This is a genomic window from Mesorhizobium sp. M0058, from assembly GCF_040323095.1.
Taxonomy (GTDB): Bacteria; Pseudomonadota; Alphaproteobacteria; order Rhizobiales; family Rhizobiaceae; genus Mesorhizobium.
Genome location: NZ_JAMYUQ010000008.1, coordinates 278,748 through 334,831 on the forward strand (window position 1 = coordinate 278,748; position 56,084 = coordinate 334,831).

A 56,084-nucleotide genomic window follows, 5' to 3' on the forward strand; every position below is an offset into this window, starting at 1 on the left:
AACCGGCCTTTTTGTTGCGGACTGCTAAAAGTCTAGTTGGCAGCGCCAGGGAATGCTCAGGCCTTCTTGCCGTGCCTGACCAAGTCCTGGGCGACCGACAGGCTCACCATTTCAGCCAGTTCACGCGCGGCGCGGTTCTCGGCGTCGAGCTGCGCCCGGTAGGAGGCGAACTCCTGCGTCGGCTTGTCGAAGGATGATGGGATCGACCGTTTGCCGGTTGCGATCACCACGCCGGTCCTGGCATCGGTCAGCACATAGTTTGCGGTCAGCGTCACCGTGCCTGCCGTCGGCTCGTCTTCGTCGGTCTGGATCTGCACCACCGCGGCCGATTCGACCAGTTCGGTGACGCCGAGATCGAGCATGTAGACCGGCGCCGGCGGCTCGCCGGCGCCTTGACCAAAGGCAAATATCAGATTGTTGCGGACCTGCTGGGCGTAGCGGGTCTTGACCGGCTTGACCGCGACCGACGCCAGTTCCGCTGAAGCGCTGAGCGTCGAGCCGGCCGTCAACGGCGCGCTGGAATAGAGCGGCCTGACCGTACAGGCCGAAACCAGCGCCATCGAAGCGACCATGCCGTACAGCGCTGCGCGGCGCAGCAAGCGCGTCGTCTTTTCCAGATCGGGCCCCATCCTTCTGAGGTCAAGCAACGACATTGACGATCCTCTGCGGCACGATGATCACCTTGCGGGGCGCCTTACCTTCCAGCGCTTTCTGCACGAAGTCGAGAGCCAGAACCGCTTTTTCGACCGCACCTTGGTCCGCGTCGCGGGCAATTGTCAAATCGCCGCGCTTCTTGCCGTTGACCTGGACCGGCAGCACGATCTCGTTGTCGACGACCAGCGCCGGATCATAGACCGGCCATGGCCGTTCGGCGACCAGATCGGTGCCGCCCAGCGTGTGCCAGCACTCTTCGGCCAAATGCGGCATGACCGGCGCGACCACATGCACAAGAATCTCCACCGCCTCGCGGCAGGCGCCTTTCAGCGCCGCGTCGGCCTTGCCCTCGGCGACGTCGTTGAGCGGCGCGGTCAAGGCATTGGCCAGTTCGTAGATGCGGGCGATGGCCCGGTTGAAGCCGAGCTTCTCGATATCCTCGCCGATAGCCTTCAGGATCTTGTGCGCGGCCTTGGAAACGGCGCCCGCCTCGCCCTCCGGCGCCGCCTGCGGCTTGGCGCCGTCAAGCGTCTCGGCGGCAATGGACACCAGGCGCCAGACACGCTGGATGAAGCGATGTGCGCCGGCGGCGCCATCGTCCGTCCACTCGACGTCGCGCTCGGGCGGCGAATCCGACAGCATGAACCAGCGTGCGGTGTCGGCGCCGTAGCCGTCGGTGATGTCTTCCGGGCTTACCGTATTCTTCTTCGACTTCGACATCTTTTCGAGCGAGCCGATCGCCGCCTCTTCGCCGGTGGCGATCTCGATGGCGCGGCGCTTGCCGCCGACATCCTCGATCCTGACCTCAGCCGGCGACAGCCAGCGGCCATTGCTCGACGCACCGCCGACGCGGTAGGTCTCATGCACCACCATGCCTTGCGTGAACAGGCCCTTGAACGGCTCGGCCAGGTCGAGATGCCCGGTCGCGCGCATGGCGCGGGTGAAGAAGCGCGAATAGAGCAGATGGAGGATCGCGTGCTCGATGCCGCCAATATACTGGTCGACGGCCAGCCAGTCATCGGCAGCCTTCGGCTCCGTCGGCTCATTGGCCCAGGGCGCTGTAAAGCGCGCGAAATACCAGGACGAATCGACGAACGTGTCCATCGTGTCGGTCTCGCGGCGCGCATCCTTGCCGCATTGCGGACACTTCACATGCCGCCAGGTCGGGTGGCGGTCGAGCGGATTGCCGGGACGGTCGAACTCGATGTCGTCGGGCAGCTTGACCGGCAGGTCGGCTTTCGGCACCGGAACCACGCCGCAATCCTCGCAATGGATCATGGGGATCGGACAGCCCCAGTAGCGCTGGCGCGAAATGCCCCAGTCGCGCAAGCGGAAGTTCACCTTGCGCTCCGCCATTGGCCGCCCGCCTATGGTTTTCTGCTCCAGGAGCTTTGCCACCTCGTCGAACGCCTGCTCCGGCTTCATGCCGTCGAGGAAACGCGAATTGATCATCACGCCGTCATCGACATAGGCGTCTTCCGTGACCTGGAAGGTTTTGGCGTCGGCATCTTCCGGCATCACCACCGGGATCACCGGCAGGCCGTATCTGTTGGCGAAATCGAGGTCGCGCTGGTCGCCCGACGGGCAGCCGAATATGGCGCCGGTGCCGTATTCCATCAAAACGAAATTCGCGACGTAGACCGGCAGGGTCCACGAGTCGTCGAACGGATGCACGACGCGGATGCCGGTGTCGAAACCTTTCTTCTCGGCCGTCTCCAGTGCGGCCACCGACGTGCCCATATGTCTGATTTCTTCGATGAACTTGGCCAGTTCGACATTGCTCTCGGCGGCCTTCCTGGCCAGCGGATGATCGGCGGCGACCGCCATGAAGGAGGCGCCGAAAATGGTGTCGGGCCTGGTCGTGTAGACTTCCAGCTCGCTCGTGTCGCCACCAATCTTGCTAGAACTTGGCTCTGCCAGCGGCCAGCGGACCAGCAGCCCTTCCGAGCGGCCGATCCAGTTCTGCTGCATCAGCTTGACCTTTTCCGGCCACTCGCCGAGACCGTTCAGCGAATCCAGCAAGTCCTGCGCGTAATCGGTGATCTTGAAGAACCACTGCGTCAACTCACGCTGTTCGACCAGCGCGCCCGAGCGCCAGCCGCGCCCGTCGATGACCTGCTCGTTGGCGAGCACCGTCATATCCTCCGGGTCCCAGTTGACCTTGGAGGATTTGCGCGTCACCAGCCCCTTCTCGACGAAATCGAGGAACAGCATCTGCTGGCGGTGGTAATAGTCGACGTCGCAGGTGGCGAACTCGCGCGCCCAGTCCAGCGACAGGCCCATCATCTTGAGCTGCTCGCGCATGGCGGCGATGTTGGCGTAGGTCCATTCCTTGGGATGGACCTTGTTCTGCATCGCCGCGTTTTCGGCCGGCATGCCGAAAGCGTCCCAGCCCATCGGGTGCAGCACGTTGAAACCCTTGGCCCGCTTGTAGCGCGCCACCACGTCGCCCATCGTGTAGTTGCGGGTGTGGCCGATATGGATCTTCCCCGAGGGATAGGGGAACATCTCCAGCACGTAGTATTTCGGCTTCGGATCGTCGTTATGCGCTTCGAACAGCTTCTTTTCGGCCCAGGCCTTCTGCCATTTGGGCTCTGACGCGCGCGGATTGTATCGTTCGGTTGCCATCGGATGATTTTCACTTAAAAGCAGGCGCAGACCGCCGGACAAGGCCCGGTGGCCGAGGTAAATGTCGTCGCGGTGTTCACCATGGATTGCCGGACCCGTCAACTGCGGCGAGCCGGCCAAGACGATTAAAGACAGGCAGGATATGGGCATGGCCAGCGCCGTCGAACAGTTTTTCGCCGTCAAGACGAGGATCGCTGCCGCCGAGCGCGAGGCCGGCCGTGACGCCGGTTCGGTGACGCTGGTTGCGGTGTCGAAGACTTTTGAGACCGACGTCATCCGCCCGGTCATCGAGGCTGGCCAGCGCGTCTTCGGCGAAAACCGCGTGCAGGAAGCGCAAGGCAAATGGCCGGCCTTGAAAGCGGAATTCCCTAATATCGAACTGCATCTGATCGGCCCGCTGCAGTCGAACAAGGCGAGGGAAGCCGTCGCTCTCGCCGACGTCATCGAGACCGTCGACCGCGAAAAGCTCGCCGCCGAGCTCGCCAAGGAAATCGTGCGCCAGGGCCGCACGCCAAAGCTTTATGTCCAGGTCAATACCGGTTCGGAGCCGCAAAAGGCCGGCATCGAGCCGCGCGACGCCGTCGCCTTCGTCGCCCGCTGCCGCGATGTCCATGGCCTCGCCATCGAAGGCCTGATGTGCATCCCGCCGGCCGACGAAAACCCCGGCCCGCATTTCGCCTTGCTGGAAAAGCTCGGCAAAGAGGCCGGAGTCGCAAAACTGTCGATGGGCATGTCCGGCGACTTCGAGACCGCCATAGCCTTCGGCGCCACCAGCGTCCGCGTCGGCTCGGCGATTTTCGGCGGCCGATAAACCTCGGTGATCTCGCCGCCCTAACAGTAGCATTGTTGCTGCATCGCTGCAGCGATGCTATATCTAGCCAAGCTAGCTAGGTACCTTCCATGAACTGGCATCTGCAGGACGCAAAAAACAATCTCTCGAAGCTGGTTCAGCAGGCTCGTGAAAAGGGCCCGCAGACCATCACCTTGCGTGGAAAGCCCGCTGCTGTCGTGTTGGCCGCTGAAGAATACGAAAGGCTCGTCGGCTCTAAGCCCTCACTTGCGGAATACCTTCTTTCCGGTCCCGAATGGGACGACGACTTCGTCGAAGAGGTCAATCGCCGCTCCAAGGGGCCCGGCCGAGACGTGGACCTCTGATGTTTCTTCTGGACACGAACGTCGTGTCGGATGCGCGAAAGCGAGGGGGGCCAGTGGCGGATTGGATAATCAAGCAAGAGCGCCAGTCTCTGTTTCTAAGCGTCATCACGCTCGGTGAAATCGCACGCGGAATCGAAATGAAGCGGCGAAACGACCCCGACACTGCAAACCATTTAGCAACGTGGTTCCACGGTCTGCGCCACAGCTACGAAAACCGAATTCTCGGCATAGACGAGAACATCGCTGCCCAATGGGGTCGCATCTCCGCGATCCGCACGCGCGGCGACGCAGATGGGCTTATAGCCGCGACGGCGCTCTTCCACGATCTCATACTGGTCACACGCAACGTCGCCGATTTCGACGATACTGCCGTCACAATGTTCAACCCTTGGGAAGCCTGACCCGCCTGTGTTGATCCGGTGTTGGGTCGGCCGCAGGTTGTGCCAGAGCCGGCCCATCATTGTGCCACCACTGGAAACGAAACGCACCGTTCCTATTTGCTTGGCGTCATCACCAATCTGCTGGAGCCGCCACCATGCGCTACAATCAACTCGGAAATACGGGGATGTTCGTCTCCGAACTGTGCCTCGGCACCATGACCTTCGGCGCCGCCGGCGAGAATGCCCAATGGGGCCTGATCGCCAGCCTCGACCAGAAGGGCGTCAACGACATCGTTGCCCGTTCCATCGCCGCCGGCGTCAATTTCTTCGACACGGCCGACGTCTATTCATTCGGCCAGTCCGAACGCCTGCTTGGCCAGTCGCTCAAGGATCTTGGCGTCAAACGCTCGGACGTCGTCATTGCCACCAAGGTGCATGGCGCCATGGGCCAGGGCCCGAACGAGCGCGGCTCTTCGCGCGGCCACATCATGGATTCGGTCGAGGGCAGCCTGGAGCGGCTGCAGCTAGACCATATCGATCTCTACCAGCTGCACGGCACCGACACCGTGACGCCAGTCGACGAGACGCTGCGGGCGCTCGACGATCTCGTTGCCAGCGGTAAGGTCCGCTATGTCGGCGTCTCCAACTGGGCGGCCTGGCGCATCGCCAAGGCGCTGGGCGTTGCCGAGCGCAAGGGATTTTCCCGCTTCGAGACCATCCAGTCCTATTACTCGATCGCCGGCCGCGACCTCGAGCGCGAGATCGTGCCGCTCATCAACGAGGAAAAGCTCGGCCTGATGGTCTGGTCGCCAATGGCCGGCGGCCTGCTGTCGGGCAAATACGGCCCCGGCGCGCCCAGCAATGGCGAAGGCCGCCGCGCCGCCTTCAACTTCCCGCCGGTCGATGAGGACCGCGCCTGGGCGGCTGTCGCCGTGATGCGCGAGATCGCCCAGAAGCACGGCGTCAGCGTCGCCACGGTGGCGCTCGGCTATGTCCTGGCCAAACCTTTCGTCATGAGCGTCATCATCGGCGCCAGCCGCATGGAGCAGCTCGAGCAGAACCTTGCCGCGGCCGAGGTGAAGCTCGACGCCGACGATCTCGCCAGACTGGATGAGGTCAGCGCGCTGCCGGCCGAATATCCCGGCTGGATGCTGGAGCGTCAGGGCGCCGGTCGCCGCCCGGCGCCGTTCACCCCGAAGAAATAGTCACCGCTGTCGCCTGATGCTTGGGGGGTCATCTGGCTCCCCAACGTCTTTTCAGCTCATCCGCACGCTCTCGACCAGAAAGTCGAGAAACGCCCGCACCCGTGCGGGCAAATGCCGGCCCTGGCCGACATAGACGGCGTGGGTAGGCTCCCCGTCGCCCGGATTGAAATCCTCCAGCAGCGCCGTCAGCCGCCCCGCCGCGATGTCATCGGCCACATGCCAGTGTGCCAGCCGGGCGATGCCGGCGCCGCCGACCGCCATCAACCGCATCGACTCGCCATCGCCGACCAGCGTGTTTCCGGTGATCGGCACCATGACGGCGTTCCCGGTTGCATCGACAAACGACCAGCCATCGACATGCCGGACAAAGCCGAAAGCCATGCGATTGTGCCGGTCGAGATCTGCTGGAACCAGCGGCGTGCCATGTGCCTTGAGATAGGACGGTGCGGCAACGACTGTCATCCGGCTTTGCCCGAGCTTGCGCGCCACCAGCCGCGACTCGCCGAGCGGCCCGGCACGGATGGCGACGTCGGCACGTTCAGCCATCAGATCGATGACGCTGTCGGTCAGCACCAGATCGACCGAAATCCCGGGGTAGCGTTCGAGGAAATCAGGCAGCAGCGGGATCAGCCGATGCACCCCGAAGGGCACATAGGAGTTGACGCGCAGCCGTCCGCGCGGCGCGGCACCCACGGCGGCCTCGCGCTCGGCCGCCGCCATATCGGCCAGGATGCGCACCCCGCTGTCATAGAACGCCGTCCCTTCCGGCGTCAGCTGCAGCTTGCGCGTGGTGCGGGTGACCAGCCGCGCGCCGAGCCTTGCCTCCAGTCGCGCGATCAGCTTGCTCACCGCCGACGGTGTCATACGCAGCGAACGAGCCGCAGCCGAGAAGCTGCCCGCCTCGACGACGCGGACGAACACTTCGATCTCGCCGGAACGGTTGATATCGGGTCTGGCCATCTGTGAATCTATTTCACAGGGAATATGCCCAAGGCAAGTCTGGTTCACAAGACATGGCAACACGATCTCTGCGGTCGGGGCGCGGGTCTGGACAGCGCGCTCGTTCGAGTTCGAACTGGAAACCGCCATGCCTCTTGCCCTCTACGCCCTCGCTGCCGGCGCCTTCGGCATCGGTGTCACCGAATTCGTCATCATGGGGCTGCTGATCGATGTCAGCAAAGATCTCGGTCTCGATCTCGGCCGCCGGCCAGTTGATTTCGGGCTACGCGTTGGGCGTCGTCATCGGCGCGCCGCTTTTGACCATCGCCACCGGCAACTGGCCCCGCAAGACCGTCCTTCTGGCCCTTATGGCGATCTTCACGCTCGGCAACCTCGCCTGTGCGATCGCCCCCGACTACTGGACGCTGATGGGCGCCCGCATCATCACCGCCTTTGCCCATGGCACTTTCTTTGGCGTCGGCTCGGTGGTCGCCACCGGCCTGGTCGCGCCCAACAAGAAAGCCTCGGCGATCGCGCTGATGTTCACCGGCCTGACTATCGCCAACATCCTCGGCGTGCCCTTCGGCACCTGGCTCGGCCAGACCTTCGGCTGGCGCACCACCTTCTGGGCCGTAACCGTGGTCGGCTTGGCAGCCTTTGCCGTCATCCTGCTTCTGGTGCCGCGCAGCAAGGAAGCGCCCGAGAAGACCAATCTGCGCGCCGACCTCGCCGTGCTGCGCCGCACGCCGGTGCTGCTCGGCCTCGCCACCACCGTGCTCGGCTACGCCGGCGTCTTCGCCGTCTTCACCTACATCGCCCCGCTGCTCACCGAGATCACCGGTTTTGGGGAAGCCGCCGTGTCGCCGATCCTGCTCGTCTTCGGCGGCGGTCTTATCGCCGGCAATCTGCTTGGCGGCAAGGTCGCCGACCGCTGGTTGGCCACCATGACCTTCGCCGTCCACAGCCAAATCCTGCCGTCATCTATGTCGGCCTGCTTGGTGCCGCCGCCTTCGCCACCGTGGCGCCGCTGCAGATGTGGGTGCTGGAAAAGGCGCAAGGCGCGGGCCAGAGCCTCGCCTCCTCCTTCAACATCGCCGCCTTCAACCTCGGCAATGCCGCCGGCGCTTGGCTTGGCGGCGCGGTGATTGCCCATGACCTCGGCCTCGGCTCACTAACCTGGATCGCCGCTTTGCTGCCGGTCGCGGCTCTTGGCGTCGCTGCCCTGGCGCTGCGCCTCGATCGCGCCCCCACAATCGGGGTGCCGGTCTGCGCCCAGTCATGAGCATCACGCGCAATCCTTCTTCGACATCATCAAGGAGCATAAAATGGATTATCGACGTCTCGGCGCATCGGGCCTGAAAGTGCCCGCACTCTCTTTCGGCGCCGGCACTTTCGGCGGCTCCGGGCCGCTGTTCGGGGCCTGGGGCAACAGCGATGCCAAGGAAGCGCGGCGGCTGATCGACATCTGCCTCGAGGCCGGCGTCAATCTGTTCGACACCGCCGATGTCTATTCGAACGGCGCCTCCGAGGAAGTGCTTGGCGAAGCCATCAAAGGCCGCCGCGACGCGGTGCTGATCTCGACCAAGACTTCGCTGCCGATGGGCGACAGACCGGCCGACTACGGCTCGTCGCGCTCGCGGCTGATCAAAGCCGTCGACGCCGCCCTGAAGCGCATGGGCACCGATTACATCGACCTGTTGCAGCTGCACGCCTTCGATGCCGGCACGCCGATCGAGGAGGTGTTGTCGACGCTGGACGACCTCGTGCGCGCCGGCAAGCTGCGCTATGTCGGCGTCTCCAACTTCTCCGGCTGGCAGGTGATGAAATCGCTGGCGGAAGCTGACAAGCATGCTTATCCGCGCTACGCCGCGCATCAGGTCTACTACTCGCTGGTCGGTCGCGACTATGAATGGGAGCTGATGCCGCTCGGTATCGACCAGGGCATCGGCGCGCTGGTGTGGAGCCCGCTCGGCTGGGGCCGCCTGACCGGCAAGATCCGCCGCGGCCAGCCCCTGCCGGAAAAGAGCCGGCTGCACGACACCGCCGATTTCGGCCCGCCGGTCGCGGACCAACATCTCTACCGGGTCATGGATGCGCTTGATGCGATGGCTGAAGAGACCGGCAAGACCGTGCCGCAGATCGCCATCAACTGGCTGTTGCGGCGCCCGACCGTGTCCTCGGTCATCATCGGCGCCCGCAACGAGGAACAGCTGCGCCAGAACCTCGGCGCCGTCGGCTGGGCATTGACGCCGGAGCAGGTCAAAAAGCTCGACGCCGCAAGCGAAGTGACCGCGCCCTACCCGTACTTCCCCTATCACCGCCAGGAAGGTTTCGCCCGACTGAACCCGCCTGCGGTGTGATCGCACGACGTTGAAGCTGCCAATCTCCCCCCTTGCGGGGGAGATCAGCTATACTGCCGCTCAGTGCAGCACGAACTCCCCATCCACCTTCCGCCATTCGTTCGGCGCGATCAGCTTCTGGTGCGTGTAGCTGATCGAATGCAGCGGCCCGTCGAGCCTGGCCTTCCAGAACTCGATGAACTTGATCAGCACCGGAAACTTCGGCGCCAGATCGTAATCCTGCCAGATGAAGCTCTGCAGCAGATGCGGGTGGTCGGGAAAATGGTACAGAATCTTGGCCGTGGTCAGGCCATACCCCTTGAGCATCAGGTCCATTTCGGAATGATCGCGCATGACAGCCCCTTGGCCTAGTTGATTCTCCATTCCTCCCAACACCGAATTGTGCGCGCCGTTCCTTAACTGTCTATGATTTTCCTGATCCCAGTCGGGTTTTATGCACGAAAACATGCAGTTAGCAGCGACCGCTGCCGAGTGCTGATACAACCGAAACGGGAGCTGCGGCATCGCGCCACGCGAATCCAACGTCTAATGTTGCCGTCAGCGCGGAACTGTTAATAATGCCGCCGAATTCGCGGCTGCGTCGCCGTGATCCTGGCTGTGGTCAAGCCGGCGGGGTGGTTTGGGAGGAAAGTGAAGACATGTCCGAGGTGAAGATCCACCGCGTCCAGCCGGCGTGGAAGAAGAATGCGCTGATCGACAATGACACCTACCTCAAATGGTATGCTGACAGCGTGAAGAATCCGGACAAGTTCTGGGGCAAGCACGGCAAGCGCATCGACTGGTTCAAGCCGTTCAGCAAGGTCAAGAACACCTCCTTCGAGGGCAAGGTCTCGATCAAATGGTTCGAGGACGGCGAAACCAACGTCTCCTACAACTGCATCGACCGCCATTTGAAGAAGCGCGGCAACCAGACAGCCATCATCTGGGAAGGCGACAATCCCTACGACGACAAGAAGATCACCTATAACGAGCTCTACGAGCATGTCTGCCGGCTCGCCAATGTGATGAAGAAGCACGGCGTCAGGAAGGGCGACCGCGTCACCATCTACATGCCGATGATCCCGGAAGCGGCCTACGCGATGCTGGCTTGCACCCGCATCGGCGCCATCCACTCGATCGTCTTCGGCGGCTTTTCACCGGACGCGCTGGCCGGCCGCATCGATGACTGCAAGTCGACCTTCGTCATCACCGCCGACGAAGGCCTGCGCGGCGGCAAGCCGATCCCGCTGAAGGAAAACACCGACAGAGCGATCGAAATCGCCGCCAAGGCCGGCACCAAGGTCGATAAGGTGGTCGTCGTTCGTCGCACCGGCGGCAAGACCGGCTGGGTCCAGGGACGCGACATCTGGTACCATGACGAGATCGCCACGGTGAAAGGCGACTGCAAGCCGGAGAAGATGAAGGCCGAGGATCCGCTGTTCATCCTCTATACCTCAGGCTCGACCGGCAAGCCGAAGGGCGTGCTGCACACCACCGCCGGCTATCTCGTCTATGTCTCGATGACCCACCAATATGTCTTCGACTACCATGATGGCGATATCTACTGGTGCACCGCCGATGTCGGTTGGGTCACCGGCCACAGCTACATCGTCTATGGCCCGCTCGCCAACGGCGCCACCACGCTGATGTTCGAGGGCGTGCCGAACTACCCCTCGCAGTCGCGCTTCTGGGAAGTCATCGACAAGCACAAGGTCAACATCTTCTACACCGCGCCGACGGCACTGCGCGCGCTGATGGGCGCCGGCGACGAACCGGTGAAGAAGACCTCGCGCAAGTCGCTGCGCGTGCTGGGCTCGGTCGGCGAACCGATCAATCCGGAAGCTTGGGAGTGGTATTTCAACATCGTCGGCAACGGCAAGGTGCCGATCGTCGACACATGGTGGCAGACCGAGACCGGCGGCATCCTGATCACGCCGCTGCCCGGCGCCACCGACCTCAAGGCCGGTTCGGCGACGCGGCCCTTCTTCGGCATCAAGCCGCAGCTGGTCAACGGCGAAGGCAAGGTGCTGGAAGGGGCGGCCGACGGCAATCTCTGCATCGCCGATTCCTGGCCCGGCCAGATGCGCACGGTCTATGGCGATCACGACCGCTTCGTGCAGACCTATTTCTCCACCTACAAGGGCAAATACTTCACCGGAGACGGCTGTCGCCGCGACGCCGATGGCTATTACTGGATCACCGGCCGCGTTGACGACGTCATCAACGTTTCCGGCCACCGCATGGGAACGGCCGAGGTCGAATCGGCGCTCGTCAGCCATGAGAAGGTGTCGGAAGCAGCTGTCGTCGGCTATCCCCACGACATCAAGGGCCAGGGCATCTACAGCTACGTTACCTTGATGAAAGGCGTGGAGCCGAGCGAGGAACTGCGCAAGGAGCTCGTGGCCCATGTCCGCAGGGAGATCGGCGCAATCGCCTCGCCCGACAAGCTGCAGTTCGCGCCCGGACTGCCGAAAACCCGCTCCGGCAAGATCATGCGCCGTATCCTGCGCAAGATCGCAGAGGACGATTTTTCCGCGCTCGGCGATACCTCGACACTGGCCGATCCGGCCGTGGTCGATGATCTGATCGCCAACCGCCAGAACAAGAAGGGCTGAGGGGATTTGATGGCTGCACTGGGCGCAGTCACGGAGCTCTGGCGTTACCCTGCAAGTTCGCTTGCCGGCGAACGCCAGGACGCCATTTCGGTCGGCCTTGAAACCATCGACGGCGACCGGCTGTTCGGCCGTGTCGATGTCTCGGACAATGAGATCGCGCGGCCCGACCGCGACGCCAAGTGGCACAAGGTGCCGCGCATCCGCACCCGGCTGAGCAAGGACCGCAAGCTGGAGATCGCCGTTCCCGACGGCGACTGGCTGGCAGTGCCGGGTGTGGAATGCGACCAAGCCATCTCGGCCTATCTCGGCTTCGCCGCCTCGATCCGGCCGTTCAGCCAGGACAACGCTCCCGGCTACACCGGCCCGCTGACCGCGGCGCGCTACCGCAAAGCGCCGATCCATCTCTTGACCACCGCATCGCTGGCCCGGCTCAAGGCGCTGCACCCCGAAGGCATTCCCGATCCGCGCCGCTTCCGCCCCAACATCGTCGTCGACATGGCGGCGGTCGAAGGCTCGTTTCCCGAGACCGAATGGATTGGCCGCAAGCTTGCCATCGGCGACCTGCTGGTGACCGTCTCGGAGCCGTGCCGCCGCTGCGGCTTCACCATCATCAGCCAGGACGGCTTCGACCACGATCCCGGCATCCTGCGCAATCTGGTCCGCCACAACGCCCATAATCTCGGCGTCTATTGCACTGTGGACAGGCCTGCCCGTGTCGAGATCGGCGCGCCGATGCGGTTCGTGTAGGCCTCTACCGCGAGGCAGCGAATCGCAGACCTTGGAAAGCGTGGGGTTCGGCCCCGAATCCTATCCCTACCGATACAGATCCGCCCGTGTCGGCGGCAGCCCGCTCGGGCCGCGTGCCCGTTTGGTGACGACGGTCTGAAAAATCTGCGCCGAGGCGCGCTCGAAGGTGATCGAGCAGCCGGTGAGATAAAGCAGCCACAGCCGTGCCTTGGCCTCGCCGACTTCGGCGACCGCCTCGTCGAAGCGAGCCTGTAGCCGCTGGGCCCACAGCCGGCAGGTGCGCGCATAGTGCTCGCGCAGATTCTCGACGTCGTAGACCAGGAAGCCATGCGCCTCCAGATTGCCCAGCGTCATGCCGATCGTGTCGAGTTCCCCGCCGGGGAAAATGTATTTGAGCAGCGCCTTGAACTCCGGCCCCTTGCGCAAGGTTTTCTTCAAGTCGCCCTTGCTTCGCCTGGTGATGGCGTGGTGCAGATAGATGCCGCCGGGCTTCAGCAAGCGATGGATGGTCTTGAAATAGCTGGCGTGGTTGGCGAGGCCGAGATGCTCGAACATGCCGATCGACGATATCTTGTCGAAGGAGCCTTTGAGTTCCGCATAGGATTTGATCTCGATGGTGATGCGGTCCTGCAGCCCTTCGGCGCGGATGCGCTCGCGGGCGAGATCGGTCTGCGCCTGCGACAGCGACACGCCATGGCCGACGACGCCGTAATTTTTGGCCGCATGGATCAGCATGGCGCCCCAGCCGCAGCCGATGTCGAGCAGCTTTTCGCCCGATTTCAGCCTGAGCTTGCGGCAGATATGGTCGAGCTTGTCGGCCTGCGCCTGGTCGATGCCATTGGCGAAATCCGTAAAGTAGCCGCAGCTGTAGACCATGCGCTCGTCGAGGAAGAGCCGGTAAAAGGCATTCGAAATGTCGTAGTGATGCTGGATCGCCTCCTGGCTCGACCCGCTGACATAGGGGTTGCGACCCGACAGATCGGTGCGTGCACTCATCTGCTTGCGTGACAGGAGCACCGCCGGCAGGTCGCGCAGGATCGCCAGCTTCGGCAGCGACTTGAGCTTGGTCCTGAGCTTGCCTTGCGACGGCAGTGCATAAAAATCGAAAATCGTCCCGTCTTCGATGTCTATCGTCTTGGAAATCCACATCTCGATCAGCGTCGACAGTGATGGCCGCTTCACCACCTGCCAGACGATGTCCTGGTCGTTGATAGTGAGCACGGGCCCGGTGGCGGGACCGATCCGCTCGCCGGTCCACAGCTTGACCGCAAAACCCGGCTTCAGCGTTTCGATCACCGTTCGCACGATGCGCGCGGCCTTCTCGGCTGCCTCCATGGCAATCCTCCCGAGTCCTGACAATCCACCTTGCATGGATTTTGCCCGCCCGCGCGGCTCTTCGCAACCCGGCGCAAAAGGCGGCTCGCCAGCTATTTCAAATCGGCATCTTGTTTTTTGCTGCAACGCACCCCATCATCTGTACGTGTTCAACAAATCGAAAGGAGGTGATCCGATGTCGAGTGATTTCGTTTTCCAGAACGTGGCCTCAGCGGATTGCACTTTCGGGAAGCAGTCTTCCCGTTAAGGCGCGATAAGCGCGGCGGGTGACCTCGGTCGCCGCCATTGGCCGCGCCACGGACGGAAACACGGAAGGCCGCCGGCTTCGTCAAGAAGCGGCGGCCTTTTCCATTTCCGGATTGTGTGTCGAAGCGGATCAGAATCCGGTCACGCCAGCATCCGCGCGCTCACCGTCTTGTCGACGCCGTGATAGGGCGGGTTGAACAGATTGCCTTCCTGCTCGTAGGTCCAGACCTTGAACAGCGAAAGTTGGTGCGGGCCGAAGCTGTGCAGCAGCGGGACATCCGTGGCATCACGACCGCGCGCGATGACGACGCGGCCTATCCTCGGACGATTATGACGCGGGTCGAACGTGTACCATTTGCCGTCGAGGAACACTTCCATCCAGGCCGAAAAATCCATCGGCGCCGGGTCGGCCGGTACGCCGATGTCGCCGAGATAACCGTTCACATAGCGGGCCGGGATGTTCATGCAGCGGCAGAGCGTGATCGCCAGATGGGCGAAGTCGCGGCATACACCAACCTGCTCCTCATGCGCTTGGGCTGCGGTGCGCGTCGACCGCGCATAGCCATAGCCGAAGGACAGCCGGTTGTGGACATAGTCGACGATCGCCTGCACCCGCGCCCAGCCGGAGGGAACATGGCCGAAAAGCTGCCAGGCCAGACTGCTCAGATGATCGGTCTCGCAATAGCGGCTGCCGAGGAGGTAGCCGAGCACATCGTCCGGCAGTTCCGCCACCGGCACTTCCCTGGCCAGCGTGTTGACCGCGTCAGGCTCCCCGCTGTCCTCGACGGCTGCGTCATAGAGAATGCGGAAACTGCCGGCGGGTGCGGTGAAGCGGCGGCAGGTATTGCCGAACAGATCGTGATAGACCTTGCTCGGCACCGAAGGCGACGTCAGCACGCGCGTCTGCCGTTTGATGTCGGCCTGACGATCCCTGTGGATATCAAGCAGCGAGATGACCGGCGTGGCGCCGACGCATTCAATGGCGATTTCGTAGCCGAGCCGGATCAGCACAATGATTGCCCCTTCGATCCCGTGGAAAACAGTATGCTCAAAACGCCAGAGGCGGGACCATGGTTCCCTGGAACTATCGAAAAGGCTCTCCCGCAGCTTCCCAGGCAGGCGTGGCGACGTTACGGTCGCACGACATGTTTTGACCCTCCCGAAACGATCCTAACCCCGTGGAAAACCTGATGTTTGCAGGCAGAAAATTCGCCGCGTTCCTGTTCGATATGGATGGCACGGTGCTCAATTCGATCGCCTCGGCCGAGCGCGTCTGGGCGGCGTGGGCGCTTAAGCAAGGTCTCGACGTCGAAGCCTTCCTGCCGACGATCCACGGCGTGCGGGCCGTCGAGACCATCACCAGCCTGGCGCTTCCCGGCGTCGACCCTGTTCATGAGGCGTTTGTGCTGTTGCAGGCCGAGTCGGACGATGTCGAAGGCGTGCTGCCGATCGCCGGCGCCGTGCCGTTCCTCAACGCTTTGCCGCCAGAGCGCTGGGCGATCGTCACCTCGGCGCCGCGCCCGTTGGCGCTGCTGCGCATGCGGGCCGCCGGCATCCCGGTTCCCGCCTTGGTGGTTGCGGCCGAGGATGTGTCGCACGGCAAACCGGCGCCCGACTGTTTCCTGCTGGCGGCAAAACGGCTCGGCGTCGATATCGGCGACTGTCTGGTCTTCGAGGACGCACCGGCCGGTATCGCTGCGGCGGAAGCAGCGGGCGCGTCGGTGATGGTGATCAGCGCCACTCACCAGTATCCAACGACGACTCAGCACAATTCGATTAGCGGCTACGAAACCGTCTCTATCGCCATCGATGACAGCGGCTGGATGACGCTGGGAGCACAGCGCAGCGCGGCCTGAGGAACTGGAGGACTGGAGGACTGGAGGACTGGAGGACTGGAGGACTGCTATGCGCCTTTTTCTTCAACTCTTCAGTTCACCAGTTCCCCAGTTCTTCCGTTCCTGAACCCCTAGAAATCGCTAGCCAGTCCCTTCACTTCCCAGTCGCCGTAGCGGCCGGGTTCCTTGCCGCCGCGGCCGCCGATTTCCTTCGGCAACGCAGCTTCCTTCTGGCGATACGCTTCACGGCGCGCCTCGGCTTCAGCCAGCGCTCGGCTGGCCGCCGGCGTCAGGTCCTTCTCCCGGTCGGCATCGGCTTTGCTGGGTTGGTCGGTCATGCGATAGTCCGGGCGGATTGAAACGAAGGGCGGCGTTTCCCATCATATAGCCATGAGTTCACCCCGATCGACCTTTTTTTGCCACGGCCGCACAGGGAGCAGATGATGAGCACGCTACGCACCACCATGCTTCTGGCCGCGATGACGGCGCTGTTCATGGGCGTCGGCTTTCTGATCGGCGGCACCGGCGGCATGATGATCGCCTTCCTGGTCGCCGCGGGCACCAATCTGTTCAGCTACTGGAATGCCGACAAGATGGTGCTGTCGATGAACCGCGCCGTCGAGGTCAACGCGAAGAACGCGCCCGAATTCCACGCCATCGTCGAGGCGTTGGCCAAGCAGGCCGGCCTGCCGATGCCCAAGACTTATCTGATCGACAATCCGCAGCCGAACGCCTTCGCCACCGGCCGCAATCCCGAGAACGCGGCGGTCGCGGCCTCGACCGGGCTGCTGGAGCGCCTGTCGCATGAGGAGGTGGCGGCAGTCATGGCGCATGAGCTGGCCCACATCCAGCATCGAGACACGCTGACCATGACCATTGTCGCGACACTCGCCGGCGCCATCTCGATGCTCGGCAATTTCGCCTTCTTCTTCGGCGGCAGCCGCGACAACAACAACCCGTTCGGCTTTGTCGGCGTGCTGGTGGCGATGCTGGTCGCGCCCTTCGCCGCCATGATCGTGCAGATGGCGGTCAGCCGCACGCGCGAATACGAGGCCGACCGGCGCGGCGCCGAAATCGTTGGAAATCCGCTTTGGCTGGCATCAGCGCTTGACAAGATCGCCCGCGGCGCCGAACGCATCCGCAACCCGGATGCCGAACGCAATCCCGCGACCGCGCATCTCTTCATCATCAATCCCCTTCACGGCGAGCGCATGGACAGCCTGTTTTCGACCCACCCGAACACCGACAACCGCATCGCCGCGCTGCAGGCGATCGCGCGCGACATGGCAGGCCGCCAGCCGGCGCCGCGCCAGGCGCCGACGCCAGAGCAAACAGAAGAATTCCCGGCCGATGTCGAGCAAGGCCCGTGGGGCAAGGCAGCACAACCCACGCCGCCGACCAAACCGGCCAAGCCGAAAGCCAATCCGTGGGGCCGCAATCCGACCGGACCCAAAGGTCCGTGGTCGTGAGCGGCGCCAGATCCCGGCCCGCACATTCAGGCGATCGCGAAAACAGCTCGGACGAATTCGTCGCCGGCCTCGCCGCGCGCAAGGCAGCGGCGCGGCTGCTGGCCGCCGTTATCGACGCCAAGACGCCGCTCGACGGGCTGACCGACCACGAGAACGGCCATCCGCAATACAAGGTGCTCGACCTGCGCGACCGCGGCCTGGTGCGCGCCATACTGGTGACCGCGCTGCGCTACCGCATGACCATTGCCGGGCTCCTCGCCCGCCGCCTTGAAAAGCCGCTGCCGCCCAACGCCACAGCGCTGTCGCACATCCTGCATGTTGCGGCGGCGCAGATCCTGTTCCTCGACATCCCCGACAGCGCCGCCGTCGATTTGGCTGTGACCCACGCCAAGTCGGACCCACGCACGCAGCGCTTTTCCGGCCTCGTTAACGGCGTGCTGCGCACTTTGGTGCGCGCCAAGGAGACCGAACTGCCGGCAGCTCTTGCCGCCACCGACGAGGCGCCAAAATGGTTCTCCGACCGGCTGAAGGCCGCCTATGGCGCCGAGATGACCAGACAGATCCTGGCGGCGCATCGCGTTGAGGCGCCGGTCGATTTCACGGTCAAGGCCGATCCCGAACTGTGGGCCGAAAAGCTCGGCGGCATCGTGCTGCCGACCGGCACGGTGCGAGTGGAAAAGCTCAACGCCTCCGTCACCGAACTGCCGGGCTTCAGCGAAGGCGCATGGTGGGTCCAGGACGCCGCCGCCAGTTTTCCGGCGCGGCTGTTCGGCGATGTCAAAGGATTACGCGTCGCCGACCTCTGCGCCGCCCCCGGCGGCAAGACCGCTCAGCTGATCCTTGCCGGCGCCAAAGTCACCGCCGTGGACACCTCGAAGAACCGGCTGGCGCGGCTGACGCAGAACCTCGAACGGCTCGGGCTGTCCGCCGAGATCGTGCAGGCCGATCTGCTGAAATACCAGCCGGCGGAGCTTTTCGACGCCGTCCTGCTCGACGCGCCCTGCTCTTCCACAGGCACGGTTCGGCGCCACCCCGACGTGCCATGGACCAAGACGGCAGCCGACGTCGAAAAGCTGGCCGATCTGCAAGCAAAGCTGCTCCCCCGCGCCGTCACTTTGGTCAAACCGGGCGGTCGGATTGTTTTTTCCAACTGTTCGCTGGACCTGATCGAAGGCGAGGATCTGTATCGCGTCTTTCTGGCCGGCAACAAAACCGTCGCCGACGATCCACTGCAGCCCGGCGAAATCGCCGGCATCGACGCCTTCCTGACCCCGCAAGGCACGCTGCGCACCACACCCGCCGATCTTGACCGTGGTTCGCCAGGGGTTTCCGGCCTGGACGGCTTCTTTGCCGCCCGCATGCGACGTCTGGCCTGACTCCGACGCGACGACATGCCTAAAGCATGTCGTCCAAGGACCAGTGCTTCCCCCACCTTGCATCGATCTCATCATCGACATTCTGGTAGCGGATATCGGTGGAGAGCCGGATACGCCCCTCCGCAGTCTGGTTGGTTGTCGAGGCGTGGATCATGTAGGGCGAGTGGAGGACGACATCGCCGGCCTCGAAATCCGCGATCAGCCAGCGTGTATCGAACCGCTCCGCCATGTCGGGCAGGTCCTTCGACACCCAGCCGCCCTCGCTCATGTTCCGGTTGTAGGCGCTGATGCGCTCCTGCGGGCTCAGCCCGGCATTGTCCCTGGCGAACCGGGCCTCCATGTCGAGGCCGATGGCGTGCGATCCCTCGAGATAGACCAGGCCGCCCATGTCGACGGGAACGTCGCCGATCGGGATCCAGGCAGTGACGATGCGGCTGGTGCCGCCGCGCAGATAGACGAGATCGTAATGCGCCGGCGTCGCCACTGTGGTGCCCGGTTGGGTGAAACGCATGATCTTGCGCTTGTGCAAATAGGACAGCCCGCCGACGAACGCATCCATCAGCCGCGCCATCAGGGGCTGTGCGCAGAACCCTTCATAGGCGGTGGAGCGAACCAGCGCCATCAACCGGCGATCGGCGAGCTGACGGTCGAACGTGCCGGCGGCCGCCGCCAGGCCAAGCGCGGGATCGGACCCGGGCTGCAGCAAGCCGGTGTCGGCCAGATATGAAAACACCCAGCCGCGAAAATCGATGACGTCGCGGCGCGGCAGCATACTTTTCAGCCAGACATAGCCTTGCTCGGCAAGGAGGCCGCGAATGGCATCGATGCCGACCCCGGCGTCGGTTGGCACGAGATGACCCAACCGGTTCGGCGCCATCGATAATGTCTTGCCGTTGGCGTTCAGATCGATTGACGCAACAGGAATCCGTCGTTGCGTGCCACCTGTTGAGCTTGACATTTCAGCCACCTGCGATTTTCCATCCTTAGCTGGAAATGTCATACTGTTCGCACACTCGCCCATGGACAGAACGAAGCCATGGACTTTTCGCTCATGAACGATCTCTCTTACGCACTCTACAGATCCGCACCGGCCGCGGCCGGCGGCCTGTCGGTTACAGGGATTGGTCGGCATCGCGTCACTCAGGCGATCCAAGCGCGCAAATTGCCGGAATTCGCCGTGGTGCTGATTGAGAACGGTCAAGGCTGGCTTGAAACCAGGACTGCCGGCATGCAGACGATCCAAGCGCCGGCCCTGTTCTGGCTGCTTCCCGGGAGAATGCATTCCTACGGGCCGGACGCATCGGGCTGGCTCGAACGCTGGGCGCTCTTCGACGGGGCCTTGATACGCGATTTCACCCGGCTGCGGCTGATCGCCGAGGACGCCCCTGTCGTCCCCTTGCGCGACCTCGGCAAAATGCAGCGGCTGTTCGACAGGCTGCACGGTGAGCTGTCGCTCGATACGATGCTGAGCCAGGCAGAAGCCGCCGCCACGATGCATCGCATCGTCGTGCGTGCTGCCCGCCAGGCAATGGATTGGAACAACCGTCAACGAAATCCCGGCTTCCAGCATGCCGACATGCAGCCCATCATCGACGAATTGCGCCGCTGCGCGTGCGACCCGGTGGATCTCGATGCCTTCGCCGCGAAATTCTCGATGTCGCCGGCAACCTTGCGGCGCAGATTTGCGCGGGCAGCCGGCATGTCGCCCAAGGCCTTCCAACTGCGCACGAGGCTCGACCGCGCCAAACAGATGCTGGCCGCCTCCGATTCGCCCATCGAGTCCATTGCGGCCGCCGTCGGCATCCACGACGCCTTCTATTTCTCCCGTCTGTTTCGCGACCGCGAAAACTGTTCGCCCAGCGAATTTCGGTCTCGCCACAACCGCAAGTGAGTGCCGGATTGCCGGGCTTAAGCCCGCGAAGCGCTTGACTTTTTTCGGGGTGGGTCGGTGGCCGGCAGCGTGAGGCGCTTCACGTCGGCGGAATTCGACTTCGCATAAGTTCTTGAATCATATAAGCTTGTGCTGGGGTACCGGAACATGATGCCGAAACCTGCGACGCGGTTTTCGGACGACAGCATGCTCTAGCTCCAGGCGACGAGGAGGGGTTTTGGCACTGGCTGCCGGCAGCACGACACGTCTGTGGACGCTTGTCGCTAAGGAGTTTTGGCGCAAGACGCGCCGGCGCCTTCGCGCAGGGCCAGTCTATCGCTGGCGCTATTCCGGGCGCACGCCCGAACGCGTCCTGATCGCACCGCCCGACCTCAGGCTCGCCGATCCGCAGATCGCGCTCGAGATTTATTATGGCCGCTATCCGCTGTCGGGACATCTGGTCGAGACCGGCGGCAAGTCACCATTCCAGATCGACGTCGCCAACCGCGGCTGGGTGAAGACGCTGCACGGTTTCCGTTGGCTGCGCCATATGCGCGCCGCCGGCACCGAGCTGGCCGCCGCCAATGCACGCGCGCTTGTCTCCGACTGGATCGCCATGCATGGCAACCAGATTTCCGGCATAGCCTGGGAGCCCGGCACCACCGCCAAGCGAGTCATTGCCTGGTTGCAACACTCCTCGGTTGTCCTACAAGGGGCCGAATTTCCGTTCTATCGCGCCTTCCTGAAATCGCTCGCCGTGCAGATCCGCTATCTCCGCTCGATGGCGCGCGAGATGCCGGACGGCAAGGACAGGCTGCGCGCTCGTATCGCGCTTGCCTTCGCCGCGCTGTCGCTGCCGGCGCCGGCCTCGGCACTGCGCGGCGCCACCCGCAGCCTGGCGGAAGAACTCGACCGCCAGATCCTTCCCGATGGCGGCCATATTTCGCGCAACCCGATGGCGGTGCTCGAATTGCTCGCCGATCTCCTGCCGCTGCGTCAGACCTATGCCAATCAGGCAGAAACGCCACCGGCCGCCCTGATGGGCGCCATCGACCGCATGCTGCCGGCGCTGCGCTTCTTCCGCCATCAGGATGGCAGCCTCGCCCGCTTCAACGGCATGGGCGCCACCATCCACGACCGTATAGCCACCATCTTGCGCCACGACGACACCGCCGGCGCGCCGCTGCTGCACGCGCCGCATTCCGGCTATGAGCGCCTGTCGATGGGCGGCGTGACGGTGATTGCCGATACCGGCCCGTCGCCGGCCGTCGATGTGTCCAACGCCGCGCATGCCGGGTGCCTGGCCTTCGAACTCTCGTCCGGTCGCCAGCATTATATCGTCAATGCCGGCATCGACACCTATGGCGCCGCCGAGTTCCGGCCGCTGGCCCGTGCCACCGCGGCGCATTCGACCGCCACCATCAACGACACCTCGTCGGCGCGGTTTTCCCATTCGCTGCGCGTCAACGACCTGCTCGGCTCACCCTTGCTCGGCGGCCCGCAGCATGTGCCTTGCAAGCGCATCGACCAGAAGGGCACGCAAGGCTTCATCGCCCGCCATGACGGCTATATGCAGCGCTTTGGCTTCCTGCATGAGCGCGAGCTGAAACTGTCGAGCGAGGCCAATGTGCTCGCCGGCAGGGATCGCTTCCTCCGCCCGGGCGGTGCGGCGATCCGCAACAATGGCCGCGACTTCGTCGTGGTGCGCTTCCACATCCACCCTGACATCAACCTTTTGCAGGACGAGCATGACCGCCTGGTGCTGACCGCCGACCAGGCCGACACCTGGGTGTTCACCTGCACCGAAGTGGTGCCGGAGGTCGAGGAATCGATCTATTTCGCCGGCCTTGGCGGCCCGCGCCGCAGCCGCCAGATCGTGCTCGCCTTCAAGGCCTCGGAGATCGCCGAGGTGCATTGGCAGCTCACGCGCACCGGCATCGCCGGCTATCCCGAGAACAGCTGAGCGTCGTTGCCGGCGCCGGCTTGATCGAGCTTCCGGCTTGATTTCCTGACCTCATGTGCTACGGCCCGGCAACGCTCTCCAATCAGCCCTGAAAGGCCGCCAGCCCATGGCCGTCGCCGCCAAGAACATTCCGGCACCCGACCTCGTTCCGGTCCGCCGCGCCCTGCTTTCCGTCTTCGACAAGACCGGCCTGATCGACTTCGCCAAAGGGCTGGTCGCGGCCGGCGTCGAGCTGGTGTCGACCGGAGGCACGGCAAAGGCGATCGCCGAAGCTGGCCTTGCCGTGCGCGACGTTTCCGAACTGACCGGCTTTCCCGAGATCATGGACGGCCGCGTCAAGACGCTGCACCCGTCGGTGCACGGCGCGCTGCTCGGCGTGCGCGACGATCCCGAACACGCCAAGGCGATGCACGATCACCGCATCGAGCCGATCGATCTGCTCGTCTGCAATCTCTACCCGTTCGAGGAGGTCCGCCGTTCCGGCGCCGACTATGCCGCTGTTGTCGAGAACATCGACATTGGCGGCCCGGCGATGATCCGCGCTTCGGCCAAGAATCACGCCTATGTCGCCATCGTCACCGATCCCGGCGACTACGCCTCGGTGCTGAACGCGCTGGAGATGAACATCGGCTCGCTGTCGCTGGATTTCCGCCAGAAGCTGGCGGCCAAGGCCTTTGCCCGCACCGCCAGCTATGATGCGGCGATCTCCGGCTGGTTCGCCGAAACGCTTGAGATCGAGCACCCGACCTGGCGCACCTTCGGCGGCAGGCTGGAAAGCGTCATGCGCTATGGCGAGAACCCGCATCAAAGCGCCGGCTTCTACGTCAATGGCGACAAGCGGCCCGGGGTCGCCACGGCTCGCCAGTTGCAGGGCAAGCAGCTGTCCTACAACAACATCAACGACACCGATGCCGCCTTCGAGCTGGTCGGCGAGTTCGATCCGAACCGCTGTGCAGCGGTCGCCATCATCAAGCACGCCAATCCATGCGGCGTCGCCGAGAGCGCTTCACTGGCTGCTGCCTATGCGAGAGCGCTGGCCTGCGACCCGGTTTCGGCCTTTGGCGGTATCGTCGCCATGAACCGCATCCTCGATGCCGAAGCGGCTCAGGAGATCGTAAAAACCTTCACCGAGGTGATCATTGCGCCGAACGCGTCGGAGGACGCTGTCCGCATCGTCGCCGCCAAAAAGAATTTGCGACTGCTGGTCACCGGCGGTCTGCCCGATCCGCACGCCGGCGGCATCACTGTGAAATCCGTCGCTGGCGGCATGCTCGTCCAGGGCCGCGACAACGCGGTGGTCGACGATCTCGAACTGAAGGTGGTGACCAGGCGCGCGCCGACGGCGGCCGAGATGGCCGACCTCAAATTCGCTTTCCGCATCGCTAAGCACGTCAAGTCGAACGCCATCGTTTACGCCAAGGACGGCGCCACGGTCGGCATCGGCGCCGGGCAGATGAGCCGCGTCGATTCCTCGCGCATCGCCGCACGCAAGGCGCTCGACGCGGCGGAAGCAGCTGGCCTCGCGGAGCCGTTGACCAAGGGCTCGGTGGTCGCCTCCGACGCTTTCTTCCCTTTCGCCGACGGGCTCATATCCGCGATCGAAGCCGGCGCCACGGCGGTGATCCAGCCCGGCGGCTCGATGCGCGACGACGACGTTATCGCCGCTGCCGACGCGCATGGCATCGCCATGGTGTTTACCGGCGTGAGGCATTTCAGGCATTGAGCGCCTCTGCCTTTTCCCACAAGGGGAGAAGGAAAAGTGCGGCGCTATTCCACCGGCTGATCCGCCGGGTACGGCGTCTTGATTAATATCGCTATGCCGACGCCGAGAAACAGTACGATTGTCGCCATGCCGAGCCGATCGGAGCCGCTGACCAAGCCAACTGTTGCCACCATGAACGGCGCCAGAAAACTGGTCGCCCGTCCGGCCAGCGCATAGATGCCGAAATAGCGGCCGGACTCGGCTGCGGTGACGCTGCGCGCCATGTAGGAACGCGACGAGGCTTGCACCGGTCCGAAGGCAACCCCGATCAGCAAACCATAGAGAATGTAAGCCTTTTCCGCCGCCGTGCCGAACAGACCGCCTGAGTCGGCGGTGGGAAGCTGCACAACGCCGAGCAGCGTGAAACCCGGCCCGGTCGAGACGATGCCGATCGTGGCGATGCTGAGCAGTACAAGCGAGATCATCACAATGACCTTCGAGCCGAGCCGGGTATCCAGAAAAGCCGCGCCCCAGCAGCCAAATATGGCGACGACATTGAGGATGATCCCGAACATCCCGACCTCTGTGATCGACCAGCCGAACATCTTGGCGGCGAAGGCCGCGCCCAGCGCCAGAAGCGCATTGACGCCGTCCTGGTAGATCATGCGGGCGATCAGAAAGCGGAAGATGCCTTTGCGCTGGCGCACTTCAGTCAGCGTCGACTTCAGCTCCGACAGGCCTTCCCGTACCGCCGGCCCTATCGGAATGCCTTTGATGGCATCCGGCGTGAAGAAGAACATCGGCAGGATGAACAGGAAATACCAGCCGGCCGAGAGCGGCCCGGTGGCCCGCGCGTCCTCGCCGAGTTTCGGGTCGAGCCCGAAGAGCGGGTCGAGACCGAGAATCGTCTTGCCGGTCTCCGGCGTGCCCGCCATCACCGCAACGACGAAGATCAGCGCGATCATTCCGCCGAGGTAGCCAAGCCCCCAGGCGATGTTGGAAATCCTTCCGATCTCGCTCTTCGGCACCAGGCGCGGCATCATCGAATCGTTGAAAACGGTCGAGAATTCGGCGGCCACCGAAGCCAGCGAGAACAAGGCCACGATCAGAAAAAGGTTTGATCCGGGTGCCGCGAACCAAAGCAGACAGAGACTGGCGATCTTGATCGCGGCGAAGAACGCGATCCAGGGCTTGCGCGGGCCGGTCTGGTCGGCAATCGAGCCAAGGATCGGCGACAAAACAGCGATGACCAACCCGGCGGCAGCAATGCCATAGCCCCATACAGCCAAGCCCGTATCTGGATCGCTCGCCATACGCGAGACGAAATAAGGGCCGAAGATGAAAGTGGTGACGACGGTGAAGAACGGCTGCGCCGCCCAGTCGAAGAACATCCACCCCCAGATGCCACGCCCGGATGCCCGCTGCGCTGTTTCTACTGCCGCCATGATGATTCCCCCGGCACCGCCCGTGTCGGGCGCCATGTCTGCATGTTTCGAATGCTCATGCAAACCGCGAAAGATTCGCGCTGCCCCTCACCTGGATGTCGCCGCTGTCTACCTGCATAGAGACGCGAAGAAAGGCGCCGCGCCCCTACCTCCCCCTTGTGGGGAGGTCGGACCGAAGGTCCGGGTGGGGGTCGGTGCCGCGGGCCCCCCCCCCCCCCCCGCGCCCCCCCCCCCCCCCCCCCCGCCGGGGGGGAGCGCGCCCCGCCGGCGGGGGGGGGGCCCGGTGCCGCACCCCCACCCCGCTGCTTCGCAGCGACCCTCCCCACAAGGGGAGGGTAAAGTCCCGAGCCTCACATCCCCGTCAGATCGCTCATCAGCCCCGAAGCCACCGACAGCCTGGACACGGTGATATCCCCGCCTTCGGTCAGCGCCTGCAGCCGCTCGCGGATGCGCGCCACGCGCTCGCCGCCGGCTTCCAGCCAGGCCGCCACAGGATCCGCCGTCCCGGCATGACCGGCGAGAGCCGCCACCGCAATGCCGCGCCGCGCCGCGCCGATCGTGTCGGTGGCGCGCGACAGCGCCAGCTGGTCGTAATAGTCCGACGGCGTGATTGAACGCGCCGCCTCTTCGACGCGCGGAATGCGGAAGGCATCGCTGACGGCGAAGAACACCTTGGCCGAGGCGACGACGTCGGCATTGGCCGTGCGCGCCGTCAGTGCGATGTCGGGGATCAGTCCCGCCACATCGGCCATTGCCAACTGCCCGGCGAGCTTTTCCGGGGCGCCGGCCTTGAACAGGCCATACCGCCTCTCCTCGACCCGCTCGCGCGAGAAGGCCGGCAGCAGCGAGAGCAGCTTCGGCTCCAGCGCCATGCGCGCCTCTTGCAGTTCGGCAATGCGCTGGCCGAGCGCTGCGGTGCCGGCATCGTTCTTCAGATACCAGCCGCTGGTCACGAAGATAAGCCGGCTGACGGACTGGTAGAGATCGAGCTGCGCCTGGCCGTCGATGTGGCTGTCCAGCGCATCGATCTCCCGATAGAGCGCCGGCAGGGCGAAGCCGTCGCGCACCACGGCGAAGGTGCGCACCACGTCGGCCGCGCTGCGCCCCGTGGCTTCCTGCAGCCGGTTGACGAATGACGGTCCGCCGCGATTGACGAGATCGTTGGCGACGACGCGGGCGATGATTTCGCGGCGCAGCCGGTGGCCATGGATCTCGGCCGCGTATTTCTTCGCCATCCGATCGGGGAAATAGCCCATCAGGTCGCGGTCGAAATGCGCGTCGTCCGGCACGTCGCTGGCGACGATGTCGGAAAACAGCACGATCTTGGCATAGGCGAGCAGCACGCCAAGCTCCGCCCGGGTCAGCGGCTCGCCACGCGCCTCGCGCTCGGCAAGGGCGGCCGGCGACGGCAGCGTCTCGACAGCGCGGTCGAGCAGGCCCCGAGCCTCCAGCGCCGCCATGAACCGGCTCTGGTGCGCGATGTCGGCAAGGCCGCGCTTGCGGGCGATGGAGAGCGCCAGCGTCTGTTCGTAATTGTTGGACAGCACGAGGCCGGCGACCTCGTCGGTCATCTCGGCCAGCAGCTTGTTGCGCGCCGGCCGGGTCAGCGACCCCTTGCGCATGGCGGACGCCAGCGCGATCTTGATGTTGACCTCGACGTCGGAGCAGTTGACGCCGCCCGAATTGTCGATGGCGTCGGAGTTGCAGCGGCCGCCATTCATGCCGAATTCGATGCGGGCGCGCTGCGTGACGCCGAGATTGGCGCCCTCGCCGATCACTTTGGCCCGGACATCGAGCGCGGTGATGCGGATGGCGTCATTGGCGCGGTCGCCGACTTCGGCATTGGTTTCGCCCGAGGCCCGTAAATACGTGCCGATGCCGCCGAACCACAACAGATCGACATTCGCCTTGAGGATGGCGGTCATGATCTCGGCCGGTGTCGCCGTGGTCTTGGCGAGACCAATCGCCGCGGCCGCTGCCGCAGGCAGCGTGATCGACTTCTGGCTGCGCGAGACGATGACGCCGCCTTCCGACAGCTTGGTCTTGTCATAGTCCTGCCAGGACGAACGCGGCAGCGCGAACATGCGCTCGCGCTCCGCCATCGACGCCACTCTGTCTGGATCGGGATCGATGAAGATGTCGCGATGGTCGAAGGCGGCGATCAGCCTGGTCTGCGGCGACAAGAGCATGCCGTTGCCGAACACGTCTCCCGACATGTCGCCGACGCCGACGACGGTGAAGGGGGTGGTCTGGATGTCGCGGTTGATCTCGCGGAAATGCCGCTTGACCGCTTCCCAGGCGCCTTTGGCGGTGATGCCCATCTTCTTGTGGTCGTAACCGGCCGAGCCGCCGCTGGCGAAGGCATCGTCGAGCCAGAAACCGTGTTTCTCCGAAATGGCATTGGCGGTGTCGGAGAAGGTTGCCGTGCCCTTGTCGGCGGCGACGACGAAATAGGGGTCGTCAGGATCGCGCCTGACGACACCGGCTGGGGGTATGACGCCATCGAGGCCGATATTGTCGGTGATCGACAGCAGGCTGGAAACGAAATTCTTGTAGGCCGAGGTGCCGGCCTCGAAGATGGCGTCGCGGCCGGCGCTCATCGGCAGCTTCTTCGGATAGAAGCCGCCCTTGGCGCCGACCGGCACGATGACGGCGTTCTTGACCTGCTGCGCCTTGACCAGGCCGAGCACCTCGGTGCGGTAATCCTGGGCGCGGTCCGACCAGCGCAGGCCGCCGCGCGCAACCGGGCCGAAGCGCAGATGCACGCCTTCGACCTCGGAACCGTAGACGAAGATCTCGCGCCACGGCCGCGGCGCCGGCAATCCTTCGACCGCTTGCGAGTCCAGCTTGATCGCCAGTGACTGGCCCCGCGCCTTCGTTCCCGCAACGAAATGATTGGTGCGCAACGAGGCTTCGATCAGGTTGAGATAGCGGCGGATGATGGTGTCGTCATCAATGTTGGGGACTTCCTCCAGCGCGTCCTTGATCTTGGCCTTGAGGTGCTTGGCGGCGACGACGCCTTCCGTCTCGGCGGTCGGGCCGAGACGAGCGACGAACAGTGCATGCAGGCCGCGCGCAATGTCGGGATAGCGGTTGAGCGCGGCCGCGATGAAATCCTGGCTCTGCGGGATACCGGCTTGCTGCAGGTAGCGGCCATAGGCGCGCAGAATGCTGACTTCGCCCGACCACAGGCCGGCGGTCTGGGCAAGCCCGTTATAGCTGTCATTGTCGATGTCGCCGCGCCAGACCGACAGGAACGCGTCCTCGAACAGCGCGCCGCCATCGCTGAGGTCGATCGGCTTGCCGTAGCTGTTCTCCAGCTCCATGTCGTGGACGAAGACGGTGTCGCCGCCGTCCTCGCCAACCTCGAAGGTGCGCTCGCTGATGACGCGGAAGCCGATGTTTTCCAGCACCGGCACGCGACGCGACAGCGCTACCGGGCTGCCGTGGTGGTAGATCTTCAGCGCTGCCTGATGGGGTTTCTGTTCGGCATGGCGGTAATAGTCGATGGCGATCGGGTTGGCGGTGCTGATGCCGGCGATGCGCCCCGCATCCTTCAGCGCGATGGCCGCGCTGAAGGAATCGCGATAGCTCTCAGGCAGACGCGCGGCGATCGCCTTCAGCGATGGATCGCCGCCGACGGCTTCCGCGGCTTCGGCCAGCGCGTCGTCCCAGGTTCGCACGATATCGCGGATCGCCGCTTCGATCGCCGCCTGCTCGACCTTCGGCGTCTTGCCGCCCGAGCGGCCGATGATGAAATGCACACGCGCCAGCCCGCCCTCCGGAAACGCCGGATAATAAGCCGACAAACGGCCCTCGAAGACGGTCTTGAGATAGGCGCCGATCTTCTCGCGCACAACGCTGTCATAGCGGTCGCGCGGCACGAAGACGAGGATCGAGACGAAGCGGTCGAACTGGTCGGCGCGCACCAGCGCCCGCACCCGCGGCCGCTCGACCAGGCCGAGAATGGCCGCGGCGTGCTTCTTCAGGATCGGCACCGGCACCTGGAACAGTTCGTCGCGCGGATAGCTCTCCAGAACGTTGATCAGTGCCTTGCCGGAATGGTCGTGCCGGTCGAAGCCGGACTTGGCGATGATGGTCTCGGCCTTTGACCTCAGATACGGGATTTTCATCACCGAGCGCGTGTAGGCAGTCGAGGTGAACAGGCCGACCATGCGCAACTCGCCGGCAAGCGTGCCCTTGGCGGTGTAGGTTTTGACGCCGATATAATCGAGATAAATGCGGCGGTGCACCAGCGACTTGGCGTTGGCCTTGGTGACGATCAGCGGCTCCGGCCCATGCAGGAAGGCGCGGATTTCGGGCGTCGTCGTCACCGCCTCGGTGCCGCGCCGGAGCACCAGCACATCCGGGTCGGCGAGGATGCCGAGACCGGGTTTGTCGGCGCGCTCCAGATTGCCGCTCTCCGCGCCGCCGGAATATTTGAACTCGCGCATGCCAAGGAAAGTGAAATTGTCGTCGCGCAGCCATTCAAGGAAGGCGATGGCCTCGGCAACGCTCTTCTTGTCGAGCGGCACGGCGGAATAGCGGAATTCGGAAATCGCCTGGTCGAGACGGGCGAGCATCGGCTTCCAGTCGCTGACGGCGGCGCGCACCTGGTTGAGCATCTTGCGCAGGCGGTCGGCCAGCGCGTCGGCCTGCTCCGCCGTCAGGCGCGGAATATGGACATGGACGACGCTCAGGCGGTCGTGATTGCCATCGTCCTTGAGGGCGCTGCCGTCGCCGAGGATCTCGTCGACGCCGGCCTTGCCGTGACGCACGACGATGACCGGATGGGTGACCAAAGTCGGTTCGCCGGCAGTTTCTGTGATCTCGCCGAGGATCGAATCGAACAGGAACGGCATGTTGTCGTTGACGACGGTGATGATCGTCATCGGGCGGCCCTCGCGGGAGACGCCCGACCCGGCATCGACGGCGACGACACTTTGGCCCTTCTTGTGGGCGGCGACCGCACGTCCTGCCAGGTCGGCGGCGCGCTCCAGGTCGGCGGCGTCATAGGCGGCAATGTCTTCGGCCGGCGCGCGGGCCAGCAGATAGTCGGCGAGCCTGGCCGGCTTCCCGTCGGGTTTCACCCCGGCAGTGGCTGTTTTCTTCGGCTTAGCTGCGGATTTCACGCTCGCCATGTTGTCCTCCCGTCACATGCTTTTACGACTATGGTAGCAGATGACCGCTGTTTGGCGACAAAGGTTTGACGGCTCGATAAGAATTACAGGAATTCGACGGTCAGGCGGCGGTGAACCAGGAGGGAGACCCATGTCCGGCAAAATCAGCGCACTTGACCTCGGTATCGCGGAACTGAGCGAGGCGACAAAAGCCTATTTCGCCAAATGCGAGGAAAAGCTCGGCCTGGTTCCCAACGTGCTTCTTGCCTATGCCTTCGACGAGAAGAAGCTGCGCGCCTTCACCGACACATACAATGATCTGATGCTGGGTGAATCCGGCCTGTCGAAGCTGGAACGGGAGATGATCGCGGTCGTCGTCTCATCGATCAACCATTGCTATTATTGCCTGACGGCGCATGGCGCGGCGGTGCGCCAGCTCTCCGGCGACCCGTCCTTCGGCGAGATGATGGTGATGAATTTCCGCGCCGCCGATCTTTCACCGAAGCAGACGGCGATGCTCGAATTCGCCGTCAAGCTGACGGAAGAGCCGGCAAAGATCGTCGAGGCGGACAGGGCAGCACTGCGCAACGCCGGCTTCACCAACCGCGACATCTGGGACATCGCCTCGACCGCCGCCTTCTTCAACATGTCGAACCGCGTGGCGGCGGCCATCGACATGCGGCCGAACGACGAATACCACGCCATGGCGAGGTGAAAGTTTCCTTCTCCTCGCAGGAGAGGTCAACGCGCCGCGATGGCCCCGGCAGCGCCGGCCATCGTCGTGGCGCTGATGCGGTTGGCGATCTTCATGGCGCGCTTGCTCTTCAGCAGTTTGCGCGCCTGTGAGGCCGCGACGACCCAGGCGAGATCGATGGCGATCAGAACCACCGCCATCGTCGCCGTCAGTTCGACCCAGCCGATGACACTCACCGAAGCGAGGTCGATGATCGTCGGCAGCAGCGCCAGATAGAACATCATGATCTTGGGATTGCCGAGCGTCACCGCCATGCCGGCAAAGAACAGTTTTGCCGGCGAATCCTCGCGCGGCATCTCGCCTTCTTTTGCGTCGACAGGTGCGGTCCACATCTTGAAGGCGAGGTAGGCGAGGTAAGCGACGCCGATCCATTTCACGACGACGAAGGCGAAATGGAAGGTCTGCGCCACGACCGCCAGCCCGAACACCGCCAGCGACAGCCAGATGGCCTCGCCGATCCACATGGCGAGCAGGAACGGAAACACGTCACGAAAGCCCTTCGAGATGACGCGGGCAACCAGTGCGGCGATCGATGGGCCGGGCGAGCCGGCGGCAACGAAGAGAGCGGCGGCGAAGATCAGCAGCGAGGTGAGGTGCATGGCGGAGCCTTCGTTGGATGGCAAATGATATCCGGTCGGCGTCAATTTGGCACCCCTCTGCCTGATGGGCCAACGAACGCGACACATTTCGGAGATCGGACTTGCCCGTGCCAGCGGTTTGAGAAAGGATCGCGGCCGTGAAATCAATCGTCATCCACGCCGCAAAAGACCCGCGCATCGAAGAGACCGATTCGGGCGCGCCTGGCGCCGGACAGGTCGAAATATCGGTCGAGGCCGGCGGCATCTGCGGCTCGGACCTGCACTACTACAACCATGGCGGCTTCGGCGTGGTGCGCCTGCGCGAGCCGATGATCCTCGGACATGAGGTCGCCGGCACGGTGAAGGCGCTTGGCGCCGGCGTCTCCAGCCTCGTGGTCGGCGACCGCGTCGCGATTTCGCCCAGCCGGCCCTGCAATGCGTGCCGCTACTGCCTGCAGGGCGTGCAGAACCAATGCCTCGACATGCGATTCTACGGCAGCGCCATGCCGATGCCGCACATACAGGGGGCCTTCCGCCAGCGCCTCGTCGCCGAGGCTTGGCAGTGCCACAAGATCGCCGATTATGTCTCCATCAACGAAGCCGCCTTTGCCGAGCCGTTCGCGGTAACGCTGCATGCCGTCAACCGCGCCGGCTCGCTGCTCGGCAAGCGGGTCTTGGTCACCGGCTGCGGGCCGATCGGTGCGCTCAGCATCCTTGCCGCACGTGTCCACGGCGCGCGTGAGATCGTCGTCACCGATGTCATGGACGCGGTTCTGGCCAAGGCCAACGAGATCGGCGCCGACCGCACCATCAATGTCGCCACAGATGCCGACAAGCTCGCTGGCTACAATGTCGAGAAGGGCAGTTTCGACGTCATGTTCGAATGCTCCGGCAATGAGCGCGCGGTGCGAGCCGGGCTCGATGTGCTGAAGCCGCGCGGGGTGCTCGTGCAGCTCGGCCTAGGCGGCGACATGTCGCTGCCTCAGAATCTCATCGTCGCCAAGGAGATCGAAATGCGCGGCTCCTTCCGTTTCCACGACGAGTTCGCGCTGGCCGTCGATCTGATCAACAACCGTCGCGTCGACGTTAAGCCGCTGCTGACCGGCATCTATCCGATGGACGAGGCGGTTGCGGCTTTCGAGATCGCCGGCGACCGCAACAAATCGATGAAGGTACAGATCGCCTTCGCCTGAGCAGGGCGAGACACCCTATGAACCTTGCCCGCTCGGCATCTTGCCGCTAGAAGAACCGTCCCGACATTCATTTCGAGCTTCATTTTGCCTCAGTAACCGCCGGTCTCGCCAACTCCCCTGATCACGCTTGGCAGGGCGCCGCATTAAGCGGTGCCTGCTCCATTTCACGTGTTCCTCAGGCGGCGGTTCGAGACCGGTTTGGCACTGCTGAACCGTTGTCTCGCGCGCTTTGCCGCCCGTGACAGCTGATTTCCGACATAGCTAGCTCTCGCCACGCCGTGCCCGCATGGGCATCTCGCCATTGCCGACCTGAAGAACTTCCACACTGGAAGGTCTTCCGGCTTGTCCCAACATCTCGCTATCCACTGGGCAATCACGCCCGAAATCGCGCCTCGACCTCTGATCCACTGCAACCGCTGCGGCGCCGTGAAAGCCTATCGCTGCAGCGACAAATTCCGCGTCAACGCCAATGGCAAGCGAATCGACGTGTGGCTGATCTATCGCTGCATCGACTGCGACAATTCGTGGAATTGCGGCATTTTCGAACGCTGCAACCGCCGCGACATCGAACCCGCGCTGCTGGCAGCGCTCGAAAGCAACGATCCGGCCCTCGCCCGCCGCCATGCCTTCGATGTCGTGGCGTTGCGAAACCGGGTCGGCCGCGTCGAGGAATTTTCGGATGTCGCGGTTCAAAAGCGAAGCCTCGGCGAGAGGGGCGCAACGACGCTTGAAATCAGGCTTGGGCTGGAAATGCCGACATCGCTGCGGCTCGACCGTCTGCTCGCCGGCGAACTCGGCATCTCCCGATCAAGGCTTCAGGCGCTGGAGGAGAAACGATTGCTGGTTGTTGTTCCCGAAGGCGCCAGAGCTTTGCGCAAGCCGGCCCGCGACGGCACGGCGATTCGCATTGACCTGGCCGACGAGCCGGATCGTGAAGCCATCATTTCGGCTGCCGTGGGTGAATGACAAGAGGGGCGAAGCACCGGTGCTTCGCCCCTCTCGAATTTAGACAATCAGACGATTACGCCGCGCCCACAACCTTGGCCGACTTCTCGAAGCGCTTGCGCTCGTTCGGGTCGAGATAGAGCTTGCGCAGGCGGATGGTCTTCGGCGTCACCTCGACCAGCTCGTCGTCCTGGATCCAGGCCAGCGCGCGCTCCAGCGTCATGCGGATCGGCGGCGTCAGCTTCACCGCCTCGTCCTTGCCGGCGGCGCGGATGTTGGTCAGCTTCTTGCCCTTCAGCACGTTCACTTCGAGGTCGTTGTCACGGCTATGGATGCCGATGATCATGCCCTGATAGACCTTGACGCCCGGGTCGATGACCATCGGGCCGCGGTCTTCGAGGTTCCACATGGCATAGGCCACTGCCTCGCCCTGTTCGTTGGAGATCAGCACGCCGTTGGTGCGGCCCGGCAGTTCGCCCTTGTAGGGCTGGTAGGCGTGGAACAGCCGGTTCATCACGGCGGTGCCGCGCGTGTCGGTCAACAGTTCCGACTGGTAGCCGATCAGTCCGCGCGTCGGCGCGTGGAAGACGATGCGCTGACGGTTGCCGCCCGAAGGCCGCAGCTCGACCATCTCGGCCTTGCGCTCCGACATCTTCTGCACGACGATGCCGGCGTGCTCCTCGTCGACGTCGATGACGACTTCCTCGACCGGCTCCAGCAATTCACCGTTCTCGCCCTTCTGCATGACGACGCGCGGACGCGACACGGCGATTTCAAAGCCTTCGCGGCGCATCGTCTCGATCAGCACGGCCAGCTGCAATTCGCCGCGGCCGGAAACGAAGAACGAATCCTTGTCGGGCGATTCCTCGATCTTGAGCGCGACATTGCCTTCGGCTTCTCGCAGCAGGCGGTCGCGGATGACGCGGCTGGTCACCTTGTCGCCTTCAGTGCCGGCGAGCGGCGAATCATTGACCAGGAAAGACATGGTCACGGTCGGCGGATCGATCGGTTGCGCATGCAACGCCTCGGTCACCGCCAGGTCGCAGAACGTGTCGGCGACAGTGCCCTTCGACAGGCCGGCAATTGCCACGATGTCACCCGCCTGCGCCTCTTCGATCGGCTGGCGCTCGAGGCCACGGAACGCGAGGATCTTGGAGATGCGCCCGGTTTCGATCTGCGTGCCGTCATGGTGGAGCACCTTGACCGCCTGGTTGGACTTCAGCGTGCCGCTCTCGATACGGCCGGTAATGATGCGGCCGAGGAACGGATTGGCTTCCAGGATGGTGCCGATCATGCGGAACGGGCCGGGATGAACGGTCGGCTCCGGCACATGCTTGATGACGAGGTCGAACAGCGGCGCCAGGCCCTGGTCCTTCGGGCCTTCCGGATTTTCCGAGACCCAGCCATCGCGGCCAGAACCGTAGAGGATCGGGAAGTCGAGCTGCTCGTCGGTGGCGTCAAGCGCTGCAAACAGGTCGAACACCTCGTTGACCACTTCGACGTGGCGGGCGTCCGGACGGTCGATCTTGTTGATGACGACGATCGGCTTCAGGCCGACCTTGAGCGCCTTGCCGACGACGAACTTGGTCTGCGGCATGGGGCCTTCGGCGGCGTCGACCAGCACGATCGCCGAATCCACCATCGACAGGATGCGCTCGACCTCACCGCCGAAATCGGCGTGGCCGGGTGTGTCGACGATGTTAATGCGGGTGTCCTTCCAGTCGACCGAGGTCGCCTTGGCCAGGATGGTGATGCCGCGTTCCTTTTCGAGGTCGTTGGAATCCATGGCGCGCTCGGCGACGCGCTGATTGTCGCGGAAGGAACCGGATTGCCGCAGCAATTGGTCGACGAGGGTGGTTTTTCCATGGTCGACGTGCGCGATGATCGCGATATTACGAATTTTCATTTTGTGGTCTCGGGAGCGTTGCAGGCAGCAGGCCAAAAGGCGCCGCCTCTTTCGGTTGCGCGGCTCATACAGGGTTTTTCGCAATTGCGAAAGAGGAGGCGCACCACCAAATACTCATCAAATCTTAAGCATCTCGGTGTGAGATGGTTTTGTTAACCAAGGCGGGAACCTTTCTGGGCCCGGGTAGTTCGAAATTCATGACCGACAAACTCAACCGATTTTGGCCCCTCATCGCTTCGGTCGCATTCGCTGCCGTGCTGGCGGCCAATGCCGCTCAATCGGCCGCCACGGTGAAGGAAGCCAATCCGGCTTCGTCGTCCGACCGGACGGCCGAGCAGATGTTTGCCGACGCCCCTGATGGCGTCGACCCCGTGGTCACCGGCCCGGTCAGCGCCTCTTTCAAGCAGAGGCAGCAGGTTGCAGGCTGCGACAGCGCGGTGTGGCCGAAGATTCCGACGGTTTGCTACTCGGACTGACGGCTGCCCATTCGAGGCATAGCGATCCTTCGCACCGACCCAAAGGCTTACGCCGACCGCACCGGATCGAGCGTCACCTTGTAAAGCTCGATGTCGTCGCGATCCATCAGCCGCACGGTCAGCTGCTCTGTCGCCCCTGAAATGCCCACCAGGCCAAAGAACTGCAGGCCGGCCGAGGGTGGCAGGTTCTGGCCCTGTTCGGTGGTCGGCGCCTTGATGAATTTCAGCTCCGGGCCGAAGGTCATGTCGAAATCATTGGGACCGAAGGTACCGGCGTGGATCGGGCCCGAGACGAATTCCCAGAAAGGATTGAAATCCTGGAACCGCGCCTTGTCGGGGTTGTAATAGTGCGCCGCCGTGTAGTGGACATCGGCGGTCAACCAGACCGTGTTGGTGATGCCGGCAGTCTTGATGTAGCGCAACAGGTCGGCGATCTCGAGCTCGCGGCCTTTGGGCAGGCCATTGTCGCCATTGCTGATGGCTTCCGCGCCGACCTTCTTGGCGCCGTCGTCCCAGACGACGAGGCCGAGCGGCATGTCGGCGGCAATGATCTTCCAGGTCGCCCTGGAATTCGTCAGCTCGCGCTTCAGCCATTTCGTCTGCTGTTCGCCCAGCATGCGTGACTGCGGCGTCATGTCCTCCTGCATGTCGGGGCCGTTCGGGCCGCGATAGGAGCGCATGTCGAGGAAGAACACGTCGAGCAGCGGCCCATGCGCGATCTTGCGGTAGACGCGGCCGGGCTCGGACGGCTCGTAGCGGATCGTCGTCATCTCATGGAAGGCGCGCGCCGCACGCGCCGCGAGCACATGGACGGATTTTTCGGTGTAGCGGCTGTCGGCGCCGAGATTCTTCGAATCCGACCAGTTGTTCAGCACCTCGTGATCGTCCCACTGGTAGAAGGTCGGGCAGATGGCGCTCAAGGCCAGAACGTTTTTGTCCATCATGTTGTATTTCCACTGGTCGCGGTACTCATCCAGCGTCTCGGCCACCTTGCGCTTGCCGTCGATCAGGACGACGTTTTTCCACTTGCCGCCGCCAGGCAGGTCTACCTCGTCCTTCATGGCGCCATCGGCATAGATGGTGTCGCCGGAATGCAGGAAGAAATCCGGCGTGTGCCTGGCGATGGTGGCGTAGGTTTTCATGCCGGTCTCATCGATTCCCCAGCCCTGGCCGGCCGTGTCGCCCGACCAGGCGAATTTTATGTCGCGCTTCGAGGCGGGTGCTGTGCGGAAACGGCCGACGATCGGTTCGGAAACGGCGTTGATATCCGACAGGTCGGCGGCAGTCATCCGGTAGAAGATATCCTGGTCGGAGGCGAGGTCGGTGAGCAGGCGCTTGACCGTGAAGTCGCTGGCCGGCGAGGTATCGAGCGGCGCCAGCCGCGTCGCATTGGCGAAGTTTTCCGTCGACGACACTTCGAACATGACGCGCGAAGGCCGGTCGGTGCGCGTCCACACCATGCCGCTCGAGGCATCGACATCGCCGGACTGGACGCCATGGGTGAAGGCCGGGCGCTGGCTGGCGCGCGAATAATAGGGCAAAGCGAGCCCCGATGCGCCGAGCAGACCGGCGGCGCTGGCAGAGGTGACGAAAGCGCGGCGGGTCAACGAGATCTTGTTCATGGCTGTCTCCTGATGGCTTCGAACGGTGCCAGCAAGCTCCAGCTTCAATGTTTCAGCCACATCTCGGGAAGATGAAACTTTGATAACAATCGACAGGTGATCTCCGCCCTTGAGGGGGGAGATGTCGCCGAAGGCGACAGAAGGGGGTCGCCTCGCTTGGAGCGCCGACCTCCTATGCGCAAGAGGCTGAGTCCGGTCGCACGGACCCCCTCTGGCCGCTTCGCGGCCATCTCCCCCCTGAGGGGGGAGATTAGTACCGCGCCTTACGCCGCTTGCGGCTCCGGATCGAAAGCCGGCCTGCTCGTATTGATCAGCAGCGACAGACACGCAGCCACGATCGCCGTCAAGCCGGCGATCAGGAAGGCCAGTTCGTAATTGCCCTGCAATTCGCGCATGGTGCCGCCGAAGGCAGCGGCGGTGGCGGCCCCCACCTGGTGGCCGGCGACGATCCAGCCGAACACGATCGGGCCGCTGCGGTCGCCGAAGGCCTCGTTGGCGAGCCTGAGCGTCGGCGGCACGGTGGCGATCCAGTCCAGACCGTAGAGCACGGCGAAGATGATCAGGCTGGTCGCCGAGAAGCCGGAATAGGGCAGATAGATCAGCGCCAGGCCGCGAATGCCGTAGTAGACGCCGAGCAGCTTGCGCGGGTCGAAACGGTCGGTGAGCCAACCCGACAAAGTCGTGCCGATCAGGTCGAAAATGCCCATCAGCGACAACAGGCCCGCGGCCTGCACCTCGGGGATGCCCATGTCGCCGCAGAAGGAGATCAGATGCGTGCCGACCAGCCCGTTGGTGGTGAAACCGCAGATGAAGAACGTGGCGAACAGATACCAGAAGACGCGGGTGCCGGCAGCGCGGCGCAGCGTGTTGAGCGTATGCGCCAGGAAATTGCCTTGCGATGCCGGCGACACCGGCGGCACGTCATCCGCCCCGGCGCCATAGCGCACCATGCCGATCGAAGCGGGACGCTCCGGAACCAACAGCCAGACCAGCGGCAGAAGACAGGCAGTGGCGATCGAGACGGCGGTAGCGACGGGCTGCCAGCCGCCCGACTGGGCGAGCGATGCCAGCAGCGGCAGGAACACCAAGAGGCCGGTGGCGCTGGAGGCCGACATCAGCCCCATCACCAAGCCGCGATTGGTCTTGAACCAGCGGTTGACGATGGTGGCGCCGAGCACGGTGGCGACCGCGCCGGAGCCGATACCTGAAAACACGCCCCAGGTGAGGAACAGATGCCATGGCTCGGTCATCAGCAGGCTGAGCGCGGTCGAGCCCGACATGATCACAAGCGAGGCAAGCAGCGTGCGGCGCAAGCCGATACGCTCCATCAATGCGGCGGCAAACGGCCCGGTCAGGCCGTAAAGGAAGATGCCGATCGCGGCGGCAATCGAAACCGTATCGCGCCCCCAGCCGAAGCTTTTATCCAACGGCAGCATCATCACCGAGGGTGCGGAACGAAGCCCGGCCGCGATCAACAAGCAGAGGAAGATGACGCCAACCACGACGAAAGCGTAGCGCTGGCCAAAGGGACGGGATTGAGCTATCATGTTACTGACCGGTACGTTGCAGGGTGAGGACATGTATACGTACCGATCGGTAACACGTCAATCGAGTCATACCATGCCAACGGACAAAAATATTGAACTGACCATCAAGGACGGTCATGCAGCCGCACCGCCCAAGGCTGCCAAGAAAATCCTCGACGTGGCCTACGACCTGTTCTACCGCCGCGGCATTCGGGCGATCGGCGTCGACGAGATCGTCAAGCGCGCCGGCGTCACCAAGCCCAGCCTCTACCGCAGCTTTCCCTCCAAGGACGAGCTTGCCGCTTCCTATCTCAGGCAATATGACCGTGAGTACTGGGAGCGTTTCGACGAAGCCGTGGCTGCCCATCCCGGCGACCCGCGGGCACAGCTCAGGGCTTTCCTGACTCGCGTCGGCAAGCGCACGCAAAAGCCGGACTATCGCGGCTGCGGCATGACCAACGCGGCGGTGGAATATCCCGAACATGGCCATCCGGCGCGCGTCGTCAGCGAGGCCAACAAGCAGGAGTTGCGCCACCGCCTGCGCGCGATGGCCGCAGCGATGGGCGCTAAAGACCCTGACACGCTCGGCGACGGCCTGCTGCTGTTGATCGAAGGCGCCTATATCAGCGGCCAGCTCTTCGGCCTCGGCGGCCCGGCGCAATCGGTGGCCCGCAACGCCGACCTGCTGATCGAAGCGAGCTTGAAGAAATAGCATTTTCTAACGTTGGCGCCGACCCTCACCTGCCGGCATCCTTTCCCGGAAATGGGGCGAGGAACGCTCTCATCACGATTTCGCCAATTGCCAGCGTTGCAAGGTTGTCGCCAGCGGCGCAGCCGGCCACTTTCTCCCGTTCAGGGGGAGAATTGCCCGGCAGGGCGATGTGGGTGGCGCCAACGTTGAGATTGGCACGCTAGGCCGGCCGCAGATTTGGCGATAGGCTGGGGCGAACTTCACGGGAGACGTCCGCATGCGAACCCTGCTGCTTGTTCCATTCGCCCTCGCCGCCCTATCCCAAACCGCCCATGCCGACGGAATATCCAGCGTCTACACCGACCTCGACTCGCAAAAGGATTGCGTCACCTATGCGCAGGCCGAGGAAGGTGACGGCGACTGGGCCGAACTCGCCTGCTCCGGCTATCGCGGCTATCCCGTGCTGATCGCCTACGACGATGCGCGTGAATCGCTATTCTACGGGTTTCCGCCCGGCGGCGAGATGACCTCGGTCTGGGAGAGCTTTTCCGGCTTCAACTCGTCCGGCGCCAAGGTCGAATGGCGCATCGAGACCAAGGGCGACGTTGCCGTTCCCTTCGCGGTGATCCACCGCCGCTCGATCAGCAATCCCGAGGATGAGAACAAGCCGACCGAAGTGCTGCTCGTCGCCAAGGTCGCCCAGATGGAAGCCCGCGACGGCTGCACCATCGGCCTCGTGCTCGCCACCGGCAACCCTCAGGCCAACGACCAGGCGCGCAAGCTGGCGGACGAAAAGGCGAAGAGTTTCGCCTGTGGCAAGGACAAGCACACCGTCATCGGCAACGTGCCGGCGTTTGGTCGGGTGGATAACTAGCCACGTGGGTGCAAGGCACCCCCCTCTGCCCTGCCGGGCATCTCCCCCTCAAGGGGGGAGATTGGCAGCTTCGCTGGCGGCGCTTTTCTTTCGGCGCTGAAAATTGACGAAAGCCGTTGCGACATCCGATCTCCCCCCTTGAGGGGGAGATGGCCGGCAGGCCAGAGGGGGGTGCCTCGCGCTGGCGTTTGCCGCTTACTTGAACGAGACGCAGGCCTCTCTCGGCGCTACTTCGCCGCCTTCGCCCGTGCGATCGCGTCGACGATCATCTTCTTGGCGTATTTGGAATCGTGCCAGCCTTCGATCTTGACCCATTTGCCGGGCTCGAGATCCTTGTAGTGCTCGAAGAAGTGCTGGACCTGGTCGCGGGTGATCTCGGGCAGCTGCGTGTATTCGGTGACGTTTTCGTAGCGCAGCGTCAGCTTCGGCGAGGGCACGGCAATGACCTTCTCGTCCTGGCCGGCATTGTCTTCCATCACCAGCACGCCGATCGGCCGCACATTGATGACGCAGCCCGGCACCAGCGCGCGCGTGTTGCAGACCAGCACGTCGATCGGGTCGCCGTCGCCCGACAGCGTGTGCGGCACGAAACCGTAATTGCCGGGGTAGCGCATCGACGTATGCAGGAAACGGTCGACGAACAGCGTGCCGGCCTCCTTGTCCATCTCGTACTTGATCGGCTCGCCGCCGATCGGCACCTCGATGATGACGTTGATGTCCTCGGGCGGGTTCTTTCCGATGGCAATGGCTTCGATTCGCATGGCTTAAATCCCTCTCTCGATGTCCAAGATCGATAGCGGGCGGCGCGGCATGGTGCAATGCGGCGATTGGTGCGAAGCGCTAACGGAAGCGCACGGTTTATGATGATTTGTAACCGAGGCCGGTCATTCCCAGACGAAGGCGACCTTCTTGAGCGCCCTCTGCTCGAAAACCTCGACGCCTTCGGCGACGTCACGGCCACCCGCGCCGGCATAGAAGGAAAGTGCGTTCTGGTTGTCTTCCAGCGCCCACACCACCATTCCCTTCAGCCCGTGGTCGGCAAGCCGCGCCCGCGCCGCCTTGAACAGCCGGCTGCCGAGCCCGATGCCTTGATATTCCGGACGCAGGTAAAGTTCGTAGATTTCGCCCTGTTGCTTCAGCTCGCGGGCGCGGTTCTTGCCGATCGTGGCATAGCCGGCGATGGTGCCGCCGATCTCGACCACCAGAACGGTGGCGGCGCGGCGGATGGCATTGGCCCACCAGTCGGCGCCGCGGCGGTTGATCATCGAGGTCAGCGAGCGATGCGGGATGATGCCGGAATAGGCGCCCTCCCAGGCCAGCTGGTGCACGTCGGCAATGGCGCCGGCGTCGCGCGGTTCGGCTTTCCTGATGTCGATGCTCAGCGTATTCATGATTTGTTAACCATAAACCCGCATCGGCCATTTGCAAGACTCGAGGTCAGCCCGCCGACCGCTTTCTCACAGCCGATCGCGACACTGCTGACAATGGGCAAAGCCTGCCTGGAAAACGCGCCCAGCCGGCGCGGTCAGGCGTCCGTCCGGGTAGCGCGTGCAGGCTCTTCAGATCTCGACGAGATGATCGTCCAGCTCATTGGCGTCGCCCGACGTCACCGGGAAATGCTCGGCCAGCACCGCGCCGACCTGCCCGATCGCCTTGACGAAGCCGTCGGCGAGCCGGTCGTCACCGGCATGCTGCAGGAGATCGCGCACCACGCCGTCCCAGACATGCTGGCCGACCTTGCTGTCGATGCCCGAATCGGCGACCACTTCGGCATAACGCTCGGCGATCGACACGAAGACCAACACGCCGGTGCGCGCCGTGGTGCGGTGGACATTGCGGGCGAGGAACTGCCTGAGCGCATTGTGATGTGCCGCCTGATAACGCTGCCGGCGCGGCACCAGATGGATGCGCAAGCCCGGCAGCGCCCACAAAAGCACCAACACCGAGGCCAGTGCCAGCAGTTGGACAATGACGAAATGCGGCAGCCGGATCGACAGCCACCAGGCTTCCAGCCCATAAGCGACGGCGAGGCTGGCAATCAGCATGCCTGATGTCGCCATGAAGGCGGCGGGAAAGAAATAGCCGTCGCTGGCATGCGCAACGACGCAGTAGATCTCGCCGTCGGTTTTGGCCTCGGCCGCGCGGATCGCGGTGGCGATGCGCTCATGGTCCTGTGGGCTGATCGGTCGTGTTGCCATCTTCTCTCACCAGCTCCCTGAAGACCCGCCACCGCCAGACGAACCGCCGCCGCCTGAAAACCCGCCGCCGCTGCTTGAGCCCGAAGACCAGCTGCTGCCCGAACTTCCCGATGACCATCCGCTGCCCGACGACGAACTTGTTGTCCAGCTGCTGGAGCCCGAGGACGATCCGCTCGGCCCCTGGCCGTAGCGAAAGGTCATGCCCAGCCATTTATACACGCCCGGCGACAGCTTGGTGCCGAAGATCGGCGGCAGGAAGGCCATCGCCAGGCCGCCGAAGAACATCGCCGCCCACAGGATCAGGAAGACCGCGACGACGGGATCGATGGGCGTGCTGCGGTCGGCCGGGTTGCGCTTGCCGCGCGCCTCCAGCTCTTCCGGGTTGCCTTCCAGCACCATGACCATGTCGTCGACGGCCTTGGAAATGCCGCCGGAGAAATCACCGGCGCGGAACGCCGGCACCATGTCGTTTTCGATGACCAGTTTGGTGTGCAAATCGGTCAGCGTGCCTTCCAGCCCGTAGCCGACCTCGATGCGCATCTTGTGGTCGTTCTTGGCCACCAGCAGAAGCACGCCGTTGTTTTCGCCGGCCTGGCCGAGTTTCCAAAAGCGGAACAGCCGGTTGGCGTAGGGTTCGATCTCCTCGCCGTCGAGGCTGTTGATCGTGGCGACGACGATCTGGTCGGAGCCTTTGGTCTCGAAATCCGCGAGCTTCTGCGTCAGTGCCGCCTTGGTCGCGGCGTCGATAATACCGGCATTGTCGACCACCCGCCCGGTGAGTGCCGGCAGGTCTGCCGCCAAGGCTACAAACAGCATGGTGAGCATCGTCAACAGGGCGATGCCGATCGTCGCGGCTGCGCGGCCAGGTCTTGGCGGATTGAAGACGCGTACTGTCATGCCGTCACCAGTTCCCCTCAACCACCATGACTGTCCTCAATCACCATGATCATGTCGTCGACCGCTTTGGAAATACCGCCGGAGAAATCCCCGGCGCGGAAGGCCGGCACCATGCCTTCAATGATCCGTGTGGCGTGCTGGTTGGTGAGCGTGGCTTCCAGCCCGTAGCCGACCTCGATGCGCATCTTGCGGTCGTTCACGGCCACCAGCAGAAGCACGCCATTGTTCTTGGCCTTCTGGCCGAGCTTCCAAGCGTTGAACAGCCGGGTGGCGTAAGGCTCGATCTCCTCGCCGTCGAGGCTGGGAACCGTCGCGACGACGATCTGGTCGGAGCCTTTGGTCTCGAAATCGGCCAGCTTCTGCGTCAGCGCCGCCTCGGTCGCAGCGTCGATGATGCCTGCATTGTCGACGACACGACCGGTGAGGGCGGGCAGTTCCGCCGCCAGCGCCGCGAAGCTGACGAGCAAGACCAGCAAGGCAGCGCCGGTCATCGTGGCGAAGCGGCCATGCCAGGGATTGGCGATGCGTGTTGTCATCTCGTCACCAGCTTCCCGAGGAGCCGCCGCCGCCGGACGAACCGCCGCCGCCGGAAAAGCCGCCACCACCGCTTGAACCCGACGACCAGCCGCCCCCGCCCGAAGACCAGCCGCCGCTGGATGACCGCTTGTGCGGCTCGAATGTCATGCCGAGCCAGCGATAGCGGCCGGGACCGAGTTTTTGGCCGAAGATCGGCGGCAGGATGGAGGCGGCCATGCTGCCGAAGAAGATGATTGCCCAGATGCTGATGAAGACGCCGAAGAACAGATTGTCGGTATTGATGGGCGGCTTCTGGTTGCGCTCGCCGCGCGCCTCCAATTCCTCCGGATTGCCTTCCAGCACCATCACCATGTCGTCGACGGCCTTGGAAATGCCCCCGGAGAAATCGCCGGCGCGGAACGCCGGCACCATGTCGTTTTCGATGATCAGCTTGGTGTGCAAATCGGTCAGCGTGCCTTCCAGCCCATAGCCGACCTCGATGCGCATCTTGCGGTCGTTCGGCGCCACCAGCAGCAGCACGCCGTTGTTTTCCTTGGCCTGGCCGAGCTTCCAGAAGCGGAACAGCCGGTTGGCGTAAGGCTCAATCTCCTCGCCGTCGAGGCTGGGGATGGTTGCGACGACGATCTGGTCGGAGCCTCTGGTCTCGAAGTCGGCGAGTTTCTGGGTGAGCGCGGCTTTGGTGCCTGCATCGATGATCCCGGCATTGTCGACGACGCGGCCGGTCAGCGCGGGGAGGTCGGCGGCGAAGGCGGTGAGGGGCAGGAAGACGGCCAGAAAGGCGAGAAGAACACCAAGGTTGGCGTTCCTTCGCGTCCCCCTCTGTCCTGCCGGACATCTCCCCCTCGAGGGGGGAGATTGGCAATCTCGCTGCCGACGCTCAGCCGGCAACGCTGATATTTGGCGCAAGGACAGAAGACAGCTGATCTCCCCCCTTGAGGGGGAGATGTCCGGCAGGACAGAGGGGGGTGTGAAGGAACGCAAGGCTGGCAAAGGCCAAGCTCACCCAGACGTCATCACCCGCCCTGCTTCGTGCCGAAATCGACCTTCGGCGGCTGCATCTTGTCTTCTTCGACGGTGAAGTTGGCGAAGGGCTCGTTGCTGCGGAACCAGAAGGTTGCCCATAGCACCGACGGAAAGGTCCTCAGCGTCAGATTGTAATCCTTGACCGCCAGGATGTAGTCGCGCCGCGCCACGGCGATACGGTTCTCGGTGCCTTCGAGTTGCGCCTGCAGCGCCAGGAAATTCTGGTTGGCCTTGAGGTCGGGATAGGCCTCCGACACCGCGATCAGCCGCGACAGCGCGCTGGTCAGCCCTGATTGCGCATCCTGGAACTTCTTGAGCGCTTCGGGGTCCTTCAGCGTTTCCGGCGTCACCGTGATCTGCGTCGCCTTGGCGCGCGCTTCGACCACCGCATCGAGCGTGTCCTTTTCATGCGAGGCATAGCCCTTCACCGTCTCGACCAAATTGGGAATGAGGTCGGACCGACGCTGATACTGGTTCAGCACCTCGCTCCATGCCGCCTTGGCGTTTTCCTCCGCCGTCGGGATGGTGTTGAAGCCGCAGCCGGCGAGCAGAGGCAGCACGACGGCCATCATCAGCACGGCCGGCAGACTGCGGAAAGGGAAGGCAAGGCGCTGGGCAAACATGGTGAGGTCCCTCGACAGAAGTTGCATGTGAAGCATTAGCACAATCCGCGCTCAAGAAAATGTCTGCCGCTGGCGCGCATTCATGCGCCGGCGAGGCCCTGTGATTGATCGCGCGAACACGGTATGGTTGCCGGCAAACAGGACAGGACCATGGCGGAAGGCCGCGACGGTGACAGCGAATCGCGCCGCATTATCGAGCGCGTGGCGAACGAGGGCGGCCTTGGCAGCGCATCGCTGGTGTCACGGGCAGCGAAAGGCGCGCGCGATCATGTTACCGCAGCGGAGGCCGACCGATCCGATCCGATCGAGGTCTGGGGCACCCGCATCGGTCGCGCACTTGGGCTCATCGTCGCCCTCGGCCTTTTGATCTGGCTCGTGTACTACGTCTCCCGGGGCAGCTAGAGCATGATCCTGAAAAGTGGGAACCGGTTTTCTCGGACAAGCGGGAACCGTTTTGTCCGGAGATCATGCTCCAACCAAAGAGATAGATCAGGATGACGATTCAACGAAAAATTATCCGTATCTAGGATTTTCCATGAACAGCGAAAAAGCCGACGCGCCGCGCGCGGTCATCGTCATTTCCAGCCATGTCGCCCGCGGCTCGGTCGGTAACCGCGCCGCCGTGTTTGCGCTGGAGACGCTGGGCTTTCCGGTGTGGGCGGTACCGACGGTCATCCTGCCCTGGCATCCGGGCCATGGCCGCGCCACGCGCATCGTGCCGCCGCTCGACCAGTTCAAGGCGCTGATGGCCGATCTCGAGCGCGCGCCCTGGCTGGGCGAGGTGGGCGCGGTGCTGTCGGGCTATCTCGGCGAGGCCGGCCAGGCCGAGGCCGTCGCCTCGCTGGTTGCGGCAGTCAAGGCCAAGACGCCGGAAGCGATCTATATATGCGATCCGGTGATGGGCGATTCCGGCGGGCTCTATGTGCCCGAGCCGACGGCCGCCGCGATGCGCGACCGGCTGATGCCGATCGCCGACATCGCCACCCCCAACCGCTATGAGCTGGAGTGGATGGCCGGCGCGCCTTTGCCCGATCTGAAATCGGTGATCTCGGCCGCCCTCCATGCCGGACCGTCAACAATGCTGGTGACGTCGGCACAGTCGATGATGACCGGCGGCACCGGCAATCTGCTGCTTGACGGCACCCAGGCGCTGCTGGCCGAACACCGCCTCATCGACAAGCCGCCGAATGGCCTCGGCGACCTGACTGCGGCCGTCTACCTCGCCCGCATCCTGTCGGGGCAGCCGCCGATCAAGGCGCTGCAATCGACCACCGCCGCCGTCTACGAAATCCTGGCGCGAACCGCCAAGCGTGGCGGCGACGAGTTGCAGCTTGAAACCGATGCCCAGAGCCTGTCGCATCCGATGGCGATGGTGCAGCTGCGCCACCTCACGCATCCGGGGCGGGACCGCCGGGCGTGACCTCGACCGTGGTCGTCGGCGTAGACGGCTGCAAGGCCGGCTGGATCGCCGTCCGCCGCGATCTGGATGCCGCGCCGTCAGTCCGCGTCTTTCCCAGCTTTGCGGCCCTGCTCGACGCCTTGCCCGCCGATGCGACAGTGGCCGTCGACATGCCGATCGGCCTGCCGGACGTCTCGCAAAGAGGCGGGCGCGGGCCGGAGACCTTGGTACGGCCAATGCTCGGAGCACGGCAATCCAGCGTCTTCTCTATCCCGTCCCGCGCGGCCCTCTACGCCGACATCAGCGACTTCACCACGGTCGAGGCCTGGTACGAGGCGCATCGGCGCGCCAGCGAGGTGGCCAGGGCGACCTCCGATCCGCCACGCGGCGTCTCGATCCAGGCCTTCGGCATCTTTGCCAAGATCCGCGAGATCGACGCGCTGCTGATTATGCGTCCGGAACTGCGCCGCCGCGTCTTCGAATCGCACCCCGAAGTGGCCTTCTGCCGGCTGAACGGCGAAAAACCGATGACGCTGCCGAAGAAGATCAAGGGCGCAGTCAATCCTGCCGGGATGGAAGAGCGCAAGGCACTGCTCTGCCGGCACGGCTATACCAGAGCTTTCCTTGACCAGCTGCCGCCACGCGGTGCTGCCGCAGACGATTTCCTCGACGCCGCAGCGATGATGCTGATTGCCGGACGCATTGCCGGCGGCGAGGCAAAGCCGTTTCCCGACCCGCCGCTTGCCGACCGTTTGGGCATTCCCCTGGCGATCTGGGCGTGAGGCAAGCGGCGAGCCATGCGTGCGGCATGGCGATTTGCGACGAAGCCATCCGCAATTCGGCATTGCCCGCGACGGGCATTTGCCGTTAGAGCCTTTCTAACTTGAAATGAGCTGCCGTCGCTAACCCCGAAAGGCTTCATCCCTAGCCCATGCCCCATCTCCCCGAACATCTTTGGACCGGCTACCGCAACTTCATGAATGGCCGCTATCTCACCGAGAGCGGACGCTATCGCGAGCTCGCCCGCGAAGGGCAGGCGCCCGAAACCATGATCGTTGCGTGCTGCGATTCCCGCTCTGCCCCCGAGGCGATCTTCGACGCCGGTCCGGGCGAACTGTTCGTCCTGCGCAATGTCGGCAATCTGGTGCCGCCCTATGCGCCGGACGGCGAGTTCCACTCGACCTCGGCCGCGCTCGAATTCGCCGTGCAGAGCCTGAAAGTGAAAAACATCGTAGTGATGGGCCATGGCCGCTGCGGCGGCATCCGCGCCGCGCTCGACACCAATTCGGCGCCGCTGTCGCCCGGCGACTTCATCGGCAAATGGATGAGCCTGATCGCGCCGGCGGCCGAAACCGTTTCGTCCAGCACGTTCATGACGACAACCGAACGGCAGACGGCGCTGGAGCGGATTTCCATCCGCTATTCGATCGCCAATCTCAGGACCTTCCCTTGCGTCTCCATCCTCGAAGGCAAGGGGCGGCTGTCGCTGCATGGCGCCTGGTTCGACATCTCGACAGGCGAGCTCTGGGTGATGAACAAGGACACCGGCGACTTCGAGCGGCCGGATTTGACGTAGACCCATGATCCCGAAAAGTGGAACCGGTTTTCGGATAAGGGCATGGTCAAATAAGAGGAGGCAAGAATGCGGGTTTGGCCTGCGATCGCTTTCGCCGTAGCGGCGCTGCTGATTTCGCTCGTCCCTGCCCGCTCCGATGACGGTGCCATTATCGACCGCTGGTATTCGGCGCTGCTGGTCGCCGATCGCACCGAATTGTCGGACCTGCTCGCCGACGATGTCCGCATCAAGCTCGACGATCTCGGCGTCGTGCAGTCGAAGCAGGAGTTCATCGCGTCGATCGACGAATGGAAGGGCGCGGTCGCCGGCGCCGCAATCCGGCATCGCGTCGAAAAGAGCGAGGCCGGCGTCACCACTGTCATCGCCTGCTATGATTTCCCCAACAATGACATGCTGATGCAGGAAACGTTCGCCGTCACCGGCAACCGCATCACCGCCAGTTCGCAAGCGGCGATCGCGGAAAATTGCGACGGCTTCTGACGCGGGCTTGAACGGCCGCGCTGTTGCGCCGCGCCAGTCATCGCCCTACATCGGTCAGCAAGCTCCGCCAATCATCGAAAGATCCCCCATGCCGTCCACGAAAACCGTCGATCTCGCCGCCCATCCGCTGACCAAATGGCAAGGGCCGCTCGGCCTGCCGGATTTTGCCAGCATCGGCGACGACGATTTCTCCTCGGTGTTCGACGTGGCGCTGAAGGCACATGAGGCCGAAATCGATGCGATCGCCGGCAACAAGGATGCGCCGACCATCGAGAATACGCTGGCAGCCCTCGAGCTCGCCGGTGAGCCGCTAGACCATGTCTCGTCGATCTTCTGGTGCCGGGCCGGCGCCCACACCAACGATGCGATCCAGGCGCTGGAGCGTGAGATCTCGCCGAAGATGTCGCGGCATTTCTCGGCGATCTCGATGAACGAGAAACTGTTTGCCCGCATCGACGACCTCTACCAGCGCCGGGAGACGCTAAAACTCGACGCCGAGACGCTGCGGGTGCTGGAGAAGACCTGGAAAGGCTTTGTGCGATCGGGCGCAAAACTCGACGCCGACGGCAAGAAGCGGCTGGCCAACATCAGCGAGGAGCTGTCCTCGCTCGGCACCACTTTCGGCCAGAACGTGCTGGCCGACGAGCGCGACTGGGCGCTGTTCCTCGACGAGGCTGATCTTGCCGGCCTTCCGGACTTCGTGAAGAGTTCGATGGCCGAAGCCGCCGAGACGCGCGGCCAGAAGGGCCGCTACGCCGTCACTTTGTCGCGCTCAATCTATGAGCCGTTCACGACCTTTTCTGAACGCCGCGATCTGCGCGAGACCGCTTTCCGCGCCTTCACCATGCGCGGCCAGAATGGCGGCGCCAGCGACAACACCGCAGTGGTGCGCGACATGCTGAAATTGCGCGCCGAAAAGGCCAGGCTGCTCGGCTATGCCTCGTTCGCCGCGCTGAAGCTCGACGACACCATGGCCAAGACGCCGAAGGCGGTGCACGACCTCCTCGACCCGGTCTGGGAGAAAGCGCTGGAGAAGGCCGCCGCCGACCAGAAGGAGCTGGAGCGGCTGGCGACCAAGGCAGGCAGCAACGAAAAATTCGCCGCCTGGGACTGGCGCTTCTACCAGGAGAAATTGCGCGCCGAAAAATTCGACTTCGACGAGGCGGAACTGAAACCCTATCTGCAACTCGACCGGGTCATCGACGCCTGCTTCGACGTCGCCACAAAACTGTTCGGCATCACTTTCGAGGAGAAGAAGGGCATCGCCGCCTGGCATCCCGACGCGCGCGTCTTCGTGGTGAAGAACGCCGATGGCAGCGAGCGCGGCCTGTTCCTCGCCGACTATTTCGCCCGATCCTCGAAGCGTTCTGGCGCCTGGATGAGCGCGCTGAAGTCTGGCTACAAGCTTGGGGATGGCTCAAAGCCGGTGATCTACAACATCATGAACTTCGCCAAGCCGCCGGCGGGGGAAGCGGCGCTGCTGTCGGTCGATGAGGCCAAGACCCTGTTCCACGAATTCGGCCATGCTTTGCACGGCATGCTGACCGACGTCACCTGGCCGTCGGTGGCGGGCACCTCGGTTTCCCGCGATTTCGTCGAACTGCCTTCGCAGCTCTACGAGCACTGGCTGACGGTGCCCGCAGTGCTGGAAAAGCATGCGCTGCATGTTAAGACCGGCAAGCCGATGCCGAAGTCGCTGCTCGACAAGATGCTGGCCGCCCGCACGTTCGGCGCAGGTTTCGCCACGGTCGAGTTCACAGCGTCGGCGCTGATCGACATGGCGTATCACGCGCGGCCGGATGCGCCGGCGGAACCGCTGCGTTTCGAAGCCGAAACGCTGGAAAAGCTTGATATGCCCGACACCATCGCCATGCGTCATCGCACCCCGCATTTCGGCCATATCTTCTCCGGCGACGGTTATTCAGCCGGCTACTATTCCTACATGTGGTCGGAAGTGCTCGACGCCGACGCCTTCGCCGCCTTCGAGGAGACCGGCGATCCCTTCAACCCGGCGCTGGCGGAACGGCTTCGGAAGAATATCTATGCCGCCGGCGGGTCGAAGGATCCGGAGGAACTGTACACGGCGTTCCGCGGCAAGATGCCTTCGCCGGAAGCGATGATGGTGAAGCGGGGATTGCTATAGCGCCGGCTTATCTCCCCCCTCGAGGGGGAGATGGCCGCAAAGCGGCCAGAGGGGGTCGGTCCGACTGGGCTCGACCTCCTGCGGCAGATGAAGGTCGGCGCTTCACGCGAGGCGACCCCCTCTGTCGCCTTTGGCGACATCTCCCCCTCAAGTGGGGAGATCAATAGCGCCAAGGATCCGCCACCCTTGGCCAGACCGGCCGCGTCAGCTTCTTGTAATCCGTCACCGCCGGATTGCTCGGATACGAGCTCGGCGCCGAAACATAAATAATCTCCGCCGCGATCGGTGCGAAGCCGGCGTAGAAATGATTGGTCGACTTGATCAGCAATATGTCCTTGCGCATCGGATCGACGCCGATGTTGGAGAAAATATCCGGCTCGAAGGTCTGCGTGCGGTTGGTGTTGAGGATGATGTCGACCTCCGTGCCCTCGATGCGCACCAGCGCCGTTGGTCCGAGCGTCACCCGGCTCGGCCCGAAGCTCTGCCAGCCCTCGGGGACGGCTTTCAACACCTTGACGCGCGCATCGATCGGTTCGCCGGCCAGCGGCCCGGCCTTGCCGCCGAAGCGCAGGTCGATGACGGCGCCTTCGCCTGCCGCCTGGCAAAAGGTGACAGCGATCGGGTCCCAGATCGTCGCCACGCCAAAATTGTCAACGCCCTGTTCCAGCATGGCGCGCAGCACAACGGTGCCGTCGCCGGCGACGCCACCGCCGGGATTGTCCCAGATGTCGGCAATCACAACCGGCTTGCCGGGGCTTCCCTTGCGCACGGCCAGTGCCCGCGCGATGCCGTCCTCGGTGTTCAGCATCGTCATCGCCGTCCTTTCGCGGATGGCGTAAAGCTCGCGCCCTAGCCTCTCCGCCAGCGCATCGCCCTTGGCCTTGTCATTGTCGGTCACGACCAGGATGCGCGTGCCCATTTCGGGCACATCCGCCGCCATGAAGCCATGGATGACCGAGACCGACAGCACGCCGTCCTTGCCGTGCAGCGCCTTGATGCGGTCGACGAAGGAGCGCATCGGCTCGCGGCTGGTCGGCAGCACCTGGATCATGCGGCAGTCGAACGTCGAGATCACCGGCTTGATCTCGTCGCGCGCCGCCGCCAATCCAAGCTCGACGACATGTTCGCCGCGCTCATAGAAGTCGGTGTGCGGGAATTCGAGGAAATAGGCCATGACATTGCATGCCGCGACGCGCTTTGGGGTCAGATGACTGTGCGGGTCGAGCTCGACCGCGATCACCACGTCGGGCCCGACGATTGCGCGAACCCGTTCCAGCAGATCGCCTTCGCAATCGTCATAGCCTTGCGCCACCATGGCGCCGTGCAGGCCGAGGATGACGGCGTCGACCGGCAAGGCTGCCTTCAACTGGCCGAGAATCTCGTCGCGCAACGACTCATAGGTCTGCCGCTGCACCAGCCCGCCCGGCTCCGCCCAGGTGGCGGTGCCTTCGATGACGGTCAGCCCTTCGGCAGCCGCACGCCGGCGCAGCGCGACCATCGGCGAGGAGCACAAGGTCGGCGTGTCTGGATGCTTGCCCGGCCCGGCATAGAACGCCATCTCGAACGACGCCCGGTCGGTCGGCACCGGCGAGAAGGTGTTGGTTTCGGTCGCCAGCGAGGCGGTGAAGATGCGCATGAAAGCTCCGTTGTGAATGGCGCCGTTATTTGACCGCCCCGAGCGCCAGCCCGCGGACGAGATAGCGCTGCAGCCAGATGAACAGGATTGCCACCGGCAGCGTCGCCAGCAGCGTCGCCGCCATTACATGGTGCCATTCGATCGTGTAGCGGCCGGCGACCAGCGAGAACACCTGGATAGGCAGCGTGTAACTTTCCTGGCTGCGCAGCATTGTGAGCGCGACGACGAACTCATTCCATGCGTTGATGAAGGTGAAGATGGCGGTCACCGCTATTGCCGGCAGGCAAAGCGGCAGAAACACTTTTCGCAAGGTCAGCCATCGGCCGGCGCCTTCCATCCACGCTGCTTCCTCGAGATCGCGCGGGATGGTGTCGAAATAGCTTTGCAGCATCCACACGGTGAAGGCGACGTTGAAAGCCATGTAGATGACGCCGAGCGCGGTCGTGGATTCGATCAGACCCCAGGCCGCCATCAGCCGGAACAGGCCGAGCACCAGCACGATCGGCGAGATCATCTGCGAGATCAGCAGGAACTGGCGGAAGGCGCCATAGCCGGCAAAGCGAAACCGCGACATGGCATAGGCGGCCGGCACCGAGATCAGGATGGCGCCGACGGTGGCGATAACAGAGACATAGAGCGAATTGGCCAGCGCCTGGCCAAAGCCGGTCGCCACCCACATGTCGGCAAAATTCGACCAGTGGAATTCGCTTGGCCACCAGGTCGGCGACAGCACCTCCTGCCGCGGCTTGACCGCGGTCAAAAACATTACCGCGAAGGGGAAGATGGTCACCACGAGCAGCGGCGAAAGCAGCAGCCAGGCGATGATCGTACGCTTCAGCTTGGGCGTCATGTGCGCTGCTCCCGCATGGCAAGCCGCACATAGATCATGGTGAAGATCAAAAGGATGGCGAACATCAGCAGCGACACCGCCGATGCTTCGCCCAGCTTGCCGATGCGGAAGGCCAGCTTGTAGAGATGGGTGACCAATATGTCGGTCGAGTTGGCCGGCCCGCCCTGCGTCATCACCCAGATGATCGGGAAGGAATTGAAGACGTAGATGGTGTTGAGGACGATGGCGATGTTGATGAACGGCTTCAGCAGCGGAAAGGTGATCTCGCGGAACTGCTGCAGCGGCGTCGCCCCCTCCAGGGCCGCCGCCTCGTAGAGGTCGTCGGGGATCGACGACAGGCCGCCGAGGAAGATGGTCGTGGTGAACGGTACCGTCACCAATATGCCGATCAGCACCTGCATCGGGAATGCCGTCTCGGCGCGCGCCAGCCACTGGATGTTCTCATGGATCAGGCCAAGCCCGATCAGCGCCGAGTTCAGCATCCCGCTTTCGCCGTTGAGCGCCCAGCGCCAGACCACTGCCGTCATCGTCAGCGACACCGCCCAAGGCAGCATGATGATGACGCGGGCAATGCCGCGGCCGTAGAAATCGGTGTTGAGGATCATCGCCACGGGGACGGACAACAGCAGCGCGCCGCCGACCACCAGCACGGTCCACAGGCCGGTGCGCCAGAGTGCCGCCAGGAAATCGGGATCGGCGAGGAAGGCGGAATAATTGGCGAAATCGTTGAAGTCCCGCAGCTGCCCAAAACGGCTGACATCATGCGTCGATATCTGGATCAGGTCCCAGACCGGCCAGAAGATGACGACTGCGGCCAGAAACAGGCTGGGCAAGGTCAATAAATAGGGCAGGTAACGATTTTGCATCGGCCGGATTCGTACCGTGTTGGACATAAGTGGCGCTGGCGCGCCAGCTCGGATCAATCTCGCATATCGGTCTAAGGCAGCGCTTCAGGGTTTGAATCTCCTGCGGACGTTTGCGCTGCCCCTCACCTGCTGCCCATCCTCCGCAACGGTTGCGGAAGGGAGCCCTTCCTCTCCCCCGTTGATCGGGGGAGAGGTGTCGGGGGCAGCGCAGCGGCGGGCAGTTATAAAAAAAAAACACCCCCCCAGCCAGGGAGAAAGTTCGGGTGGG

At 63.8% G+C, this 56,084-nt stretch carries 48 protein-coding genes and 2 pseudogenes; 26 read left to right on the forward strand and 24 right to left on the reverse strand.

What is annotated here, in order from left to right; genetic code table 11:
• Nucleotides 1–56: 56 nt before the first annotated feature.
• Nucleotides 57–653 (reverse strand): LPS assembly lipoprotein LptE, encoded by a 597-nt coding sequence (locus NKJ75_RS16260; protein ID WP_023750361.1) that lies wholly within the window; start codon nt 651–653, stop codon nt 57–59.
• A complete protein-coding gene (leuS, locus tag NKJ75_RS16265) occupies nt 640–3,282 on the reverse strand; it encodes a leucine--tRNA ligase (RefSeq protein WP_031204737.1) in 2,643 nt (880 codons plus the stop codon). Before leuS ends, NKJ75_RS16260 begins: the two co-directional genes overlap by 14 nt.
• A 148-nt stretch (nt 3,283–3,430) precedes the next feature.
• Between leuS and NKJ75_RS16270 the strand changes: the two genes are divergently transcribed.
• The 4 genes from NKJ75_RS16270 to NKJ75_RS16285 all read left to right on the forward strand — a co-directional run bounded on the left by NKJ75_RS16270 (nt 3,431) and on the right by NKJ75_RS16285 (nt 6,022).
• Nucleotides 3,431–4,093: a YggS family pyridoxal phosphate-dependent enzyme gene (locus NKJ75_RS16270; protein WP_023745345.1), complete on the forward strand. Its 663-nt coding sequence runs from the start codon at nt 3,431–3,433 to the stop codon at nt 4,091–4,093.
• An 89-nt stretch (nt 4,094–4,182) separates the two neighbouring features.
• Entirely contained in the window at nt 4,183–4,437 is a 255-nt protein-coding gene (locus NKJ75_RS16275) for a type II toxin-antitoxin system Phd/YefM family antitoxin (protein WP_023684084.1), read from the forward strand.
• Complete coding sequence (locus NKJ75_RS16280; RefSeq protein WP_023684083.1) at nt 4,437–4,838, forward strand: type II toxin-antitoxin system VapC family toxin; 402 nt, start codon at nt 4,437–4,439, stop codon at nt 4,836–4,838. Before NKJ75_RS16275 ends, NKJ75_RS16280 begins: the two co-directional genes overlap by 1 nt.
• Nucleotides 4,839–4,972: 134 nt before the next feature.
• Nucleotides 4,973–6,022 (forward strand): aldo/keto reductase, encoded by a 1,050-nt coding sequence (locus NKJ75_RS16285; RefSeq protein ID WP_352499945.1) that lies wholly within the window; start codon nt 4,973–4,975, stop codon nt 6,020–6,022.
• Between the two features lie 51 nt (nt 6,023–6,073).
• On the opposite strand, the gene NKJ75_RS16290 is transcribed toward NKJ75_RS16285, so the two are convergent.
• On the reverse strand, nt 6,074–6,982 hold the full coding sequence (locus NKJ75_RS16290) for a LysR family transcriptional regulator (protein WP_023745346.1): 909 nt from the start codon (nt 6,980–6,982) through the stop codon (nt 6,074–6,076).
• Nucleotides 6,983–7,109: 127 nt separating this feature from the next.
• Here NKJ75_RS16290 and NKJ75_RS16295 point away from each other — a divergent pair.
• Nucleotides 7,110–8,243 (forward strand): annotated as a pseudogene (locus NKJ75_RS16295) (MFS transporter).
• Nucleotides 8,244–8,286: 43 nt separating this feature from the next.
• The gene (locus NKJ75_RS16300; protein WP_023745347.1) at nt 8,287–9,321 is read left to right on the forward strand and encodes an aldo/keto reductase; all 1,035 of its coding nucleotides are present in this window, start codon (nt 8,287–8,289) and stop codon (nt 9,319–9,321) included.
• Nucleotides 9,322–9,381: 60 nt separating this feature from the next.
• Here NKJ75_RS16300 and NKJ75_RS16305 read toward each other — a convergent pair whose 3' ends face one another.
• Nucleotides 9,382–9,654, reverse strand: coding sequence for an usg protein (locus NKJ75_RS16305; RefSeq protein ID WP_023668649.1), 273 nt, complete (start codon nt 9,652–9,654; stop codon nt 9,382–9,384).
• Between the two features lie 305 nt (nt 9,655–9,959).
• Here NKJ75_RS16305 and acs point away from each other — a divergent pair, with 305 nt between their 5' ends.
• Together acs and NKJ75_RS16315 are read left to right on the forward strand one after the other, a co-directional pair.
• Entirely contained in the window at nt 9,960–11,915 is a 1,956-nt protein-coding gene (gene acs, locus NKJ75_RS16310) for an acetate--CoA ligase (protein ID WP_023745348.1), read from the forward strand.
• Nucleotides 11,916–11,924: 9 nt separating this feature from the next.
• Nucleotides 11,925–12,662, forward strand: coding sequence for an MOSC domain-containing protein (locus tag NKJ75_RS16315; protein WP_352499946.1), 738 nt, complete (start codon nt 11,925–11,927; stop codon nt 12,660–12,662).
• 66 nt (nt 12,663–12,728) lie between these two features.
• Here NKJ75_RS16315 and NKJ75_RS16320 read toward each other — a convergent pair whose 3' ends face one another.
• Together NKJ75_RS16320 and NKJ75_RS16325 are read right to left on the reverse strand one after the other, a co-directional pair.
• A complete protein-coding gene (locus tag NKJ75_RS16320) occupies nt 12,729–13,997 on the reverse strand; it encodes a class I SAM-dependent methyltransferase (protein ID WP_023745350.1) in 1,269 nt (422 codons plus the stop codon).
• Nucleotides 13,998–14,384: 387 nt separating this feature from the next.
• Nucleotides 14,385–15,254: a transglutaminase-like domain-containing protein gene (locus NKJ75_RS16325; RefSeq protein ID WP_023693194.1), complete on the reverse strand. Its 870-nt coding sequence runs from the start codon at nt 15,252–15,254 to the stop codon at nt 14,385–14,387.
• 179 nt (nt 15,255–15,433) lie between these two features.
• Between NKJ75_RS16325 and NKJ75_RS16330 the strand changes: the two genes are divergently transcribed.
• A complete protein-coding gene (locus tag NKJ75_RS16330) occupies nt 15,434–16,099 on the forward strand; it encodes an HAD-IA family hydrolase (RefSeq protein ID WP_023745351.1) in 666 nt (221 codons plus the stop codon).
• Between the two features lie 110 nt (nt 16,100–16,209).
• Here the strand turns inward: NKJ75_RS16330 and NKJ75_RS16335 are convergent, their stop codons facing one another.
• Entirely contained in the window at nt 16,210–16,416 is a 207-nt protein-coding gene (locus tag NKJ75_RS16335) for a DUF1674 domain-containing protein (RefSeq protein WP_023688862.1), read from the reverse strand.
• 105 nt (nt 16,417–16,521) lie between these two features.
• Between NKJ75_RS16335 and htpX the strand changes: the two genes are divergently transcribed.
• The gene (htpX, locus tag NKJ75_RS16340) at nt 16,522–17,547 is read left to right on the forward strand and encodes a zinc metalloprotease HtpX (protein WP_352499947.1); all 1,026 of its coding nucleotides are present in this window, start codon (nt 16,522–16,524) and stop codon (nt 17,545–17,547) included.
• Nucleotides 17,538–18,923, forward strand: a complete 1,386-nt coding sequence (locus NKJ75_RS16345; protein WP_352499948.1) for an RsmB/NOP family class I SAM-dependent RNA methyltransferase — start codon at nt 17,538–17,540, stop codon at nt 18,921–18,923. The genes htpX and NKJ75_RS16345 overlap by 10 nt, the downstream gene beginning before the upstream one ends.
• Before the next feature lie 19 nt (nt 18,924–18,942).
• On the opposite strand, the gene NKJ75_RS16350 is transcribed toward NKJ75_RS16345, so the two are convergent.
• Nucleotides 18,943–19,881, reverse strand: a complete 939-nt coding sequence (locus NKJ75_RS16350; protein WP_352499949.1) for a phytanoyl-CoA dioxygenase family protein — start codon at nt 19,879–19,881, stop codon at nt 18,943–18,945.
• Between the two features lie 78 nt (nt 19,882–19,959).
• Here NKJ75_RS16350 and NKJ75_RS16355 point away from each other — a divergent pair, with 78 nt between their 5' ends.
• The 3 genes from NKJ75_RS16355 (at nt 19,960) to purH (ending at nt 24,479) form a co-directional block, all read left to right on the forward strand.
• Complete coding sequence (locus NKJ75_RS16355; protein WP_023835206.1) at nt 19,960–20,814, forward strand: helix-turn-helix transcriptional regulator; 855 nt, start codon at nt 19,960–19,962, stop codon at nt 20,812–20,814.
• A 217-nt stretch (nt 20,815–21,031) separates the two neighbouring features.
• Nucleotides 21,032–22,756 (forward strand): heparinase II/III family protein, encoded by a 1,725-nt coding sequence (locus tag NKJ75_RS16360; RefSeq protein WP_023742197.1) that lies wholly within the window; start codon nt 21,032–21,034, stop codon nt 22,754–22,756.
• A 106-nt stretch (nt 22,757–22,862) separates the two neighbouring features.
• A complete protein-coding gene (gene purH / locus NKJ75_RS16365) occupies nt 22,863–24,479 on the forward strand; it encodes a bifunctional phosphoribosylaminoimidazolecarboxamide formyltransferase/IMP cyclohydrolase (protein WP_023745356.1) in 1,617 nt (538 codons plus the stop codon).
• 44 nt (nt 24,480–24,523) lie between these two features.
• Here purH and NKJ75_RS16370 read toward each other — a convergent pair whose 3' ends face one another.
• Nucleotides 24,524–25,903: an MFS transporter gene (locus tag NKJ75_RS16370; protein ID WP_031247146.1), complete on the reverse strand. Its 1,380-nt coding sequence runs from the start codon at nt 25,901–25,903 to the stop codon at nt 24,524–24,526.
• Nucleotides 25,904–26,253: 350 nt separating this feature from the next.
• Nucleotides 26,254–31,044, reverse strand: coding sequence for an NAD-glutamate dehydrogenase (locus tag NKJ75_RS16375; RefSeq protein ID WP_352499950.1), 4,791 nt, complete (start codon nt 31,042–31,044; stop codon nt 26,254–26,256).
• Nucleotides 31,045–31,174: 130 nt separating this feature from the next.
• Between NKJ75_RS16375 and NKJ75_RS16380 the strand changes: the two genes are divergently transcribed.
• Nucleotides 31,175–31,738: a peroxidase-related enzyme gene (locus NKJ75_RS16380; RefSeq protein WP_023688854.1), complete on the forward strand. Its 564-nt coding sequence runs from the start codon at nt 31,175–31,177 to the stop codon at nt 31,736–31,738.
• Between the two features lie 26 nt (nt 31,739–31,764).
• Here the strand turns inward: NKJ75_RS16380 and NKJ75_RS16385 are convergent, their stop codons facing one another.
• The gene (locus NKJ75_RS16385) at nt 31,765–32,376 is read right to left on the reverse strand and encodes a LysE family translocator (RefSeq protein ID WP_023688853.1); all 612 of its coding nucleotides are present in this window, start codon (nt 32,374–32,376) and stop codon (nt 31,765–31,767) included.
• Nucleotides 32,377–32,513: 137 nt separating this feature from the next.
• On the opposite strand from NKJ75_RS16385, the gene NKJ75_RS16390 reads away from it, so the two are divergent.
• Nucleotides 32,514–33,548: an L-idonate 5-dehydrogenase gene (locus tag NKJ75_RS16390; RefSeq protein WP_352499951.1), complete on the forward strand. Its 1,035-nt coding sequence runs from the start codon at nt 32,514–32,516 to the stop codon at nt 33,546–33,548.
• Between the two features lie 342 nt (nt 33,549–33,890).
• A complete protein-coding gene (locus NKJ75_RS16395; RefSeq protein WP_352499952.1) occupies nt 33,891–34,514 on the forward strand; it encodes a DUF1062 domain-containing protein in 624 nt (207 codons plus the stop codon).
• Between the two features lie 55 nt (nt 34,515–34,569).
• On the opposite strand, the gene typA is transcribed toward NKJ75_RS16395, so the two are convergent.
• Nucleotides 34,570–36,399, reverse strand: coding sequence for a translational GTPase TypA (gene typA, locus NKJ75_RS16400; RefSeq protein ID WP_023681424.1), 1,830 nt, complete (start codon nt 36,397–36,399; stop codon nt 34,570–34,572).
• Between the two features lie 197 nt (nt 36,400–36,596).
• On the opposite strand from typA, the gene NKJ75_RS16405 reads away from it, so the two are divergent.
• Nucleotides 36,597–36,875, forward strand: coding sequence for a hypothetical protein (locus tag NKJ75_RS16405; RefSeq protein ID WP_032891500.1), 279 nt, complete (start codon nt 36,597–36,599; stop codon nt 36,873–36,875).
• Between the two features lie 47 nt (nt 36,876–36,922).
• Here NKJ75_RS16405 and NKJ75_RS16410 read toward each other — a convergent pair whose 3' ends face one another.
• Both NKJ75_RS16410 and NKJ75_RS16415 read right to left on the reverse strand, forming a co-directional pair.
• Nucleotides 36,923–38,497: an alkaline phosphatase D family protein gene (locus NKJ75_RS16410; RefSeq protein ID WP_352499953.1), complete on the reverse strand. Its 1,575-nt coding sequence runs from the start codon at nt 38,495–38,497 to the stop codon at nt 36,923–36,925.
• A 263-nt stretch (nt 38,498–38,760) separates the two neighbouring features.
• Nucleotides 38,761–40,044: an MFS transporter gene (locus NKJ75_RS16415; RefSeq protein ID WP_031199478.1), complete on the reverse strand. Its 1,284-nt coding sequence runs from the start codon at nt 40,042–40,044 to the stop codon at nt 38,761–38,763.
• A 73-nt stretch (nt 40,045–40,117) separates the two neighbouring features.
• Here NKJ75_RS16415 and NKJ75_RS16420 point away from each other — a divergent pair, with 73 nt between their 5' ends.
• Nucleotides 40,118–40,735: a TetR/AcrR family transcriptional regulator gene (locus NKJ75_RS16420; protein WP_352499954.1), complete on the forward strand. Its 618-nt coding sequence runs from the start codon at nt 40,118–40,120 to the stop codon at nt 40,733–40,735.
• 256 nt (nt 40,736–40,991) lie between these two features.
• Nucleotides 40,992–41,588, forward strand: a complete 597-nt coding sequence (locus NKJ75_RS16425; RefSeq protein WP_023693212.1) for a hypothetical protein — start codon at nt 40,992–40,994, stop codon at nt 41,586–41,588.
• Nucleotides 41,589–41,815: 227 nt separating this feature from the next.
• Here the strand turns inward: NKJ75_RS16425 and ppa are convergent, their stop codons facing one another.
• From ppa to NKJ75_RS16460, 7 genes and pseudogenes are all read right to left on the reverse strand, one after another.
• The gene (gene ppa / locus NKJ75_RS16430; protein WP_023668623.1) at nt 41,816–42,349 is read right to left on the reverse strand and encodes an inorganic diphosphatase; all 534 of its coding nucleotides are present in this window, start codon (nt 42,347–42,349) and stop codon (nt 41,816–41,818) included.
• Between the two features lie 123 nt (nt 42,350–42,472).
• Nucleotides 42,473–42,979, reverse strand: coding sequence for a GNAT family N-acetyltransferase (locus NKJ75_RS16435; protein ID WP_023732945.1), 507 nt, complete (start codon nt 42,977–42,979; stop codon nt 42,473–42,475).
• A gap of 168 nt (nt 42,980–43,147) precedes the next feature.
• Entirely contained in the window at nt 43,148–43,786 is a 639-nt protein-coding gene (locus tag NKJ75_RS16440) for a TPM domain-containing protein (protein ID WP_023668621.1), read from the reverse strand.
• A gap of 6 nt (nt 43,787–43,792) precedes the next feature.
• Complete coding sequence (locus tag NKJ75_RS16445) at nt 43,793–44,683, reverse strand: TPM domain-containing protein (protein ID WP_023806400.1); 891 nt, start codon at nt 44,681–44,683, stop codon at nt 43,793–43,795.
• 35 nt (nt 44,684–44,718) lie between these two features.
• Nucleotides 44,719–45,174: pseudogene (locus NKJ75_RS16450) on the reverse strand (TPM domain-containing protein); the annotation flags it as partial.
• 49 nt (nt 45,175–45,223) lie between these two features.
• Nucleotides 45,224–45,994: a TPM domain-containing protein gene (locus NKJ75_RS16455; RefSeq protein ID WP_198018627.1), complete on the reverse strand. Its 771-nt coding sequence runs from the start codon at nt 45,992–45,994 to the stop codon at nt 45,224–45,226.
• 239 nt (nt 45,995–46,233) lie between these two features.
• Complete coding sequence (locus NKJ75_RS16460; protein ID WP_023681434.1) at nt 46,234–46,866, reverse strand: LemA family protein; 633 nt, start codon at nt 46,864–46,866, stop codon at nt 46,234–46,236.
• Nucleotides 46,867–47,016: 150 nt separating this feature from the next.
• Between NKJ75_RS16460 and NKJ75_RS16465 the strand changes: the two genes are divergently transcribed.
• The 6 genes from NKJ75_RS16465 (at nt 47,017) to NKJ75_RS16490 (ending at nt 52,464) form a co-directional block, all read left to right on the forward strand.
• Nucleotides 47,017–47,268, forward strand: a complete 252-nt coding sequence (locus tag NKJ75_RS16465) for a hypothetical protein (protein ID WP_023737933.1) — start codon at nt 47,017–47,019, stop codon at nt 47,266–47,268.
• 133 nt (nt 47,269–47,401) lie between these two features.
• Entirely contained in the window at nt 47,402–48,286 is an 885-nt protein-coding gene (gene pdxY, locus NKJ75_RS16470) for a pyridoxal kinase PdxY (protein WP_352499955.1), read from the forward strand.
• Complete coding sequence (locus NKJ75_RS16475; RefSeq protein WP_352499956.1) at nt 48,283–49,047, forward strand: DUF429 domain-containing protein; 765 nt, start codon at nt 48,283–48,285, stop codon at nt 49,045–49,047. The genes pdxY and NKJ75_RS16475 overlap by 4 nt, the downstream gene beginning before the upstream one ends.
• A 149-nt stretch (nt 49,048–49,196) precedes the next feature.
• Nucleotides 49,197–49,841, forward strand: coding sequence for a carbonic anhydrase (locus tag NKJ75_RS16480; RefSeq protein WP_023668613.1), 645 nt, complete (start codon nt 49,197–49,199; stop codon nt 49,839–49,841).
• Nucleotides 49,842–49,907: 66 nt separating this feature from the next.
• Complete coding sequence (locus tag NKJ75_RS16485) at nt 49,908–50,321, forward strand: hypothetical protein (protein ID WP_023688839.1); 414 nt, start codon at nt 49,908–49,910, stop codon at nt 50,319–50,321.
• Nucleotides 50,322–50,409: 88 nt separating this feature from the next.
• Nucleotides 50,410–52,464: a M3 family metallopeptidase gene (locus NKJ75_RS16490; RefSeq protein ID WP_352499957.1), complete on the forward strand. Its 2,055-nt coding sequence runs from the start codon at nt 50,410–50,412 to the stop codon at nt 52,462–52,464.
• A gap of 160 nt (nt 52,465–52,624) precedes the next feature.
• On the opposite strand, the gene NKJ75_RS16495 is transcribed toward NKJ75_RS16490, so the two are convergent.
• The 3 genes from NKJ75_RS16495 to NKJ75_RS16505 are packed head-to-tail and all read right to left on the reverse strand — an operon-like array spanning nt 52,625 to nt 55,816.
• Nucleotides 52,625–54,100, reverse strand: a complete 1,476-nt coding sequence (locus NKJ75_RS16495; protein WP_352499958.1) for a M81 family metallopeptidase — start codon at nt 54,098–54,100, stop codon at nt 52,625–52,627.
• 25 nt (nt 54,101–54,125) lie between these two features.
• Complete coding sequence (locus tag NKJ75_RS16500) at nt 54,126–54,950, reverse strand: carbohydrate ABC transporter permease (protein ID WP_023668609.1); 825 nt, start codon at nt 54,948–54,950, stop codon at nt 54,126–54,128.
• Nucleotides 54,947–55,816, reverse strand: coding sequence for a carbohydrate ABC transporter permease (locus NKJ75_RS16505; protein WP_023745368.1), 870 nt, complete (start codon nt 55,814–55,816; stop codon nt 54,947–54,949). Before NKJ75_RS16505 ends, NKJ75_RS16500 begins: the two co-directional genes overlap by 4 nt.
• Nucleotides 55,817–56,084: the final 268 nt, after the last annotated feature.

Excerpts from the sequence above, each read along its gene's own strand:
- NKJ75_RS16260 (WP_023750361.1), bottom strand. The coding sequence starts at position 653 with ATGTCGTTGCTTGACCTCAGAAGGATGGGGCCCGATCTGGAAAAGACG.
- leuS (WP_031204737.1), bottom strand. The coding sequence starts at position 3,282 with ATGGCAACCGAACGATACAATCCGCGCGCGTCAGAGCCCAAATGGCAG.
- NKJ75_RS16270 (WP_023745345.1), top strand. The coding sequence starts at position 3,431 with ATGGCCAGCGCCGTCGAACAGTTTTTCGCCGTCAAGACGAGGATCGCT.
- NKJ75_RS16275 (WP_023684084.1), top strand. The coding sequence starts at position 4,183 with ATGAACTGGCATCTGCAGGACGCAAAAAACAATCTCTCGAAGCTGGTT.
- NKJ75_RS16280 (WP_023684083.1), top strand. The coding sequence starts at position 4,437 with ATGTTTCTTCTGGACACGAACGTCGTGTCGGATGCGCGAAAGCGAGGG.
- NKJ75_RS16285 (WP_352499945.1), top strand. The coding sequence starts at position 4,973 with ATGCGCTACAATCAACTCGGAAATACGGGGATGTTCGTCTCCGAACTG.
- NKJ75_RS16290 (WP_023745346.1), bottom strand. The coding sequence starts at position 6,982 with ATGGCCAGACCCGATATCAACCGTTCCGGCGAGATCGAAGTGTTCGTC.
- NKJ75_RS16300 (WP_023745347.1), top strand. The coding sequence starts at position 8,287 with ATGGATTATCGACGTCTCGGCGCATCGGGCCTGAAAGTGCCCGCACTC.
- NKJ75_RS16305 (WP_023668649.1), bottom strand. The coding sequence starts at position 9,654 with ATGCGCGATCATTCCGAAATGGACCTGATGCTCAAGGGGTATGGCCTG.
- acs (WP_023745348.1), top strand. The coding sequence starts at position 9,960 with ATGTCCGAGGTGAAGATCCACCGCGTCCAGCCGGCGTGGAAGAAGAAT.
- NKJ75_RS16315 (WP_352499946.1), top strand. The coding sequence starts at position 11,925 with ATGGCTGCACTGGGCGCAGTCACGGAGCTCTGGCGTTACCCTGCAAGT.
- NKJ75_RS16320 (WP_023745350.1), bottom strand. The coding sequence starts at position 13,997 with ATGGAGGCAGCCGAGAAGGCCGCGCGCATCGTGCGAACGGTGATCGAA.
- NKJ75_RS16330 (WP_023745351.1), top strand. The coding sequence starts at position 15,434 with ATGTTTGCAGGCAGAAAATTCGCCGCGTTCCTGTTCGATATGGATGGC.
- NKJ75_RS16335 (WP_023688862.1), bottom strand. The coding sequence starts at position 16,416 with ATGACCGACCAACCCAGCAAAGCCGATGCCGACCGGGAGAAGGACCTG.
- htpX (WP_352499947.1), top strand. The coding sequence starts at position 16,522 with ATGAGCACGCTACGCACCACCATGCTTCTGGCCGCGATGACGGCGCTG.
- NKJ75_RS16350 (WP_352499949.1), bottom strand. The coding sequence starts at position 19,881 with ATGTCAAGCTCAACAGGTGGCACGCAACGACGGATTCCTGTTGCGTCA.
- NKJ75_RS16355 (WP_023835206.1), top strand. The coding sequence starts at position 19,960 with ATGGACTTTTCGCTCATGAACGATCTCTCTTACGCACTCTACAGATCC.
- purH (WP_023745356.1), top strand. The coding sequence starts at position 22,863 with ATGGCCGTCGCCGCCAAGAACATTCCGGCACCCGACCTCGTTCCGGTC.
- NKJ75_RS16370 (WP_031247146.1), bottom strand. The coding sequence starts at position 25,903 with ATGGCGGCAGTAGAAACAGCGCAGCGGGCATCCGGGCGTGGCATCTGG.
- NKJ75_RS16375 (WP_352499950.1), bottom strand. The coding sequence starts at position 31,044 with ATGGCGAGCGTGAAATCCGCAGCTAAGCCGAAGAAAACAGCCACTGCC.
- NKJ75_RS16380 (WP_023688854.1), top strand. The coding sequence starts at position 31,175 with ATGTCCGGCAAAATCAGCGCACTTGACCTCGGTATCGCGGAACTGAGC.
- NKJ75_RS16385 (WP_023688853.1), bottom strand. The coding sequence starts at position 32,376 with ATGCACCTCACCTCGCTGCTGATCTTCGCCGCCGCTCTCTTCGTTGCC.
- typA (WP_023681424.1), bottom strand. The coding sequence starts at position 36,399 with ATGAAAATTCGTAATATCGCGATCATCGCGCACGTCGACCATGGAAAA.
- NKJ75_RS16405 (WP_032891500.1), top strand. The coding sequence starts at position 36,597 with ATGACCGACAAACTCAACCGATTTTGGCCCCTCATCGCTTCGGTCGCA.
- NKJ75_RS16410 (WP_352499953.1), bottom strand. The coding sequence starts at position 38,497 with ATGAACAAGATCTCGTTGACCCGCCGCGCTTTCGTCACCTCTGCCAGC.
- NKJ75_RS16415 (WP_031199478.1), bottom strand. The coding sequence starts at position 40,044 with ATGATAGCTCAATCCCGTCCCTTTGGCCAGCGCTACGCTTTCGTCGTG.
- NKJ75_RS16420 (WP_352499954.1), top strand. The coding sequence starts at position 40,118 with ATGCCAACGGACAAAAATATTGAACTGACCATCAAGGACGGTCATGCA.
- NKJ75_RS16425 (WP_023693212.1), top strand. The coding sequence starts at position 40,992 with ATGCGAACCCTGCTGCTTGTTCCATTCGCCCTCGCCGCCCTATCCCAA.
- ppa (WP_023668623.1), bottom strand. The coding sequence starts at position 42,349 with ATGCGAATCGAAGCCATTGCCATCGGAAAGAACCCGCCCGAGGACATC.
- NKJ75_RS16435 (WP_023732945.1), bottom strand. The coding sequence starts at position 42,979 with ATGAATACGCTGAGCATCGACATCAGGAAAGCCGAACCGCGCGACGCC.
- NKJ75_RS16440 (WP_023668621.1), bottom strand. The coding sequence starts at position 43,786 with ATGGCAACACGACCGATCAGCCCACAGGACCATGAGCGCATCGCCACC.
- NKJ75_RS16445 (WP_023806400.1), bottom strand. The coding sequence starts at position 44,683 with ATGACAGTACGCGTCTTCAATCCGCCAAGACCTGGCCGCGCAGCCGCG.
- NKJ75_RS16460 (WP_023681434.1), bottom strand. The coding sequence starts at position 46,866 with ATGTTTGCCCAGCGCCTTGCCTTCCCTTTCCGCAGTCTGCCGGCCGTG.
- NKJ75_RS16465 (WP_023737933.1), top strand. The coding sequence starts at position 47,017 with ATGGCGGAAGGCCGCGACGGTGACAGCGAATCGCGCCGCATTATCGAG.
- pdxY (WP_352499955.1), top strand. The coding sequence starts at position 47,402 with ATGAACAGCGAAAAAGCCGACGCGCCGCGCGCGGTCATCGTCATTTCC.
- NKJ75_RS16480 (WP_023668613.1), top strand. The coding sequence starts at position 49,197 with ATGCCCCATCTCCCCGAACATCTTTGGACCGGCTACCGCAACTTCATG.
- NKJ75_RS16485 (WP_023688839.1), top strand. The coding sequence starts at position 49,908 with ATGCGGGTTTGGCCTGCGATCGCTTTCGCCGTAGCGGCGCTGCTGATT.
- NKJ75_RS16490 (WP_352499957.1), top strand. The coding sequence starts at position 50,410 with ATGCCGTCCACGAAAACCGTCGATCTCGCCGCCCATCCGCTGACCAAA.
- NKJ75_RS16495 (WP_352499958.1), bottom strand. The coding sequence starts at position 54,100 with ATGCGCATCTTCACCGCCTCGCTGGCGACCGAAACCAACACCTTCTCG.
- NKJ75_RS16500 (WP_023668609.1), bottom strand. The coding sequence starts at position 54,950 with ATGACGCCCAAGCTGAAGCGTACGATCATCGCCTGGCTGCTGCTTTCG.
- NKJ75_RS16505 (WP_023745368.1), bottom strand. The coding sequence starts at position 55,816 with ATGCAAAATCGTTACCTGCCCTATTTATTGACCTTGCCCAGCCTGTTT.